The 57671-nt window shown below is 28.2% G+C and carries 55 protein-coding genes and 1 tRNA gene (1 of these 56 running past the window's edge); 34 read left to right on the plus strand and 22 right to left on the minus strand.

Annotated features, from left to right (window positions below; all coding sequences use genetic code 11):
- The 6 genes from Q0J69_RS09220 to Q0J69_RS09245 all read left to right on the plus strand — a co-directional run.
- A partial coding sequence (locus Q0J69_RS09220; protein ID WP_297206575.1) for a hypothetical protein occupies nt 1-257 on the plus strand: 257 nt, incomplete at its 5' end.
- Between the two features lie 103 nt (nt 258-360).
- Nucleotides 361-750 carry a hypothetical protein gene (locus Q0J69_RS09225; protein ID WP_297206577.1) on the plus strand — a complete coding sequence of 130 codons (390 nt, stop codon included), beginning with the start codon at nt 361-363 and terminating at the stop codon, nt 748-750.
- A gap of 149 nt (nt 751-899) precedes the next feature.
- Nucleotides 900-1634 (plus strand): Bax inhibitor-1/YccA family protein, encoded by a 735-nt coding sequence (locus Q0J69_RS09230; protein WP_297206579.1) that lies wholly within the window; start codon nt 900-902, stop codon nt 1632-1634.
- 976 nt (nt 1635-2610) lie between these two features.
- The gene (locus Q0J69_RS09235) at nt 2611-3018 is read left to right on the plus strand and encodes a hypothetical protein (protein ID WP_297206581.1); all 408 of its coding nucleotides are present in this window, start codon (nt 2611-2613) and stop codon (nt 3016-3018) included.
- Nucleotides 3019-3167: 149 nt separating this feature from the next.
- Nucleotides 3168-3422, plus strand: coding sequence for a hypothetical protein (locus Q0J69_RS09240; protein WP_008722815.1), 255 nt, complete (start codon nt 3168-3170; stop codon nt 3420-3422).
- Nucleotides 3423-3805: 383 nt separating this feature from the next.
- Nucleotides 3806-5170 carry an MATE family efflux transporter gene (locus tag Q0J69_RS09245; RefSeq protein ID WP_297206586.1) on the plus strand — a complete coding sequence of 455 codons (1365 nt, stop codon included), beginning with the start codon at nt 3806-3808 and terminating at the stop codon, nt 5168-5170.
- Between the two features lie 507 nt (nt 5171-5677).
- On the opposite strand, the gene Q0J69_RS09250 is transcribed toward Q0J69_RS09245, so the two are convergent.
- From Q0J69_RS09250 to hisG, 4 genes are read right to left on the minus strand one after another with little or no spacing between them, the layout of a single operon-like run.
- Nucleotides 5678-5806, minus strand: coding sequence for a hypothetical protein (locus tag Q0J69_RS09250; protein WP_297206588.1), 129 nt, complete (start codon nt 5804-5806; stop codon nt 5678-5680).
- A gap of 48 nt (nt 5807-5854) precedes the next feature.
- Nucleotides 5855-6520, minus strand: a complete 666-nt coding sequence (locus tag Q0J69_RS09255; protein ID WP_297206590.1) for a site-specific DNA-methyltransferase — start codon at nt 6518-6520, stop codon at nt 5855-5857.
- 6 nt (nt 6521-6526) lie between these two features.
- The gene (gene hisD / locus Q0J69_RS09260) at nt 6527-7801 is read right to left on the minus strand and encodes a histidinol dehydrogenase (protein ID WP_297206592.1); all 1275 of its coding nucleotides are present in this window, start codon (nt 7799-7801) and stop codon (nt 6527-6529) included.
- Between the two features lie 12 nt (nt 7802-7813).
- Nucleotides 7814-8434, minus strand: a complete 621-nt coding sequence (gene hisG / locus Q0J69_RS09265; RefSeq protein ID WP_297206593.1) for an ATP phosphoribosyltransferase — start codon at nt 8432-8434, stop codon at nt 7814-7816.
- 248 nt (nt 8435-8682) lie between these two features.
- On the opposite strand from hisG, the gene Q0J69_RS09270 reads away from it, so the two are divergent.
- The gene (locus Q0J69_RS09270) at nt 8683-8811 is read left to right on the plus strand and encodes a hypothetical protein (protein ID WP_297206594.1); all 129 of its coding nucleotides are present in this window, start codon (nt 8683-8685) and stop codon (nt 8809-8811) included.
- On the opposite strand, the gene Q0J69_RS09275 is transcribed toward Q0J69_RS09270, so the two are convergent.
- The gene (locus Q0J69_RS09275; RefSeq protein ID WP_366030548.1) at nt 8808-9932 is read right to left on the minus strand and encodes an ATP phosphoribosyltransferase regulatory subunit; all 1125 of its coding nucleotides are present in this window, start codon (nt 9930-9932) and stop codon (nt 8808-8810) included. The genes Q0J69_RS09270 and Q0J69_RS09275 overlap by 4 nt on opposite strands.
- Nucleotides 9933-10544: 612 nt before the next feature.
- Between Q0J69_RS09275 and lepB the strand changes: the two genes are divergently transcribed.
- The 10 genes from lepB (at nt 10545) to Q0J69_RS09325 (ending at nt 21797) form a co-directional block, all read left to right on the plus strand.
- A complete protein-coding gene (lepB, locus tag Q0J69_RS09280) occupies nt 10545-11594 on the plus strand; it encodes a signal peptidase I (protein WP_297206597.1) in 1050 nt (349 codons plus the stop codon).
- Between the two features lie 11 nt (nt 11595-11605).
- Nucleotides 11606-13246 (plus strand): hypothetical protein, encoded by a 1641-nt coding sequence (locus tag Q0J69_RS09285; RefSeq protein WP_297206599.1) that lies wholly within the window; start codon nt 11606-11608, stop codon nt 13244-13246.
- 3 nt (nt 13247-13249) lie between these two features.
- Nucleotides 13250-14329, plus strand: a complete 1080-nt coding sequence (gene queA, locus Q0J69_RS09290; RefSeq protein WP_297206601.1) for a tRNA preQ1(34) S-adenosylmethionine ribosyltransferase-isomerase QueA — start codon at nt 13250-13252, stop codon at nt 14327-14329.
- Nucleotides 14330-14422: 93 nt separating this feature from the next.
- Nucleotides 14423-15454, plus strand: a complete 1032-nt coding sequence (locus tag Q0J69_RS09295) for a galactose ABC transporter substrate-binding protein (RefSeq protein WP_297206603.1) — start codon at nt 14423-14425, stop codon at nt 15452-15454.
- 136 nt (nt 15455-15590) lie between these two features.
- Nucleotides 15591-16610, plus strand: a complete 1020-nt coding sequence (locus Q0J69_RS09300; RefSeq protein ID WP_297206605.1) for a galactose ABC transporter substrate-binding protein — start codon at nt 15591-15593, stop codon at nt 16608-16610.
- Between the two features lie 158 nt (nt 16611-16768).
- Complete coding sequence (locus tag Q0J69_RS09305) at nt 16769-17794, plus strand: galactose ABC transporter substrate-binding protein (protein ID WP_297206607.1); 1026 nt, start codon at nt 16769-16771, stop codon at nt 17792-17794.
- A 139-nt stretch (nt 17795-17933) separates the two neighbouring features.
- Nucleotides 17934-18989, plus strand: coding sequence for a galactose ABC transporter substrate-binding protein (locus Q0J69_RS09310; protein ID WP_297206609.1), 1056 nt, complete (start codon nt 17934-17936; stop codon nt 18987-18989).
- Nucleotides 18990-19084: 95 nt separating this feature from the next.
- On the plus strand, nt 19085-20584 hold the full coding sequence (mglA, locus tag Q0J69_RS09315) for a galactose/methyl galactoside ABC transporter ATP-binding protein MglA (RefSeq protein WP_297206611.1): 1500 nt from the start codon (nt 19085-19087) through the stop codon (nt 20582-20584).
- A gap of 20 nt (nt 20585-20604) precedes the next feature.
- On the plus strand, nt 20605-21627 hold the full coding sequence (gene mglC / locus Q0J69_RS09320) for a galactose/methyl galactoside ABC transporter permease MglC (protein ID WP_297206613.1): 1023 nt from the start codon (nt 20605-20607) through the stop codon (nt 21625-21627).
- A gap of 11 nt (nt 21628-21638) precedes the next feature.
- A complete protein-coding gene (locus tag Q0J69_RS09325; RefSeq protein WP_297206615.1) occupies nt 21639-21797 on the plus strand; it encodes a hypothetical protein in 159 nt (52 codons plus the stop codon).
- Nucleotides 21798-21840: 43 nt separating this feature from the next.
- Here the strand turns inward: Q0J69_RS09325 and Q0J69_RS09330 are convergent, their stop codons facing one another.
- Together Q0J69_RS09330 and Q0J69_RS09335 are read right to left on the minus strand one after the other, a co-directional pair.
- Entirely contained in the window at nt 21841-22218 is a 378-nt protein-coding gene (locus Q0J69_RS09330) for an META domain-containing protein (protein ID WP_297206617.1), read from the minus strand.
- 35 nt (nt 22219-22253) lie between these two features.
- Nucleotides 22254-22760, minus strand: coding sequence for a hypothetical protein (locus Q0J69_RS09335; RefSeq protein ID WP_297206619.1), 507 nt, complete (start codon nt 22758-22760; stop codon nt 22254-22256).
- Between the two features lie 140 nt (nt 22761-22900).
- On the opposite strand from Q0J69_RS09335, the gene Q0J69_RS09340 reads away from it, so the two are divergent.
- Complete coding sequence (locus tag Q0J69_RS09340) at nt 22901-24898, plus strand: FUSC family protein (RefSeq protein ID WP_297206621.1); 1998 nt, start codon at nt 22901-22903, stop codon at nt 24896-24898.
- A gap of 102 nt (nt 24899-25000) precedes the next feature.
- Nucleotides 25001-25648 (plus strand): hypothetical protein, encoded by a 648-nt coding sequence (locus tag Q0J69_RS09345; RefSeq protein WP_297206623.1) that lies wholly within the window; start codon nt 25001-25003, stop codon nt 25646-25648.
- 1 nt (nt 25649) lies between these two features.
- Here the strand turns inward: Q0J69_RS09345 and Q0J69_RS09350 are convergent, their stop codons facing one another.
- Complete coding sequence (locus tag Q0J69_RS09350) at nt 25650-26816, minus strand: DUF6348 family protein (protein ID WP_297206625.1); 1167 nt, start codon at nt 26814-26816, stop codon at nt 25650-25652.
- A gap of 5 nt (nt 26817-26821) precedes the next feature.
- Nucleotides 26822-28129 carry a UDP-glucose/GDP-mannose dehydrogenase family protein gene (locus Q0J69_RS09355; RefSeq protein ID WP_297206627.1) on the minus strand — a complete coding sequence of 436 codons (1308 nt, stop codon included), beginning with the start codon at nt 28127-28129 and terminating at the stop codon, nt 26822-26824.
- Between the two features lie 153 nt (nt 28130-28282).
- On the opposite strand from Q0J69_RS09355, the gene Q0J69_RS09360 reads away from it, so the two are divergent.
- A complete protein-coding gene (locus Q0J69_RS09360) occupies nt 28283-30670 on the plus strand; it encodes a chemotaxis protein CheA (protein WP_297206629.1) in 2388 nt (795 codons plus the stop codon).
- An 81-nt stretch (nt 30671-30751) separates the two neighbouring features.
- Here the strand turns inward: Q0J69_RS09360 and pth (Q0J69_RS09365) are convergent, their stop codons facing one another.
- The 5 genes from pth (Q0J69_RS09365) to Q0J69_RS09385 all read right to left on the minus strand — a co-directional run bounded on the left by pth (Q0J69_RS09365) (nt 30752) and on the right by Q0J69_RS09385 (nt 33920).
- Nucleotides 30752-31657 (minus strand): aminoacyl-tRNA hydrolase, encoded by a 906-nt coding sequence (gene pth / locus Q0J69_RS09365; RefSeq protein ID WP_297206632.1) that lies wholly within the window; start codon nt 31655-31657, stop codon nt 30752-30754.
- Entirely contained in the window at nt 31654-32244 is a 591-nt protein-coding gene (gene pth / locus Q0J69_RS09370) for an aminoacyl-tRNA hydrolase (RefSeq protein ID WP_297206635.1), read from the minus strand. The genes pth (Q0J69_RS09365) and pth (Q0J69_RS09370) overlap by 4 nt, the downstream gene beginning before the upstream one ends.
- Before the next feature lie 24 nt (nt 32245-32268).
- Nucleotides 32269-32856, minus strand: a complete 588-nt coding sequence (locus tag Q0J69_RS09375; RefSeq protein ID WP_297206637.1) for a 50S ribosomal protein L25 — start codon at nt 32854-32856, stop codon at nt 32269-32271.
- Between the two features lie 17 nt (nt 32857-32873).
- Nucleotides 32874-33827, minus strand: coding sequence for a ribose-phosphate pyrophosphokinase (locus Q0J69_RS09380; protein ID WP_297206640.1), 954 nt, complete (start codon nt 33825-33827; stop codon nt 32874-32876).
- Between the two features lie 21 nt (nt 33828-33848).
- Nucleotides 33849-33920: transfer RNA gene (locus tag Q0J69_RS09385), tRNA-Gln, on the minus strand.
- 154 nt (nt 33921-34074) lie between these two features.
- On the opposite strand from Q0J69_RS09385, the gene Q0J69_RS09390 reads away from it, so the two are divergent.
- Nucleotides 34075-35532: a phosphohydrolase gene (locus Q0J69_RS09390; RefSeq protein WP_297206643.1), complete on the plus strand. Its 1458-nt coding sequence runs from the start codon at nt 34075-34077 to the stop codon at nt 35530-35532.
- Here the strand turns inward: Q0J69_RS09390 and Q0J69_RS09395 are convergent.
- Together Q0J69_RS09395 and mtnK are read right to left on the minus strand one after the other, a co-directional pair.
- Entirely contained in the window at nt 35529-36590 is a 1062-nt protein-coding gene (locus Q0J69_RS09395; RefSeq protein WP_297206644.1) for an S-methyl-5-thioribose-1-phosphate isomerase, read from the minus strand. The genes Q0J69_RS09390 and Q0J69_RS09395 overlap by 4 nt on opposite strands.
- A 34-nt stretch (nt 36591-36624) precedes the next feature.
- A complete protein-coding gene (mtnK, locus tag Q0J69_RS09400; RefSeq protein WP_297206647.1) occupies nt 36625-37848 on the minus strand; it encodes an S-methyl-5-thioribose kinase in 1224 nt (407 codons plus the stop codon).
- Between the two features lie 346 nt (nt 37849-38194).
- On the opposite strand from mtnK, the gene Q0J69_RS09405 reads away from it, so the two are divergent.
- Nucleotides 38195-39550: an FAD-dependent oxidoreductase gene (locus tag Q0J69_RS09405; RefSeq protein WP_297206650.1), complete on the plus strand. Its 1356-nt coding sequence runs from the start codon at nt 38195-38197 to the stop codon at nt 39548-39550.
- A gap of 133 nt (nt 39551-39683) precedes the next feature.
- Complete coding sequence (locus tag Q0J69_RS09410) at nt 39684-39842, plus strand: hypothetical protein (RefSeq protein ID WP_297206652.1); 159 nt, start codon at nt 39684-39686, stop codon at nt 39840-39842.
- A gap of 50 nt (nt 39843-39892) precedes the next feature.
- On the opposite strand, the gene Q0J69_RS09415 is transcribed toward Q0J69_RS09410, so the two are convergent.
- Entirely contained in the window at nt 39893-40162 is a 270-nt protein-coding gene (locus Q0J69_RS09415) for a hypothetical protein (protein ID WP_297206655.1), read from the minus strand.
- On the opposite strand from Q0J69_RS09415, the gene Q0J69_RS09420 reads away from it, so the two are divergent.
- From Q0J69_RS09420 to Q0J69_RS09430, 3 genes are all read left to right on the plus strand, one after another.
- Complete coding sequence (locus Q0J69_RS09420; RefSeq protein ID WP_297206658.1) at nt 40113-40808, plus strand: ECF transporter S component; 696 nt, start codon at nt 40113-40115, stop codon at nt 40806-40808. The two genes, Q0J69_RS09415 and Q0J69_RS09420, sit on opposite strands and share 50 nt — an antisense overlap.
- A gap of 67 nt (nt 40809-40875) precedes the next feature.
- Nucleotides 40876-41454: an ECF transporter S component gene (locus Q0J69_RS09425; protein WP_297206661.1), complete on the plus strand. Its 579-nt coding sequence runs from the start codon at nt 40876-40878 to the stop codon at nt 41452-41454.
- A gap of 2 nt (nt 41455-41456) precedes the next feature.
- Nucleotides 41457-42404, plus strand: a complete 948-nt coding sequence (locus Q0J69_RS09430) for a dipeptidase (protein WP_297206664.1) — start codon at nt 41457-41459, stop codon at nt 42402-42404.
- A 5-nt stretch (nt 42405-42409) separates the two neighbouring features.
- Here the strand turns inward: Q0J69_RS09430 and Q0J69_RS09435 are convergent, their stop codons facing one another.
- The gene (locus tag Q0J69_RS09435) at nt 42410-43372 is read right to left on the minus strand and encodes a Gfo/Idh/MocA family oxidoreductase (protein ID WP_297206667.1); all 963 of its coding nucleotides are present in this window, start codon (nt 43370-43372) and stop codon (nt 42410-42412) included.
- 191 nt (nt 43373-43563) lie between these two features.
- On the opposite strand from Q0J69_RS09435, the gene Q0J69_RS09440 reads away from it, so the two are divergent.
- The 8 genes from Q0J69_RS09440 to trpA all read left to right on the plus strand — a co-directional run bounded on the left by Q0J69_RS09440 (nt 43564) and on the right by trpA (nt 52042).
- A complete protein-coding gene (locus Q0J69_RS09440; RefSeq protein WP_297206671.1) occupies nt 43564-45225 on the plus strand; it encodes a formate--tetrahydrofolate ligase in 1662 nt (553 codons plus the stop codon).
- Between the two features lie 204 nt (nt 45226-45429).
- On the plus strand, nt 45430-46902 hold the full coding sequence (gene trpE, locus Q0J69_RS09445; protein ID WP_297206674.1) for an anthranilate synthase component I: 1473 nt from the start codon (nt 45430-45432) through the stop codon (nt 46900-46902).
- On the plus strand, nt 46883-47467 hold the full coding sequence (locus Q0J69_RS09450; RefSeq protein ID WP_297206677.1) for an aminodeoxychorismate/anthranilate synthase component II: 585 nt from the start codon (nt 46883-46885) through the stop codon (nt 47465-47467). The genes trpE and Q0J69_RS09450 overlap by 20 nt, the downstream gene beginning before the upstream one ends.
- Nucleotides 47468-47624: 157 nt before the next feature.
- Nucleotides 47625-48647, plus strand: a complete 1023-nt coding sequence (gene trpD, locus Q0J69_RS09455; RefSeq protein ID WP_297206679.1) for an anthranilate phosphoribosyltransferase — start codon at nt 47625-47627, stop codon at nt 48645-48647.
- Nucleotides 48648-48668: 21 nt separating this feature from the next.
- A complete protein-coding gene (gene trpC / locus Q0J69_RS09460; RefSeq protein WP_297206682.1) occupies nt 48669-49448 on the plus strand; it encodes an indole-3-glycerol phosphate synthase TrpC in 780 nt (259 codons plus the stop codon).
- A gap of 2 nt (nt 49449-49450) precedes the next feature.
- Nucleotides 49451-50095: a phosphoribosylanthranilate isomerase gene (locus Q0J69_RS09465; protein ID WP_297206684.1), complete on the plus strand. Its 645-nt coding sequence runs from the start codon at nt 49451-49453 to the stop codon at nt 50093-50095.
- Complete coding sequence (gene trpB / locus Q0J69_RS09470) at nt 50095-51279, plus strand: tryptophan synthase subunit beta (RefSeq protein ID WP_297206687.1); 1185 nt, start codon at nt 50095-50097, stop codon at nt 51277-51279. Before Q0J69_RS09465 ends, trpB begins: the two co-directional genes overlap by 1 nt.
- Complete coding sequence (trpA, locus tag Q0J69_RS09475; RefSeq protein ID WP_297206690.1) at nt 51272-52042, plus strand: tryptophan synthase subunit alpha; 771 nt, start codon at nt 51272-51274, stop codon at nt 52040-52042. Before trpB ends, trpA begins: the two co-directional genes overlap by 8 nt.
- 62 nt (nt 52043-52104) lie before the next feature.
- Here the strand turns inward: trpA and Q0J69_RS09480 are convergent, their stop codons facing one another.
- The 4 genes from Q0J69_RS09480 to Q0J69_RS09495 form a co-directional block, all read right to left on the minus strand.
- Nucleotides 52105-54861, minus strand: coding sequence for a tetratricopeptide repeat protein (locus Q0J69_RS09480; RefSeq protein WP_297206693.1), 2757 nt, complete (start codon nt 54859-54861; stop codon nt 52105-52107).
- A gap of 47 nt (nt 54862-54908) precedes the next feature.
- The gene (locus Q0J69_RS09485) at nt 54909-55325 is read right to left on the minus strand and encodes a hypothetical protein (RefSeq protein WP_297206698.1); all 417 of its coding nucleotides are present in this window, start codon (nt 55323-55325) and stop codon (nt 54909-54911) included.
- Nucleotides 55326-55504: 179 nt separating this feature from the next.
- Complete coding sequence (locus Q0J69_RS09490) at nt 55505-57205, minus strand: carbon starvation protein A (protein ID WP_297206701.1); 1701 nt, start codon at nt 57203-57205, stop codon at nt 55505-55507.
- 37 nt (nt 57206-57242) lie between these two features.
- On the minus strand, nt 57243-57671 hold the 3' portion of the coding sequence (locus Q0J69_RS09495; protein ID WP_297206703.1) for a hypothetical protein. Its footprint extends 96 nt past the window's final position; the window shows 429 of its 525 coding nt (coding positions 97-525); its start codon lies off the right edge, out of view; its stop codon occupies nt 57243-57245.

Genomic DNA, 57671 nt, shown 5'->3' on the forward strand with positions numbered 1-57671 from the left:
ATTTGTTTATTATTGTCGAGGCGAACATAGCAATATATGGAGTAGAGCCGAAGCCAGCAAATAAAATTATTTATTTGCTTATTATATGCGAGGCGAACATAGCAATATATGGAGTAGAGCCGAAGCCAGCAAATAAATTTATTTATTTGTTTATTATTGTCGAGGCGAACATAGCAATATATGTAGGAGAGCCGAAGCCAGCAAATAAAATTATTTATTTGTTTATTATTGTCGAGGCGAACATAGCAATAATGTAGGAGAGCCGAAGCCAGCAAATAAATTTATTTATTTGTTTATTATTGTCGAGGCGAACATAGCAATAATGTAGGAGAGCCGAAGCCAGCAAATAAATTTATTTATTTGCATTATAGACGAGGCGAGCATAGCAATAATGTAGGAGAGCCGAAGCCAGCAAATAAAATTATTTATTTGCTTATTATAGGCGAGGCGAACATAGCAATAATGAAAAAAGTGAATAAAAAAATTATGACAATTTCTATACTATCAGGTTCTATACTTACTGTTATAATTGTTATTCTGCTTACTTTACTTATTTATAATCTTAAATTAGAAAATGCTTCTTTTCTTCCAAATACTTTTTCAAAATATGCTGTATCTTTTTTAATAGCATTTATAATTAGTCAGCTAATAACAGCAATTCTTAATAAACTTATATTACTTGGTTTAACTTTAATTGGTTTAGTTCTTATGAAGAAAATAGTAAAAGATGAGGAAGATAAAGGAATTTAATTTTTCTTATAAAAATTATAGCATGGTTTTATCATGTATAAAATATTACTTTATTTAAAATAATAAGTTATATTTTAGACTAGTATTTTTATTTGACTTATTATATAATAAAGAGTTGAATAAAAACAATTTTGGAGGTTTTTAATATTATGGCAAATCCAGTATTATCAGATAAGGCATTTAATTATGCATCAAGTTATGAAAATGATAAAACAATGACTCTTAATGGAGCAATTAACAAATCAATAATACTCACATTGATACTTATGCTTTCAGCTATGGTAAGTGTATTTTTTGTTTTGGCTTCTAATCCTAAACTTCTTTATCCTGCAGCTTTAGTATCATCTATAGGTGCTTTTGTTTTAGCTTTAATAATGACTTTCAAAAAAGAATTAGCTAAAGTGTTTTCTATACTTTATGCTGTACTTGAAGGTGTTGCTATAGGTGCTGTTTCTTATGTATTTAATGCTGCTTATGATGGTATAGTTGTTCAGGCTGTATTTCTTACATTTTTGGATCTGTTTATAATGTTAGTATTATACAGATTTAGAATAATAAGAGTAACTGAAAAATTGAGAAGTGTTATTATAGTATCTACTTTGTGTATAGGTATTGTATATTTAGTTAATTTTATAATGTCATTCTTTGGCATGAGAATACCTTTCTTATACGGTTCAAGTCCTTTAAGCATTGGAATAAGCATTGTAATAGTTCTTATTGCTTCTTTAAATCTTCTTTTAGACTTTGATTTTATGGAGAAAGGTGAGCAGTATAATATGCCTAAATACTTTGAATGGTATGCTGCTTTTGGACTTCTTGTTACTTTAGTATGGCTTTATTTAGAGATATTAAAACTTTTATCTAAACTAAGAAGCAGAGATTAAAAATTATATAATTGAAATTAAACGGCATGCATATTAATTTATGTATGCCTTTTTTATTATATAGTTAGAAAATAAATTTTAGTTTTTAATTCCATTAACGCACGGTTAATCAAATTTTATAAATAATTTAAATTATAATTTAAAAATTAGTTTATATTACAAATATTATTCTGCGTGCGGTAATAGCAGTAATAAATTTAAAAAAATCTAGGGTGGGTGTTATAATCACAGTTTAAAATTAAAAAGAAAAGTTATACAAAAATCACAGATTAGATTAACAATATATAGGGTGGGCAAATGTAATTAAATTTTAAAACTTTAATTACATACCCATCACTTTAATATTTGCAGTTTATTTTGAAATTCTAATTTATTTCGTAATTAAAGTCTTTATTATATTTGGAATTTTATTTATTGATTTTCAAAGCTTTGTTATTGGAAATAGATATTTTTTTCTCAAATAGTATGAAACAATACTAATATTAAAAACTCTTATATTTACTGTTTTGATAGAGGAATATTAATAAAAATAAGTATATGAATGGTTAACAAAGTTTTTTATTTATCAACTTTTTTTCGTCAAAAAAGACTTGGGTTTTGAAGGTTTAGAATTAATTATTCTTACTTCATGAAATTTCATTTATTAATAATTATAATATTTTTACTCTCTAAATATAAAATATAAGACTTGTACAAATATTTATGATGTCTTGAATTTTATTTATTGATTTTGCAAACGCTTCAAACTCTTCTTTTTGAAATGATATATAAAGGTACTCAGTAGTATTAATTTTAATAGTAAATCTAATTTCTATAAAAAAGTGTAAATTTATATTGCTTTAAATTTAAAAATATTATATAGTATAATAAATTTATAAATACATTTTAATTTGAATTTAAATGTAAATAACCATTTAATATATTTTGGGTTTATAAAAATGTTTTTAATAAAAAATTAATTAAAGGAGTTTCATTTATGAACAAAAAATTATTAACAATCTTTTTAAGCCTATTTTTGGTAGGTATTTTATCAGTAAGCTGTTCTAATAAGGACAAAACAGGTTCTTCAGGTATAGAACAATTCAACGGTAATTCCTATGTATCGGCATCTACTATAAATGGCAGCCAAGTATATTTATGGGTTTCAATAAAAGATGGTACAGTTGGTATTTATGGTTATAACAGCAATACATCAGAACCTTCTTATCCAGGATATATGAATGTAACAGGTTCAGGTACCGATTATAATTTTTATTCTGGAATTGGTGATGCGGCAGGTACTTTAAAATTTGCTTCTGATGGTTCTTCTGTAACAGTGAGATTTACAAAAAATACACAAGCAAATGATATTGTAGGTCAAAATATCGTATGTAATAAAAAATAATCAATCATATTTTTAGTTAAAAGGCTTTGCTTGAAGTTTTTTGAGTAAAGCCTTTTATTTTGCAAAATATTAAAAATAAAAAATTATGACAGTTTTTGTCGCAAATATAATATATAATTAAATTATAATAAAAATTAAGGAGGCTTTTTATGGCTCAAAACTTTTACTGTGAATACTGCGGAGCTAAATATTCTTCTATAGCTTCACTAACAAGTGGTTATTGTCTAAAACATCCAAATGGTCCTAACAAGGGAAAGCATAAACTTTATGAAGGCGGTGAAAAGTCTGAATATTTTTGTAAGTATTGCGGAGCTAAAAATAAATCTTTACAGTCATTAGTAAATGGTTATTGTCTAAAACATCCTAACGGACCTAACAAAGGAAAGCATGCACCTGCTTTATAATAAAGCACGGTAATTAAAACAAAAAATAAAATTAAATTCTGTTTTATTTTTTATTGCAATAATTATACAAAATTAATCGTGCGTTAAACAAATTTCTTCAATCTAATCATAGCTTGGGTGGGGATGCTGTTTTTAATTAAGCAGTAAAATAATTGTAATTAAATATTCATAATAAAGTAATAAAGAAAACAGGGTGGGATATGTAAATAATTTTTTAAATTTTATTCTAACTCCACGCCCTTTATATTTATTAATGTCTTTTGTATTTTCTGCTTTTTATTTATTTTTAATCTTATTAGAAAATATAACGCCATCCCTAGCTTATGATTTTTATTATATAGTTTATAATAAGCATCAGTTTAATTTAAGGTAATAAAAGAAGTATGGCTAATCATATAGGTACAGATCTTACAGAAGAAAAAGTTGTTCCAACTCTTATAAAGTTGCTTGTACCAATACTGCTTTCTAATATATTAAGCGTTGTTTATAATATAGTTGACAGTATTTGGATAGGCAATATTATAGGACCTCTTGGACTTTCATCTGTAGCTGTAAGTTTTCCAATAATGTTATTGATAGGTTCTTTTGCCTTCGGTGTAAATATGGCTAACGGAGTCATAGTTTCGCAGTATTACGGAGCTAAAGATTATGATACTGTAAGCCATGTAATAAAAGTATCTACTACATTGGGAGTAATAATACTTTTTACAGTAGGTTCTTTAATGCTTATATTTTCAAGACAAATATTAATCATAATGAATACTCCTGAAAATGCTATGGATATGGCTTTAATATATTTAAGAATATCTATAATAGGTTTGCCTTTTGCTTATGCTTACTTTTTTATATCATCCATACTTAGGGCAGTAGGCGATACAGTACGTCCTTTAATATTTTTAATTATATCATCTGTGCTTAATATAATATTAGACCCTATACTAATAAAAGGCTTTTGGATAATTCCTGCAATGGGACTTAAAGGTGCAGCGATAGCAACCGTTATATCTCAATTTACTTCTGTATTAATCAGTACAACTTATTTAAGGATAAAAAACAGCTTTATAAAGATTAATCCTTTTGTATTTACATTTGATTTAGAGATGACTAAAAAAATAATGAAATTAGGCATTCCAATATCATTCAATCAATTTATAGTATCATTCGGCTGGCTTATTATAACAAGGCTCATAAGCAGTTTCGGAGAGGCAGCTAGTGCAACTGTTGCCATTGTAAATAGGGTAGAGTCATTATTTATCATGCCTATAGCTGCTTTGGGTAATGCTGTAATGACAATGTCGGCACAGAATATAGGAGCTAAAAAGATAGAAAGAGTAAAAGAAATTTTTAAAAGCGGTATTATAATAGGACTTATAATTTCATCTATTATGAGCATATTTTCTATTACTAATCCATATTTGCTTATAAGAATGTTTACAAAAGATATTCATGTATTTGAATATGCTAAAAGCTATATTTATACTATAATGCCTATATTTGTTTTTTATTCTATAATGTTTGTATGCAACGGCGTCATTAACGGAGCAGGCAAAACTATTGTCATAATGATCTTTACAACTTCAACAACTCTTATTTTAAGAACTATTTTGGCTTATAGTCTATCACCTAAATTTGAACTTATGGGTATATGGTTTTCTATGGGGATATGCTATATAATAAATACTTTATTCAGCATGTATTATTTGAAATCCAACAGATGGCAGAAGAATGCCAATATAACAGATAGTTAATATTTATTTTACAATATAATATTTAGCTTTTTTATATAAAAACATTAATTGTAAAATAAACTATTATCTTATTTGTTTCTAAACTCTCAGCTTCTATTAATGTTATTACTACAATTAATGTTTTGATGTAAAGAAGAAATTTGTGGGTATATACCTAAACAATTATAATTTGTTAAAAAATGGATTATTTAAATTTATATATTTACAGGTTTTTGTAGGTCACCAGCTTCTTTTTACATTGGTATGGCATAAAAAGCAAAAAGTATATATTTTATACTAAATTTGGTAATTTATCCTATATGTAAAACATAATTAGTATGATTATATACTAATTTCTATGCTTGCACTTTTTGCAACTTTTTGCGGCGGGAAAAGTTGAATAAAAAAATTAGCAGCAAATTTGATAATTTTAAGTATATTATCCGTTTTTTATAGGAAATATGAATAATTCTTTTTCTATGAATATATCTGGTCTGATTTCTCTATGATCCTGTTTGCATAAAATTCTTACTTCTTTTTCAGAAGTTGTCTTAAAATCTTTATCATTTTAGCATTAATATAAAATGGTTCTTTATCAAAATTATGATTATTTATATTATATTTATCAAATATAGCTTTCCAAGAATTACTGCTCATAAAACCCTCTATCATCTATTTCTATACCTATATAATTTCGGTTTCCTATTATTTTGCAGTACCAGAACCGTTAAAAGGATCTAAAATAGTGTCATTATCTTTTGTTGATGCTAATATTATTCTAGTTAAAAGTTTTAATGGTTTTTGAGTAGGGTGTTTACCATGTATTTTTTCACTTTTTGAAGGTGCAGATATTGACCATACACTTCTCATTTGCTTACCCTTAGATTTTAATTTATCATCTTCAAAATCCATATTTTTCATAAGATCATAATTATAATAATGTTTTGCATTTTTATTTTTTTTAGCCCAAAGAATAGTTTCATGGCTGTGAGTAAATACCTTACAGCTTAAATTTGGGGCAGCATTAGGTTTATACCAAACTATATCATTTAATATATAAAATCCTAATTTTTCTAGTAAATATCCGCATTTATATATGCTATGATTAGTACCGCTTATCCATATAGTGCCTTCATCTTTCAAAACCCTTTTGCATTTTGATATCCAAGCCTCATGGAAAGAAACATCTTCTTCAAAACCCAAACTTTTATCCCATTCACCTTTATTTACACTAACCATTTTGCCAGCATGACAAGTTATTCCATTATTTGAAAGATTATAAGGCGGATCGGCAAATATCATGTCTATAGAGTTCTCTTCTATAGTATCAAGCACTTCTAAACAATCGCCTTTTATTATATTAAAGCTCATATATAATTAAAACCTTACTTTTACTGAATTGGCATGTGCTTCTAAACTTTCATGCTCTGCAAAGTTAATTATATTGTATTTTACTTTCTCTAATGCATCTTTAGTGTAGTAGGTTATATAAGATTTTTTTATAAAGTCATCTACTGATAAAGGAGAAGCAAACTTTGCTGTTCCGCTTGTAGGTATTACATGATTAGCACCAGATAAATAATCTCCCAATGCTTCAGGAGTATAATCTCCCAAAAATATTGAACCTGCATTTTTTATTTTGCTCAATACTGAGAATGGCTCTTTTATACTTATCTCTAAATGCTCTGGGGCTATTTCATTGCTTATATATATAGCTTCATCTATAGTTTCAGTTATTATTATTCTGCCGTTATTTTCTATAGATTCCATTGCTATATCCTTACGGCTTAATTTTTCTAACTGTTTATATAATTCTTCTTTTACTTTTTCTGATATGCTTTTGCTTGTTGTAATTAATATACTTGAGGCTAATTTATCATGTTCAGCCTGTGCAAGCATATCAGAAGCTATATGTACTGGATTTGCAGTTTCATCTGCTATTATTAATACTTCGCTTGGTCCAGCCACCATATCAATAGACACTTCTCCATATACAAGTCTTTTAGCCATAGCAACATATATATTCCCTGGCCCTACTATTTTGTACACTTTTGGTATAGACTCTGTACCGTAGCTTAAAGCCGCTATTGCCTGAGCTCCTCCTGTTTTGAAAACTTTATTTACTCCTGCTATTTTTGCTGCTGCTAATATATTATCATTTATTTTTCCTTCTTTATTTGGAGGCGATACTAATATTATTTCATTTACTCCAGCAACTTTTGCAGGTATAACATTCATAAGCACAGTTGAAGGATAAACTGCTGTACCGCCCGGTATATAAACTCCTACTTTCTCTATAGGGTTTATAATCTGTCCCATAACAATACCGTCTTCTTCGTTTGTTATAAAGCTGTTTCTTAATTGTTTTTTATGGAATTTTTCTATATTGTTATAAGCTAGTTTTAATGTTTCTTTAAACTTCTCATCAACTCTATTATACGCTTCTTCTATCTCTTTTTCTGTTACTTTTAAATTATCTATTTTAGCATTATCAAACATTTCAGCATACTTTTTTAATGCATTATCGCCGTTTTGTTTTACATCTTCAAGTATTGTTTTTACTTTTTCATTAACATCATCATAGCTGAATTGACTTCTTAATAATATATCATCTAATGATTTGCATTCTTTATAATTAATTACTTTTATCATAACACTAATTCCTTATAAAACTTCTTCTATATTTTGTACTATTTTTTTTATTAAATCATTTTTAAACTTATAGCTTACTTTGTTAACTATGAGTCTTGCACTTATATAATCAATAATATCTCTTATAATTACGAGATTATTTTCTCTTAATGTGCTTCCTGTTTCTACTATATCAACTATCACATCGGATAAATTGAGTATAGGTGCTAACTCTATAGAACCGTTTAATTTTATTATCTCAACATCTCTGTTTATAGAATTAAAATAATTTTTTGATATATTGACATACTTTGTAGCAACTCTCAATCTTCTCTCAATATCTTCTTTATATCCATTAACAGAAGCCATACAAACCTTACATTTTCCGAATTTTAAATCAAGAAGCTCATATACATCATGATTATTTTCAAGAAGTATATCCTTTCCAACAATGCCGATATCAGCTACCCCTTTCTCAACATATATTCCAACATCAGACGGCTTTACTATTAAATATCTTACATTTTTATCTTTGTTTTCAAATACTAGTTTTCTATTATCTTCTAGTATTTCTTTATTTTCATAACCTATTTTTTCAAATAGAGTATATACTTTATTTACTAATCTTCCCTTAGGTAATGCTATATTAATCATAATTTATATTCTTTTTATCATTTTTTGTATACTATTATAATATAATAAAATATTTTTTCAAATAGTAATCTTAATAATTTTTTGTTATCATTGAATGTATTATTGTTCTATAAAATCTAAAATAAATGAAATGTTTTCTCTTAAATATGATTATATTTACTAATAAAATTTAAAAAATATTATAAATTTCACATATTTTCTTGACAATTTAATTATGATTTATATACTAAGTTAATGGAGGTATTTATATGTCTAACAATTTGAACATGGAAAGCACCAAAAAAACTTTATTACAATCTAAACTTAGCGATGGTACTATAGTAAAAGTTCATCCATTTGTAACTAAAATAATTTTGTTTGATGAGAAAAAGGATTAAGTTTTTTCAATTAAAGAATTATTTTCAAAGATATATTTTTCTTTATAATTATAATTTGTATTGTAATTATCGGTATATATATCGGTTCTTACCTTTTTACCATTCTTTATGAATTCATGAACTTTACTTAATAATACTCTCTCTTCTCCGCTTTTATATAAAATCAGCATATCAAAATCATATTCATTTTTGCTTATGCTTTGTGTATATAATTTATCCATATAAACTGCAAATCCTATTGCATTTTTCTTATTTTTTTCATTTATTTCATGGGCATTGAATTTAGCAAGAAGTTTATCATATCTTCCTCCTGAAAGTACAGCATCATTATTTCCTTTTATATATCCTTTGAATATTATTCCATTATAATATCCAAGTTTGCTTTCTATAGAAAAATCTATAAATATATTATCAAAATTATTATAAAGCTCAAATACAGCAGATAGAGTATCTAATTCATTATAGGCATTTTGCATTTTTTCATTAATGATTAGTTCTTTTATATTATTTATAACTTCTTTGAAACTTCCCGAAAAATCTATTAATGATAGTATATAATATTTGTATTTATCATTAATATTATTTGCTGATAATGTCTTTTCTAAATCATGCTTATTTTTGCTGTATATTAAATTTAAGATTTCAAGCTTTTTATCCTCATCTAAATTAAGTTCATCTATAAGAGCAAACATGAAGTCTATGCTTGATATTTCTAATATATATTCATTATTTATAGATTTTAAGCTGTCTATTGCCATACTTATTATTTCTAAATTTGAATATTTAGTTAAAGTCCCTATTATTTCAACTCCAAGCTGCTGTATTTCTTCATACTCATTTGATACTTCATCTATTTTATAAATATCTTCTATATAATATACCTTATTTGTGTATTTATCATTATCTTTTAGTATTTTTTTTACTATTGATAAAGTAACATCTGGTCTTAATGACTGCAAATTACCATTCAAATTCATAAATGTTAATATATGTTCTGTTTGAAGAAAATCTTTATAATTATTGTATAGATTATAATCTTCAAATTTGCTTAACTTAATTTTTTTATATCCGTATTGTTCATATATTTTTGTTAATTTGTGTACTATGCTGTTTTCATTTATTAAATTATTCATAATGATGATTTCTTTATCAGTAAAATTTTTACAACTATTATAATACAAAAATAAAAAAATAACCATATATAGTAATTAAAATATTGTTATATGACTATAGATATCATACTTTCATTTATTTAAATTAAAATTAATAAGCCTAATGATTATTATTTGACTTACATTAATATAGTACTTATTTTCCTTTTAATACAAAATTATGTTTTAAGTAAATTTTAAAATTTATTACATACCCCGCCCATATAAATTTTTTGTTTTTATTAAAAATGTCATTTTAATTAATCTTATTATTTAATTATAAAAGCACACCCGCCCTAGCTTTTATTAAATTTGGAATTTTATTAACGCACGGTTAATAAAATTAGTAATATAATATAAATTTGTATTTAAAATAAATATGTATTTTTGACTTTATTCTGCGTGCGGTAAGTAATACAAAAAATAAAAAAATATTGAGTGGGAATAATATTAAATGTTTATGTATTAATCATAATTAAATATATTTATTATATTTTAAAGTAAATTCATTTTATATAATTGCTATTTTAACAGTTTTATTATATACTTTTACATCAATATTTCTTATGAGGTGTTTATTAAATGGAAAATCCTATAAAAAATATTACAGAAACAATAGTAGGCGAATGCAGAAATATTAAGCATACATTGAAGGAAATTTTATATGCAATAATTATTGTACTTATAATAAATACTTTTTTAATACAGAATTATCAAATACCTACAGGATCAATGATACCGATAATCATGCCTGGCGACAGATTATTTGCAAATAGATTTGTATATGGGGTAAAGCTGCCTTTTACAGACGGGCTTTTAGGCTACAGACTTCCAAAAATTAAATCACCTCAAAGGGGTGATTTAGTAGTATTCAGAGCTCCTCCCTCAGCTTCTTTTGGATGCGAATCAGCTATGCCTTACTATGAGCCTTCTCCATTAGTTCAGTTTCTTAAACTTCCAGTTATGATATTTGCCATAACGCCTTTTACTTGGGACCCTAGATTTTTATTAGCCGATTATATAGGAGAAAAACTTACAGGAGGAACGCATTTAGCACCAGCTCCTTTATTTTTCGGACTCAAAACTGTGGATTTAGACCCTAGAAAAGAGTTCGTTAAGCGTGTTATAGCTACTGCTGGAGAAACTGTTGAAATCAGAGAGAAAAAAATTATTATTAATGGAAATGAAATAGAGGATAAATGGGGATATTTTTTCTATGGAGATGACAGAGAATTTGTACCTATAATAGATATATACGGACCTATTTATGTACCTAAAAAAGGAGATGTTATAATATTTAAAAAATTAGTTGACAGAGCTGATTATTATAATGATCTTAGCTCATTTGAGGTTTATATAAATGATAAAATAGTAAGCGATGATATAAAACTATGGTATTGGATGAATATATATGTTCCTAATACTAAAGACAGACCCAATGAATATATATACAATGTTCCTGAAGATTATTTCTTTGTAATGGGGGATAATAGGGATCAAAGCTGCGACAGCAGAATGTGGGGGCTTGTTCCGTACAGACATATAAAAGGTCAGCCTATGATTGCATGGATACAGTCAAAAAGACCTGATGATGTTGAGCAGGGTTTCTTTAAGTATTTTATAATTAAATAAGAATAATTATTATGTATGAACAAATTTCTCAAGATACTATAAAAGAATTATTAAAAATTTGGAAAGCAAAGAATATTGAAGAGTTAAAAAATAAATCTTCAAATATATCGATTGTTTCTTTTAAATTTTATAATTTATCAAAAGAAGCCAAAAATATAATTCTTTATATACTAAAAAATGAAAACAAAGAATTAAATTCCATAGATATAGCATATTCTCTTAAATATACTCAAAAGCAGCTTCCTATGTTTTTTAATTCTGTAGATGAAATAAAGAAATCAGGATTATTATATTTAAAAATAAAAAGAAGAAGATTAAATTCGCATGATGATACTTTATATTTTCTTCCTGAAGTTAAGTCTATCATATCCAGTATTATATTAAAAGATATAGTTAAAATAACAGATTATATAGATGGGCCTTACTCTGCTAATGTTTATAAAAAATATCTGCAAAAGATAATTAATATTTATGAAAACGGCGGTATTTTAGAATATTCAAAAACCAAAATAGATGATGATGAATTATTGGCTTTATGCAAGGCTAATATAGTTTCTATTTATTTTGATGATAATTTTTCATGTTATATTGGTATTAATAATAACACTGTTCTAGGGAATTTGGATAAAACATTAAAAGACAGTATAGACAGTTCTATATTTATATATAATCATTTTAATATATTAAATGATATAGATATTTTTATATATGAATGCGATGTTCAAAAATTAACTGTTAATGATATAAATATTAAATTTTTAACTAATAATTTGGAATCTTCTTCTATGATTAATATATGCTCAAAATTATCTTTAATAAAAGTTGATTCCAAAGGATATATTTCATTAGATTATGACAGCATAAAAAAATATTTGTCAAATACAATAGAAGGAAGAATAGAACTTATATCTAAAACTATTTATAAAAATTATTCTGATTATTATAAGAAAGTATTAAAAATATTAGAAAATGGCAGTATATCAAAATCATCATTATATATAAAATTAAAAGATGAATTTAATATATCCATTTCTGCTGAGGTTTATAATAATGTTATATTTTCAATGTTTATATTAGGAATTATAGAGGTATCTTTTTATGAGAATGCCATTTTAGCCTTGAGAAATTCTTTAAATAATGCTGGTGATAATAATAAAAAATGCTTTATAAATGGAAATTTTGAAATAACTTTAATTAATCACTATTTATTTAATAATGATTTTATATATATGTGTAATTTATATTTCGATATAGATAAGCAGGAAACAGTTTATACTTACACTATGACAGAAGAGAGTATCTTAAGAGGCAAGACTATTATTACTGATAACTGCTCTGAATATTATTTTGAAAAATTTTTGGAGATTTTAAAATCTGTATTAGAAGATAATAATGTTGATATGCCTAAACATATTGAAACCAGTATTAGAAGATGGTACGATAGAGGAATTATCTCATCAGTATATGATAATATTACTTTAATAGTTATAAAAGATTCGAATAAATTAGAAGAGATTATACATGAGGCTAAGAGAAAGGGTATATTGATGACTAAGATTAACGATGAATATGCCATAATAAAATCAAGTTCTGTTACAAAAAAGAATCTTACAAAATTTTTAAGACAGAGAAAAATAATAGTAACGTTTTAAATTATGATAGATTATTTAAATAAAGAAACTTATAATTTTTATTTACCAGAAAATTTAATAGCGACTTCTCCAAATTATGAGCGGGATCATTGTAAATTAATGACTTTAAATAAAAAAACAGGAAAATTGGAGCATAAAATTTTTTCTGATATTATAAATTATTTGAATAGCGATGATGTGCTGGTATTAAATGACAGTAAGGTTATACCAGCAAGAATATATGCCAAAAAAAATACAGGAGGCAATGCTGAAATATTACTGCTTAATAAAGTTAATGATGATGACAGCATTTGGGAATGTTTGATAAAGGGTAAAAATATAAAAGAAAAAGATATTTTATATTTAAATTATGATTATTTGGATAATGTAGGAAATATTGAGGCTTTGATAGAAACAGATAATATATCAACAAAAATAATAAAATTTTCAAAACCGTTAACTTCTTATATATTAAATAGTATAGGCAATGTTCCTCTTCCTCCTTATATAATACAGAGCAGAAAAAAGAAAGGCGAAGAAGAATATAATGATAAGGATAAGGAGTTCTATCAAAATGTGTATGCCAAAAATGAAGGAAGTATAGCCTCCCCAACATCAGGACTTCATTTTACATCAGAACTTCTAAACAAGATAAAAGATATTGGAGTAACAGTTTGCTATGTTACACTTCATGTAGGATTTTCTACATTTAATCCTTTGAAAGAAGATGACTTACGCAATCATGTTATGCATGAGGAGAGGTTTATAATACCTAATGAAAGTGCCGATATAATAATAAATGCTAAGAAAAATGGAAGTAGAATAGTATCCTGCGGCACAACAGTTTCTAGGGTTTTGGAAAGTGAATATAATAATTATAGTTTTAACAGATTAGAAGGCTCTACAAATATATTTATTTATCCGCCTTATAAATTTAAATGTGTAGATTCCTTAATAACTAATTTTCACACTCCGCATTCAACACTTTTGGCTATGGTTAGTGCTTTTGCTGGCTATGATAATATAATGAATGCCTATAAAGAAGCTATAGCAAATAATTACAGATTCTTTTCTTATGGCGATGCTATGTTTATGTATGAATAATTCATATATTAATGCTTTTTTCTAATAAAAAATTATAATTGCTTGACAATAAAATCTATTAAACTATAATTTAAAAAAATAGGAGAATAAACAATGATCAATAAGAAATTATTTTTATTTATATTAGTTATAATATTATCATCTTCTATATTGCTTTACACTCAAAAGAAAAATTCTTTAATTGGCATAGCATTGTACAGATATGATGATGATTATACAAAATATTTGAAGCAGTATTTGGAAAAGAATGCCAGAAATAATTTTTCTTTATTGATGGTTGATTCATATAATAGTCAGGCTACGCAAAATGCTCAAATAGATATGTTTTTGAAGAAGAATGTTAATATTGTTGCCGTTAATTTGGTAGATAAGAATCAGGCACAAAAGATAATAGATAAGGTAAGCATTAATGATATACCATTAATATTTTTTGATAGAGAACCTGATTTTGATTCTATGAAAACTTATGATAAGGTTTGGTACATCGGAGGCAAAAGCGATGAGGCTGGAATTGCACAGGGCAGGCTTATAGCAGAGAGCTGGAGAGAGCGTTTAAATTGGGATAAAAATGAGGATGGCAAAATCCAATGCATTATAATAAAAGGCGATACAAATGACAGAGATACGATTAACAGAACTGAATATATGAAAAAATATATAGCCTCTAACAATATTAAACTTGATATTTTAGCCGAAGTTTCTGCTATGGGTAAAAGAGATTTAGCTATGGGTACTGTTGAACAGCTGTTTATTAAATATGGAAAGAAAATAGAGTATATAATTTGTAATAATGATTATATGGCTTTGGGAGCATTAGACGCTTTAAAAAAATACGGATTTAATAACAGCAGCAGAATGCTTAATTATATACCTATAGTCGGCATTGACGGTATTTTAGAATGCTTATACGAGATAAAAAATTACGGGATATTTGCTACTGTACTTCAGAATCCTTCAGTTCAGACGCAGGCATTATGTGCTGTTTCGAGAAATATACTAAATGGGAAAGCTCCTTTAGACGGAACGCATTTTAATTTTGATAATAATAAATATATTTCAATACCGTATATACCAGTAACTGCGTCCAATTTGGAAAGGGCTATAGGAATTTATAATAGTAAATAGCATAGATTAAATTTATATATTTTGACATCTAATTTCAAAAATTATAAGTTTATTAAATAAAATATGGCAATTTTATTGACTTATTAGTTTTTTTTTATACAATAAAATATTATTCATATAAATGCAGGAGTTTTTTATGAACAAGGCAATTTTGATTTTTTTAATTATTTCTGTATTAATAGGATGCAGTGCAGAATCAAAGGATAACGGAGAAATAGAAATAGGCATCACAATATACAGATATGATGATAATTTTATTTCGTTTATGAGAAGGAATATAGAAACATTATTAAACGGCAGAGCGAAGTTTATAATGAATGATTCGGAAAATGATCAGGTAAAACAAAATGATCAGGTTGATGCTGCCATTCAGAGAAATGTTGATGCTTTGGCTATTAATTTAGTTGATCCTTCATCAGCCAGCTTTATGATTGACAAAATAAAACCTACAGGAATTCCTGTGATATTCTTTAATAAAGAGCCTAGCAAAGCTGATATGGAGCTTTATGATAAAGCATGGTATGTTGGTACTTTGAGTGAGGAATCAGGAGATATTCAGGGAGATATAGTTCTTAAATCTTGGATGTCAAATGCTTCTTGGGATAAAAACGGCGACGGTAAAATACAGTATGTATTATTGAAAGGGGAAGCAGGACACCCTGATGCTGAGGCTAGAACTGAGAGAATAAAATATGTTTTAACTAACAATGGAATAGAAATAGAAGAACTTGATGAGCAGACTGCTAATTGGGATATACTTCAGGCACAAAATGCTGCTGATGCTTGGATAAAAAAATATGGAAACACTATAGAGTTTATATTTTCTAATAATGATGCTATGGCTTTAGGTGCTTTAAAATCTATTCAAAAAGAAGGATATAATATAGGCGACAGCAATAAATTTATACCTATAGTAGGGGTAGATGCTATTCCGGAAGTTATTGAAGAAATAAAAAAAGGTACTATTGTAGGTACAGTTTTACAAAGTCCTAAAGATCAGGCTAAGGCCATTGTGGATATGGTTATTAATGCCGCTAATGGAAATGATGTTCTTTCTGGAACAGAATATAAATTAGATGATGCTAAAGCTGTAAGAGTACCTTATAGAGCAATTACTTTAGATAATATTGATGATGCTCTTGATGCTTATAAATAATTTATAAAAAAGATATATTTATATAGGCAATATAGTATACTTAAATTATACTAATTGCCTATTTTTTTAAATAATTTTATATATATGTTTCAAATAATATGATATTTATTGATAAATTTATTATAATAATATATATAAATTAATTTAAGGAGAAGCGTATGATAAAAAAAATTATTACCGCAATATTGACAGTTTTTATTACTATTTTATTTTTAAATGCCTGCTCATCTAAAGAGCCGTTTATAGGAATTACTATATATCGCGGTGATGATATTTTTGCAAATTATATTAAGGTTAATTTAGAGAAATCTCTTTCAGGCAAAGTAAAATATATTATAAGCGATTCAAAAGATAATCAAGCCGTTCAAAATGAACAAATAGATAAATATATTTCAAAAGGTGCTTCAGTTTTAGCTGTTAATTTGGTTGATTCTCAGGCAGCTGAAACGATAATTAATAAAGTTAGAGAAAAAAACATTCCTATAATATTTTTTAATAAAGCTCCGAATAAATCCGTTATGAATAGTTATGATAAAGTTTGGTATGTAGGTGCTTTCAGTGAAGAGGCAGCTAATATGCAGGGAAAAATAATTACTGACAGTTGGAAAGCCAATCCTAATTGGGATAAGAATGGGGATGGAAAGATACAATGCATTATACTGCAGGGAGAGCCGGGTAATTATGATACTGATGTTAGAACAAAAAATTTAATTTCTTTTATAGAAAATAGTGGTTTGGAGCTTGATATATTAGAACAAAGAACAGCTATGTGGAATAGGGACAGAGCTAAAACAATTATTGACAGCTTTATTTCAAATAATTTAGAAGATTCTGACATAAAAATAGAATATATTTTTGCTAATAATGATTCTATGGCTTTAGGTGCTTTGAGAGCTTTACAGTCATTTGGATATAATATTGGAGATTCAAACAAGTATATTCCTATAGTTGGGATAGATGCTATAAATGAAGCAGTGCAGGAAATATCTAAGGGAAATATTGTAGGCACTGTTCTTAATGACGGATTCTCTCAGGCAAAGGCTGTTGCTGATTTATCATTTAGTTTATTTAAAGGCAATGCGAATCCTATACTCGGAACTAGCTGGATATTAGATAATAATAAAGCTGTTAGAATTCATTATAAACCTATAACATCATCAAATTTGAATGAAATTAGAAAATAATGTAATAATATATTTTTGTGATATTAAGAATTATCATTTTGTATATTTATATAATTAATATGTTTTTTACTTGATTTACTAGATAAAATTTATATACTTAATTTTAGAGAATATTAATTAATTTAAGGAGTTTTCATATATGAAAAAGTCACTTATTGCTACTGGAGCATTGTTGGTAATGTCTTCTATTTTTGTAATATCATGCGGAGGCGGAGCTTCATCTTCTAATGCTGCTGCAGACGGTCCTACTATAGGAGTAACAATTTACCGTTATGATGACAACTTTATGTCTTTCTACAGAAGAAACATTGAAAGTAGAATGAGCGGAAAAGCAAATTTAATAATCAATGATTCACAAAATAACCAAGCTCAGCAAAATGACCAAGTTGATGTTATGATTCAAAAAGATTCAAAAGCATTAGCTATCAATTTAGTAGACCCTCAGGCTGCTCAAACTATAATAGCTAAAGCTAAAGCTAAAGAAATACCAGTTATATTTTTCAATAAACAGCCTAGTGCTGAAGCTATGGCTAGCTATGATAAAACTTGGTATGTAGGTACTACTCCTGAAGAATCAGGCGATATGCAAGGAAAAATCGTTGTAGATACTTGGAAAGCTAATCCTACTTGGGATAGAAACGGCGATGGTATCATACAATACGTATTATTAAAAGGCGAACCAGGACACCCAGATGCTGAAGCTAGAACTAGCCATGTTACTTTATACATCACTAATAATGGTCTTAAAGTAGAAAGATTAGAACCAGAACAAACAGCTATGTGGGATACTGCAAAAGCTAAAGATATAGTTGATGCTTGGATGCAAAAACACGGCAACAAAATCGAATATATTTTCTGTAATAATGATGCTATGGCTTTAGGTGCTTTACAATCTGTACAGGCTTTAGGATATAATTTAGAAGGCGGAGATCCTGCTAAATTTATACCTATAGTAGGTGTAGATGCTATTCCAGAAATGATTAATGAAATCAAAAAAGGAACAGTTGCAGGTTCTGTTCTTAATGACCCAGTTGGTCAGTCTCAAGCTCTTGTAGATTTGACTTTAAACGCAGCTGCTGGAAAAGATCCTTTAGATGGAACTACTTGGGTTTTAGACGAAGTTAAAGCAGTTCGTGTTCCTTATGTTGCTATAACTAAAGATAATATAAATGTTGCTGAAGAAGCTTATAAATAATAAATAGTTTATTATTGACAGGGGTATTATTTATCTAATATCCCTGTTTTTTTAATATTTTAAGTTTTTAGTTATTTTATAAAGGTTTTATATATATGGATAAAAAAGTTATTCTTGAAATGAAAGGTATTTCAAAGTCTTTTCCAGGTGTAAAAGCATTGGACGATGTTCAGCTTACCGTAAGAGAAGGCGAAGTTGTGGCACTTATGGGTGAAAATGGTGCTGGTAAATCTACTTTAATGAAATGTCTATTTGGTATATATCATAAAGATAGCGGAACAATATTATTGGATGGGAAGGAAGTTAATTTTACTTCACCTAAACAGGCTTTAAATAACGGTGTTGCAATGGTTCACCAAGAATTAAATCAGGTTAGACAGAGAAATATATCTGATAATATATGGCTTGGAAAATATCCTACTAAATTCGGATTAGTTGATGAGAAGAAGATGTATGATGATACTAAAGCCATATTTGATGATTTGGAAATACCTTTGGACCCTAGAACTAAAGTTTCTACATTATCCGTATCTGAAATGCAAATGGTTGAAATAGCTAAGGCTGTTTCATATAATTCTAAAATATTGGTATTGGATGAACCTACAAGTTCATTAACTGAAAAAGAGGTAGCTAAATTATTTAAGATCATACGAAAACTTCAAAGCAGAGGCGTTGGTATGATTTATATATCTCATAAAATGGAAGAAATTTTACAAATTTCTGATGAAGTTACAATAATGAGGGATGGAAAATATGTAGCCACTACTCCTGCAAAAGAATTAACAACCGATATGATAATAAAACAAATGGTAGGAAGGGATCTTACTAACCGCTTCCCAGAAAAAACAAATACCCCTGCTGAAGATATTTTAGAAATAAAAGATTTTACAGCATTCTATCAACCTTCTCTTAAGGAAGTTAATTTTAGCGTTAGAAAAGGAGAGGTATTTGGAATAGCAGGACTTGTCGGAGCTAAGAGAACTGAAGTTTTAGAGAGTATATTCGGCATGCGTACTTTATCTTCAGGACATGTAATAAAGATGGATCATGAAGTTAATAACTCTTCTACTAGAAAAGCTATTAGAAATGGTTTTGCTTTAGTAACTGAAGAGCGAAGACAGACTGGCATATTCGGCATGCTTTCTATCAATTTTAATTCCACTATAGCAAATATAGATAATTATAGGAATAAATTCGGATTTTTAGATAATAAAAAAATGCATGAAGATACCAAATGGGTAATAGACAGTATGCAGGTAAAAACTCCTTCTGAGAAAACTGCTATACAGTCATTATCAGGAGGTAATCAGCAGAAAGTTATTTTAGGAAGATGGCTTTTAAGCAAGCCTGATATTCTTATGCTTGATGAACCTACACGCGGTATTGATGTTGGGGCAAAATATGATATATACAGACTTATTATAGATTTAGCTACAGTTGGTAAGGCTGTAATAGTAGTTAGTTCTGAAATGCCTGAATTGTTAGGAATAACTGACAGAATTATGGTTATGAGCAACGGACGTGTTGCTGGAATTGTTGAAACTAAAAACACTAATCAGGAAGAAATTATGGCATTGTCTGCTAAATATTTATAATTTAATTAAAAGGATTAATCATGGATAAAAATAAAATAAACATTAAAACTATTAAATCATTTGTATTAAACAATGCTATATTTGCGGCATTACTGTTAATAATTATAGGTATTATCATTAAAGACCCTAGTTTCTTCAAATTAAGTAACTTCTTAAATATATTTGCTCAGGCATCTACTCGTATGATAATAGCTGTAGGTATTGGTACTCTTTTGGTAACTCAAGGTAACGACTTAGGTGCAGGCAGAGCTGTAGGACTTGCTGCTGTTGTAAGTGCTTCTTTATTACAATCTACTTCTAACCCTACTAGAATGTATCCTGATTTACCTGTACTTCCTGTTATACTTCCTATACTTTTAGTTATGCTTATACTTATGGTATTCGGACTTATAAATGGCTTTATCATTTCTAAATTATATGTAACTCCATTTATTGCTACTTTAGGTATGCAGCTTATACTTTATGGTGTAACTAGTACTTATTTTGACAGACCTCCTTATGGTGCTCAGCCTATTGGTGGACTTGATCCTAGATTTACTAACTTAGCTCAAGGCGGTATTAAATTGGGAAGTTATACTATTTCATATTTAATTATATTTGCTATCATAATAACAGCTATAATGTGGGTTGTGTGGAATAAAACTAAATTAGGTAAAAACATATTTGCGGTAGGAGGTAACCCTGAAGCTGCTGCTGTTTCTGGTGTAAATATTCCTGTTACTCTTATGATAGTTTATACTATGGCTGGTGCTTTATATGGTATAGCTGGTTCATTAGAGGTTGCTCGCGTTGGTTCTGCTACTAATAATTTGGGTAATGGTTATGAGCTTGATGCTATTGCTGCTTGTGTAGTTGGAGGGGTTTCTTTCTCTGGCGGTATTGGTTCTATATTAGGTATTGTATCTGGTGTATTAATATTCCAAGTTATTAACTATGGTATGACATTCGTTGGTATTTCTCCATACATGCAATATATAATTAAAGGTGCTATCATCATAGCTGCTGTTGCTGTTGATACACAAAAATATTTGAAAAAAGTTTGATGGGTTTTATTATGGAATATGATGATAATAATGATCCTTTTAGAAGAGAATTTAATAAAAAGGAAACTAGAAAACGTACTTTAAAATCTTGGATATTCTTAGGTTTTATATTTATGATATTTTTAGTTGCCGAGTTTGTCAGATATATAATGACAATAATATACGGATAAAATAAAAAATAAAGGCTGTGCTTATTAATTAGCATAGCCTTTTTTACTGAATTTCTTCATATATAAGCGGTTCATCCATGAATGTTGTATATATAAAAAGGTTATTGTTTTCTATTTTAAAAGAATATGCTGTCTGAAGTATTGATATATAATCTCCTTCCGCTTTTCTTTTTTGAGCATTATCAGTTTTTCTTGTTGTTTTTATCATAGCTATTGAAATTAAGTCGCCGTTAATAGTACAGTCAGCCCAATAATCATTTATAGCAGATTTTCCGTATATTTTATTATCATCTATACTTATAGTAATATTCATAGCTGTATGCATATTTATAAGTTTATAGACCTTTACTTTTTTTTCAATTTGCGGATGTTCAGTACCTGATTTGATGCAGTACGAACATGAAATTAATGGATGAGGCATTAATAATATAAAACAAACTATTATTTTTTTTAAATTTAAAATAATGTAAGTTCTCCTTCTTTGCTGCCGCCTCCGCTTAAATCTTCAAATGTATCCATACCGCCTGAACCGCTATTATCAAATGCACCAGATGAATTTCCTTTAAGCACATCCTCAAATATAGGCGAACTTATCAATCTAGTATAAGCCTGATTTTGATTTTTTTCAAATTGAATATTAGGATTAGTTTTAATGGCATGGGTTAGAAGTAATTTTGCAAAACCATTTCTTCTATACGGATAATTCATATATATATATTTTAATACATTATCTTTTCCTATATAGTAATATCCGTGTATCCTGCCGTCTATAGTTAATAATCCTATATTTGTATTATTAGTACGAAGTATTTTAAAGAAATAAGGGTCTGTATAAACAACCTCTTTATTATCTTTTATCTTTATATTACGTATAAAATTTTCTAATTCATTTCTGTATAAGCTGTTATACTCTATAACCACTACTGATGGATATTCTTCATGTTCTATGATTGTAGCAGCCATATAATTACCCCCAAGATTATATACAATATGTTATTTTTTAGTATCGGCAATATTTAATTTTTTATTGACTATTTTATATTTATAATATAGTCTTTTATCATATAAGTATAATAAAAATTAAAATATATTCAAGAATCTCAATGCTTATTTTTTATAAAAAACAAATAAATATTATAAAAGCATTCTTGATAAGAGCATTGGATTTTATTCCGAGTGTTCTTACTGGCATGTTTGTACTTGTTATATCCAATAATCTGTTTGGAAGAGAAAATTCCACTATAGGCATAATTACTATATTTATATGTGCATTTATGAGGCAGAGTTTTACTGTTTCATCTTTTCCTGCTGTGGCATTTAGAATATTGTTATTGGGTTTTTTAGCTACTATAGCAGAACAGAATATAGTTTTTATAATATTGTTTAATTTTATAGTGCCTTTCTGCGTAGTTTTTCTATTATCCGATGATTTTGTTCCTAGAAATTATTTTATATACGGGTTTACTTATGTTCTGCTGCAGGCATATAATATACCAATATCCAATATACATTTAAGAATGGAGGCTATACTTACAGCATTATTAGTATCATTTATATTTTTGGTATTAAATAAATTTTTAACTAAGCATAAAGTTTCTAATAATCTTGCTTCAAGCAGTATTAAGATAATAAGCAAAAAATTATTATCATTATACAATAAATCATGTTCTTTAGATAAGGGAAAGAATGATGAATTATTTTCTATAATAAATTCTTATACTTCAGCTATATATGTTGACTCATTAAAAAGACACGGCATTATGAATAATAGAAATATTAATCATTTTGAATTAGTATTATTTTTAGAAGAGATCAATCAGCTTATAAAAAAAGAATACGAAAAAATGTGCATTTTAAATGATGATGATTTGAATTATTTTCTGCAGCTTTCCAAATTAATGGATAGAATATCTAATTTGCTTAAGCATGATATATCTAAGAAGGAAAAAGAGTTTAATTCTGTTATTTCTGGTATTAAATATTTTTATGATAATTATTCATTAAGCGATGAGAAATCAAATTATGAATGGATATACGCTGTAAGGAAACTCAACAGAATATTATATAGGATGTTTGAAAATAAAAAGGATGATTTTGAGATAAAAAGGGTATTTAATTTAAAATTTATAAGATTAAAAAAAGAGTTTAATATTAATAAATGCCATTTTAGATTTGCTTTAAAAATGGGTATAATAATGTGTATATCTTTTACCATAAGATATTTTCTTCCTGATGAGATTGCAGTCAGAGGATACTGGCTTCCTATACTTTCTTATATTATGATTTATCCTTTTTATGAAGAGCAGAAAGCAAATTTAAAAATAGATGTATTTGGTAATTTTTTAGGAGCATTGATATTTGCGGCAGTTTTTAAATATGTTCCAAATGAAATGATTATACCTTCTATAGGAGTATGTTTTGTTTTGTCATTATCATCTGTCAATGGATTTTTTAAAAAGATATACGGAACAGTGTCAGCATTAATATCATCATTTCCATATATGACTAAGTTAGTTTCTACATCATCAAGAGTTGGGTTTATACTTATAGCATTGTCTATGGTGTGGATATTTGATCATTTTATCATAAGAACTGAGAGCCATAAAGGAATGGTTGATAAAATAAGCGAACTTATAGAAATAGATACTATAATTATTAATCAAATAAGAAAAGCTATTAATAATGAAGAAACTTCTGTGTACTTGTATGAAATTATATTAAAGGCATACATGATAAAAAATAACATTATAATACATGAGAAAAATCAAACTAGATATAAAGGAACTCCTATAACTGATTCATTAATTGAAAGTAATGATAAATTTATACTTGAAGCTGAGCAGATAATATCATTAATTAAATCCTATAATAGAGAAGAGGATAAGCAGAATATGCTGATATTTATTGAAAATATAACAAATATATTAGGAAATACAGCAAAACTTTTTAGAAATGAAATAGATGATTTTAATAATAATGAAGAAAATAAAATAAATACAATAAAAGATGATTCTTATATATTTTACAGATTAGAAAATTGTTTCAACAGCATCAATTCTATTAACAGCTCTATAAAAAATAATATTGATAATATATTTTAATAATTTTCCTTTGTATATATATCAGGGGACATACTGATATATGATTTGAATTAAATATATTTATATCTATAATTCATACAAATATAAAAATATGGATGATATATGAAAAAAACTATTTTTTTATTTGTACTTATTATAACAATATCTTCAAATGCATTTTCTCAATTAGGTTTTTTTAGTTTAGGCTATATACTTCCTTTAGCTGGAAGCCTGCCTTCATATTATATTGGGAATCAGAATAATGTTTATAAATCAAAATCTGCTTTTGAGATAGGTTTTTTGCTTCAGCCTGCATATAATTTCTTTTTGAGTAAGAATGCGTTATTGGGACTAGGCATGGATTTAGGATACTACAGAGATAGTTACGGATTTATGGATAATGGAAAAAAATATACTCATGTTTTTGATAGTTTGAATATAGGCGGATACATTGAAACGATGTTTGCCAGAATGTTTATGATAGGTTTTGGAGGCGGGGTTAAGGTGCCGCTTGGAGGAAGCTATAGATACGATTATATAATAGAAGTTTTAAATTATGGAAGGCTTAAAAACAGATTTGATAATATAGTAATACCTTATATAAAATTTCTCGTAGGTTTAAAAACATTTGTAAGTTTTAGCGGCATAAGTTTAAGTTTTTATTTCAATTATGATTTTCCTCTTATGGAATATAAAAGAACATCAGTTAAATTTTCATCTATAGATTTGGGTGTTCAAATTGGATTATATTTTTCTACTTTGTCATATTAATTTATATAAAATTATAATCTGATGTGAAATTGAATGTATTGTATATATATATTTCATTCATTGGGATATTAGGCTTATTTTGCAAGGTATCATATATTATATTGTATGAATTGCTTAGATGAACAAGATCATTGAATGTTTCTTCTTTGAAAATATTATTAGAAAAACCGTCCATTAATGCATCTTCAATATATTTATAGCTTGTAAATTGAGCCTTTAATATTTTATAGCTGTTGGAGTTTATATTGATATTAACTCTTTCATCAAATATGACATCTTTGAATGCATTTTCAGCACATATTTCTGGTATAAAATTAATAATTTCTTCTCTTATACTGTTATCGGGGATAATATTTTTTATGCTTCTTATAAATTTTTCATAATCTCCATTAGAATTTTCAAATTCCAATACATACTCTATGACAAAATATTCTATTTCTTCTTTTGTATACGGATATTTTATATAAGTATTATCAGATTGAAGTATAAAGAAAAACTGCTTTATAGAAAAAAATTCTCCTTCATTATTCCATTTTATAATTTCATCCTTAATACAATCTTCCAATGTTTTGTTATTAACATTGTTTATTGTACATTCAACAATAACATCTCCATTAGGCATTTTAGCACCATAAGTCTTTATAAAATTAACTCTATTATTTCTTAATATAAAAGGCACATCCTTATACACAGCATTCCATAAAAAACTTGAATATCCATTCTCTCCATCAAATCCCACATAATCTTCATAAAAATTTTCTTTGTTTTCTATATTTCCAAGACCTATCATAGGGCTTTCGCATACCGTGAAACTTTTCTTTTTATCAAGAATAAATGTTTCTATTTCATGGTGATAAACCCCATTTAAAAAATCTAAAATACCTTGTAAAGGACAATAAACAAAATTATCAGAAGCTATCATTATAGCTTTATATTCGTCCGATGCCATACTGGAAGATGAATCAAAAAATATATTATCAAATAAAGGAGCTTTGACATAGAAATATATGGAGCATAATACACTGTTCTTTCTCTCAAGCTGTACTATTTCGGGTTCTATAATAATATCATAGCTTAAAAGTCTTATATGATTATTCTCTATTTTATTTTTTTCGGTAATAGTTCTATGAAGTCTGTTTAATAATATATTTTTATATTCATTTACCATGTTATTTAGTCTTCGGCAACGCCTAATGAAATATATTTTATGCCTCTTTCTTTCATTCTGCTTTTTTCATATTGATTTCTGCCGTCAAATATTATAGGTTCTTTTAATAATTCTTTAATTTTATCAAAACTAGGTCTTCTAAACTCATTCCACTCAGTAACTAAAATTAAAGCATCTGCATTTGATAAAGCATCATAAGCATTTTCAGCATAGTATATTTTATCTCCGAATATAGCTTTAGCACTATCGAAAGCCTTAGGATCATAAGCTCTAATATTAGCACCTGCATCTAAAAGCATGTTAATGATAGTTATTGAAGGAGCTTCCCTCATATCATTGGTTCTAGGTTTAAATGCAAGTCCCCATAAAGCAAAAGTTCTGCCTTTAACATCATTATTATAATGTTTAAGAATTTTATTTACGAATATTTTTCTTTGATTAACATTAACTTTGTGAGTAGCCTTAAGCAAGTCTGAATTGATACCGTAATCAGAAGCAGTTTTTATTAATGCCTGTACATCCTTAGGAAAGCAGCTTCCTCCGTATCCTAATCCATGAAATAAGAATTGATTTCCTATTCTTTTATCGCTTGACATACCGATTCTGACTAAATCAGCATTAGCACCAACTTTTTCACATATATTAGCTATTTCATTGGCAAAAGATATTTTAGTTGCTAAAAATGCATTAGCAGCATATTTAGTCATTTCAGCAGAACGCACATCCATTATAATTATAGGATTTCCAGTTCTTGTAAATGGGTTATAAATATCTCTCATTATATCTATTGCTTTTTCACTGTCTGAGCCTATAACAACTCTATCTGGCTTCAGAAAATCATCAACAGCAGCACCTTGCTTTAAAAACTCAGGATTAGAAACAACATCAAATTCCCCATTATAATTTTTCTTTATCTCATCTTCAACTAGTTTATGAGTTCCAACAGGTACTGTAGATTTATCGACTATTACTTTATACCCATTCATAGCTTTGCCTATATCATTAGCAACGGAAAGTACAAAACTTAAATCGCAGCTTCCATCATCTCCAGAAGGAGTACCTACAGCGATGAAACAAGCTATAGATTTTTGTACAGCAGAAGCTAAATCGTTTGTAAACTCTAATCTTCCTTCAGAAACATTGGCTAATATAAGTTCTTCAAGCCCTGGTTCGTACAGAGGAGTAATACCATTTTTTAATTTTTTAAGTTTTTCTTCGTCATTATCTACACATATAACATAATTACCCATTTCAGCAAGACATGCACCTGTAATAAGACCAACATAACCAGTACCTATTATACATATTTTCATTTTTTGCCCCTTTAAAATAAAGATATAGACATTTAATTGTTTTTATAATATAATAAATTATTATATTTTCAAGTAAAATATTATTTACTATAGACATTTTTATCTTTTTCCGATAATATATAGTAAGATTTTCGATTTTTATGAGGCGTATAGATGGATGATTATATAAAAAGTCTGCTTAAGGATTTCTTTGAAGAAGCATTTGAAATGCTTGATAGACTTGAGCAAAATATACTTATTTTAGATAATGAAAGAAACAATGTTGATGCAATACAGGAAATATTCAGAGCTGTTCATACTTTAAAAGGAAGTGCAGGTGCTGTAGAATTAGTTGAAACACAAAAATATGCTCATAGATTTGAAGATTTACTTGATTTAATAAGAAATAATAAAATAGAAGTAGATGATGCTACTATAGATGTTCTTTTAAAAGGCATAGATATATTAAAAGACTTAATTAATACAGCTAGTGAAGAAAGCGAGTATTCTGGAGATATAGAAGCAGAGATAAAAAAGCTTGAAGATTTTAAAAACATGAAATTAGGCAATGCTCCTGCATCTTCCGCCGCCGAAAGTACTACAAGCACATCGGCAGCTCCTGAAACAGAGAAAAAAGTTAATAAATATGAGCTTCTTCCAAATGATAATGATTTACTGGGTATAATTAGAGATAATGTTGAAGAGGGTGTAAAAACAAAATTAGTACATGTTAGTTTTGATCCAGAAAGCCCTATGAGAACTGTAGGCGGTGTTCAAGTATTTGTAGCTCTTAAAGATGTAGGGGAGATAATGGGGAGTATTCCTCCTCTTGAGGCTTTGGAAGGTGATGAGTTTTATGAACATGTTACATATATATTTGCAACTATAAATGAAGATAAAACAATAATAGATGCCATTACATTACCAGATGTTACAAAAGAAATATCCATTGAAGATATTATATTAGAAGAATATGAGAAATTTCTTCAAGATAAGAAACAAAAAGAAGCAGCTCCTGCTGTTAAAGAGGCAGCTCCTGCATCAAAAAAACCTGAAGCGGCAAAGGGAGGAAAAGATCATAAAACAGAAAGACAAAGTTCTTTCCTTAGAGTAGAAAGCGACAGAATTGATGCCATGATGAATCAGGTAGGAGAGCTTGTAACTAATAAAAGTTCTTATGTTCAGTATGATGATGACTTTACATCGTATAATAAAATAATAGGTAATGGTATAAATGAGGTAAAAAGGTATTATAGGGATAGTATTGTTCAGATACTTAGAAAATTTGAAGAATACATGCAAAAGAAAGAGATTAAAGAGATTAGGAATGTATATTTAGATGGTTTTAATGATAAACTTTCAGAATTGGTAAAAATGGAGGAAGAGTTTAAAACCACTTTGGATAAATTTAGAAATTCATATCAGCTTCTTACTAGGGTAACTAATGAACTTCAGGAAACTGTAATGAAGATAAGGATGCTTCCTATAGCACAGACATTCAATAGATTTCCTCGTTTGATTAGGGATTTATCAAGGGATTTAGGCAAAGAAGTTAAATTGGAAATGTACGGAGAGGAAACAGAATTAGATAAATCAGTTATAGAAGTATTAGTAGACCCATTGGTGCATATTATAAGAAATGCCATGGATCATGGTATAGAACATCCTGATGAAAGAGAAAAAGCTGGAAAGCCTAGAACAGGGACAGTAGTTTTAGGTGCTTCGCATGAAGGCAACTTAATAATAATAAAAATATCTGATGACGGCAAAGGAATGATACCTCAGAAAATATTTGAAAGTGCTGTAAAAAAAGGATTAGTATCTGCAGATGCCAAACTTTCTGAAAAACAAATGCTTGAATATATATTTGCTCCAGGTTTCTCTACAGCTGCAAAAATAACCAATGTATCTGGAAGGGGAGTTGGTATGGATGTAGTTAAAAAGAGTTTAGAGAAAATTAACGGAACTGTCGGTATAGAAACAGAATGGGGTAAGGGTTCTACTTTCTTTCTTAGAATACCTCTTACTGTAGCAATTATTCAGGCTCTTATAGTTGATGCTGAAAAAGAGTATTATGCTGTTCCTATTAACAGTATATTGGAAACTGTAAAAATAGATGTTAAAGATATTCAGGAATTGGAAGGCATAGAGGTAATAAAGGTTAGGGATGATGTTATCAATGTACTTAGTATTAAGGAATTATTCAGACTTCCTTCAAGATATGATAATATAAAATCATATTATGCTGTTATACTTTCTTCTGAGGGTAAAAAAGTTGCGTTATTGGTTAATAACTTAATAGGAGAGCAGGATATAGTTATTAAGACATTAAAAGATAGCATTACAAAAAGCGAAGGTTTGGCTGGTGCTACAGTTCTAGGGGATGGTACAGTAAGCTTTATTTTGGATATTCAAACTATAGTTAGTCTTGGTACAAAGAGAATCATAGAAAGAGGAAAAGTTTCTAATTCTTCTGCTTCAAAAAATGATTTAAGAAGTTTTATAGAAAAATTAAAAAATAATGAAATACCAGAAGCTAATGCTACAAAAAATAAAGACTGATTAAAAAATTTAAAAAATAAAAGCAAGAAACTAAATATAGTATCTTGCTTTTTTATTTTACTTAATAAGTAAAAATAATTTTTACTTCACTTCTTTATATAAAACAGTATCCATTTCTCCGTCAGTCAATTCCCTAATCTTTGGTACTATAGATTTAAAATGATCTGAATTATTATGAGTTTCTATTGCTTTTTCATCTTTCCATTCTTCTATAAATGTTAGGTATTTTCCATCTAAACTTTCATATAGATTATATGATATACATCCTTCTTCTGCTCTGCTTTTTTCTATAAGTTCCTTTACTGTTTCTATAAATTTTGCTTTATTTTCTTGTTTAACTGGGTTTTTAGCGACAATTTTAATCATTTTTTTATCCTTTTTATCTATTTTTTTATTTTCTTTTTTTTCATTATTTATTCTTTTATTAAATTTATTTTGTGCTATTATAGGAGATTCAAATAGGGCTGTTTTTACTGCTTCAATTACATCAATAGAAATATCATTATCTAATTTTTCCCTCTCTGATTTGCTGAAAGATGAAAGCACATAATCATTAACCTGTTTTCCTCCGCTTGGTCTTCCTATTCCTATTCTAATTCTTGTAAAGTCATCGCTTTTCAAATGAGCAATCAAACTTTTAATTCCATTGTGCCCGCCTGAACTTCCGCCTTTTTTAATTTTAAAACTTCCAAATGGTATATCCATATCATCATATATTACAATTATATCTTCTGTATTTATATTGAAAAATTTTGTTATATAAGAAGCAGATTCTCCAGACAAATTCATAAATGTAAGAGGTTTAAGGAGTATATATTCTATGCCGTTTTTTTTAGCTCTTCCGTATAAGGACTTTTTTTTATTATTATCAAAATTAACTGAAAGATTTTGTGCTATCTTATCAAGCATAATAAATCCGACATTATGCCTATTATTTTTATATTCTTCTCCAGGATTTCCTAGCCCAATAACTAATTTAGTAATCATGAATATTTCTTTTTAGCAGCCTGAGGAGATTCAAATAAAGCTATACATACAGCATCAACAACATTGTCAGATATATCTTTAATTTTTTTTCTTTCATCTTTTGTAAAAGGTGATAATAAAAAATCTGCTTTTTCTTCATTTTCAGGGCATGCACCTATTCCAACACCAATTTTTGTAAAGTTGCCATTTTTAAGAGAATCTTCTATGCTTTTCACACCATTATGATCTATCTTATAATTTTCTGTATCATCATCACTGTCATCATTTTTAGCTGGTATTACTCTAAATTCACCTATAGGTACATCCATATCATCATATATAACGATAATATTTTCAACCGTAATTTTCATAAAACTAGCCATATAAAGAGCAGCTTCACCAGAAAGGTTCATAAAAGTCTGAGGCTTTAATAATAGATATTCCATTTTACCATGCTTAGCTCTTCCAAAAACAGTTTTCTTTTTTTTGATATCCAATTCAACATTAAGTTTTTTAGCTATTCTATCTAAAATCATATAGCCTACATTATGTCTATGATTTTTATATTGCTCACCTGGGTTTCCAAGTCCCATTACTAATTTCATCATATATAGTATTAATCCTACTAACTATTATTGATTAGTTTCGCCTTTAGCATCATCATCTTGAGTAGTAACAACAGTAACAATTGCTTTAGAAGCATCGCCTACAGGGTCAACGCCTTCTGGGAATTTAATATCGCTAATATGCAAGCTATCTCCTACTTTTAATTCGCTAACATCTACAATTAATTCTCTAGGAATAGAGGTTGGAAAAGCTTTAACATTTAATCCATATTCAACTTGTTCAAGAGTACCGCCTCCTAATCGTACACCTTCAGGAGTACCTTCAATATGAATAGGAACATAAGTTTTAATCTTTTTATTTCTATCTATTTCATAGAAGTCTATATGTCTGATACTTCTTTTTATACCGTCTATTTGATAATCTTTTACTAAAACTTCTCTTGATTTATCATTTTGTATATCTAAAGTAATAATATCATGCTGACCTGCTAATGAAAATACTTTTGTAAACTCTTTTAATTCCACAGCGATTGAATATTGATTTTCTCTGCCGTAAAGAGTAGCCAAAGCATAACCTTCATTTCTTAATTTACGTCCAACACTTTTAAATTTTGTATCTCTTTGTAAAGCTTTAATAGTATAATTCTCACTCATATTTCTTTCCTTTTATTTTACTTATCAAATAGTACACTTATTGAAAGTTCCATATGTATATGCCTAATAGCATTGGCAATAACAGGAGCAACAGAAAGTACTTCTATTTTGCTTCCTAATCTGTCTTTCATAACTTTTAAACTATCAGTTATATAAAGTTTTTCTATATCGCTGGCATTAATTCTCTCATAAACATCGCCTGAGCATACAGCATGAGTAATAAATACATATATTTTTCTCATACCTGCATTTTTTAGAGCTTTGATACTTTTTATAAGAGTACCGCCTGTATCTATTATATCATCTATAATAATAGCATCTTTTCCATTAACATCGCCTATTATATTCATAACTTCGCATTCATTGGCTCTATCTCTTCTTTTGTCTATAATAGCAATATCTAAATTTAACTGTTTGGCTATAGCCCTTGCTCTTCCTACACCGCCTATATCAGGAGATACTATTATAGAATTTGACATATCTAAATCCTGTCTTATTTTTTCTAAAAAAACATTTTTAGAAAGCATGTGATCAACAGGTATATCAAAAAATCCTTGTATTTGGGCAGCATGTAAATCAAGAGCTAAAACTCTATGAGCACCAGATTCTGATAATAAATTCGCTACTAATTTTGCTGTTATAGGAACTCTAGGTTCATTTTTTCTATCCTGTCTTGAGTATCCGTAATAAGGTATAACAGCTGTAATACGTTTAGCACTAGCTCTTTTTAGAGCGTCTATTATACAGTATAGCTCCATCCAGCTTTCACTGCTTGAAGGTCTGCCTGTAGGCTGTATTACATAAGTATCTTTATTTCTAACAGTTTCTTCAATTTGAACAAATGTTTCGCCGTCAGCAAACTTACGTATTTCCATATTACCTAACTTAAGACCTAAGTTATTAACAACATCTTCAGACAATTGAGGATTTGCTGTACCGCTTAATATTAATATTTCGTCTGCTATGCCCATTTAAGTAACCATTTAGAAAAGTTGGGGTGGAAGGATTCGAACCCTCGAATAATTGGACCAAAACCAATTGTCTTACCGCTTGACGACACCCCAGTAGTCATAAAATTTAATTTTTTAAATCTATGAGTTCCGTATTATACTATATCAATAAAATATGTCAAGTATCTTATATCATATTTTTTTTAAAAAATATTGATAAAAAATAAAAATAGTTTATTATATAATCATAATTAAATTAAGGTAAAATATGGTAATAGATATTAACAATTATGTTCCTATAGATTTGAATTTAATCAAGTCAAATTTGGATATAGTGAAGCTTCATTCTAACGGTATATTATGTGCTAATGATGATAATGTGTATATGATGGTACCAAATTATAAGATAGATATTTTATTTGATAAAAATTATGTAAACAGCGATATGTTTACTAGTTTTTATATAGAAAAATCTTATAAAGAGGCTATTGATGTTTTCTTAAATAGGTCAAAAGAGGATGATAAAAATTATCATAACATAAAAGACATTAATCAGTTTTTAAAGGTTTATAAAGACTGCCTGCCTGATTCGGAAGAAACTAAAAAATTTGAGTATGACATATTAGAGGTGATACTTAAAGAAACTCCGAAAGAGAGATTTGTTTCTCTAAATAATTATACTGATATATTAAATCAATACATAAATGAAGGCTTTGATGAAAATGCTGTACAATATATATTTGATATAATTACTGAATTAGCTTTTATAGAAAGAATAAATCTGATTCATCTTTTGAATGCTGTAAAAGACAGTATTAATCAGCCTGATTTTGATAATGTTGAATATTATGATACCCAGTATATATCAAATAATTTAATACTTTCTGTTGCCAAATTAGTAAATAAAATATACCCAAATATAGATTTATTCTACAAAATTGACAGTTTTAGATGCAGAAATGTTATAGGGCATGGAAACAGAGTTTTTATTACTTTTATAGAATTTCTATTGTATTATAATGATGAGATATCAAAACAGCTTCCTCTGAAGTCAATAATTAATTTTAATACCAAATATTGCAAATACTATAAAAAAGTGTTTGAAAAATATAATATAGATAAAAAAATAATAACTTTTGATGATATTTTTAAAAATGGTCTTAAAAAATTATCTTTGGAAAGAATAGCTAGTTTTGCCGCAGGAGCATTTTGGCATGATGTTGTCAAAGTAAAAGAACTTGATTATTTGAATATAAATAAACCTAAATATTACAGCAAAGATTCTACTTCGCATGCTATTAAAGGATATCAGTTCTTAAGATATTTCAGAAACTACAATAATGATATTTCTTTAATAGTAGGGATGCATCATGAATATTACGGATACGGATATAGTGTTTTATCCAATATAATATCAACATATCTAAAAGAAAATAAAACATTATCTCCTGCTTGGCTTATATCATATTATTCTGAGGATATTTATTCTTTAGACAGTATATCTTTTTTTCCTGCCAAAGTGCTGGAGATAGTGGACTTATTCGATACAATAGTTCTTCCTCAAAAAATATATGATAGACAAGGACTTGATATAAAAGGTGCTGTAGAGTTTATATATGAAAACTATGTAGAAAAAGAGGTTCAAATAGACCCTATATTGTTTGATTTATTTATTCAATTCTTAATAGATATAAGAAAGGCTGATATAAAAAACCCGTTTAATTAATACTCGCCTTCATCATTTCCTATATAATATTTAAATAAATCATAAGGGCTGTAAATACCTAAATCTGTTACAACAGCACTGACTAAATGAGGAGGGGTATAATCAAAAGCAGGATAAAATCCTTTAACTCCATCTTTAGAAGTTTTTACTCCCATAGCTTCAGTTACAAGCTTTTCATCTCTAAACTCAAAATGTACATCATTAAGTCCATGATATCCTTTATCTGGAGCTCCTGTTACAAAATAAGGAATACCCAAATATTTAGCTACTATTGCTATTTGAAAAGTACCTATTTTATTTACAACAGCACCATTAAGACATATTAAGTCAGCAGCAGAAGTAAATACATCTATTTTCTTTTCCTGCATAGTGTATGCCACCATATTATCCGTTATAACTGTAACATCAGCACCCTGATCATAGGCTACAGTTGCTGTAAGCCTTGCCCCTTGAAAATATGGTCTTGTTTCTGCACATACAACTTTTATATCTTTTTTATTTTTCTGAAATTCCTGTATCATAAATCCCACAATAGATTCCCCAAAACATTGAGTAAGTATAGTTCCTTTATCAGGATACATTGATACCAGATTTTCAGCTATTTTTTTTATTTTGGAATATCTTTTTGTAGAAAGTTCTATTCCTCTGTTAAACATAGCTTCTATAGGGTCTTTGCCTGATTTTATAGCCTCTGTTCCTGCCTCTAAACATGATTTAGTTATAGACATCATCCTAGCACTTGTAGTAGGTCTTGAATTAGCCAAAGTATTGCAGGCATGAGTTAAAAATTCTATCCTGTCATTACCTTCTAAATGCTTAGATTCATATCCAGCAAGTGCCATTCCCATAGCAACAGCAAGATAAGGTCCTGCACTTTGCGTTACCATATCAGCTATTGCCTTTGATACCTCTCTATGAGTTTTGCATTCAACAAAATTTACTTTATTAGGATATACTCTCCTATCTAATATTTTCACGCATCCGTCATCATACCAAGCAATATTTTCAAATTGAAGCATAAAAGCCAATTCTTTATCTATTCTCTCTATCTTAGACATTAAAGTACTCCTAACAATATAATAAAAAATATATTTAGATATTATTAAAATCTATTTTAGATATAACTTTATCTATAACTTCCATAAAATTTTCTTCTTCAGAAATTCTATCCCTGTACATTATACATTCTATACCAATATTTAAAAGAGTATATTCTATATTTCTTCTTATTTCCTCATCTTCAACAGATTCTATCTCTTTAACCCTTGCACATCCTGTAGTTCTTCTTATTATCTCAAGTCCGCATATACCAAAAGATGTTTTTAGTACTTCTAATAAATAAAACTCTATAAAATAGTCATTTTTTACAGATATATCATTTGTATCATGTATAAATTTAGTTATAAATTTATTTTTAAATAATTTTATAATGTCATTTATAACATGAAACAAAAATGAAGTATAATTTTTATCATTTGTAACATTTATATGATAAATATAAGCAAAAATAAAATTACCTATAATATTTCCTAAATCATACCCAATAGGACCGTAAAAAGCAAATTCACAATCCATAACCTTTATATAATCTTCATTTACAAATATAGAACCAGTATGTAAATCTCCATGTATAAGTGCCTGAGCAGTATTCATAAATTCATATTTAAGTTTTGCCGCCTCTGACTGAAGTATTTTATTGTCATATAGATTATTTTTAACAAATTGTTTCAAAGAACTTGAAAATACGTTCTCATTTAATAAATTAAAAAAAGGTTCTCTGAATACAAGTTCTTCACTTATCTTACATAATTCCTTATTAATATATTTAGCAACATTATCTTTTTTATAGAAAGTATCTATAAAAAAATCTGCAGATGATAAAGTTGTTTCTACTATAAACTCTGATATATGTTCTGCCAAATGATGATATATTTGTCCCTGAATTAAAGCATCTCTTAAAACTAAATATCCCTTCAGGTCTTCCATTATAAATAATTTCATTGTTTTATCTATGTGTATAATTTTAGGTGCTAAATCTGGAAGAAGAGAACCATAATATGATAAAATTTCAGCCTCTCTAGTATTTCTATTAATATCCAGTACCCTTCCAGACGAATTGCTTCTAGTATGAACTCCAGCTTGTTTAAGTATAATAGAATTACTGCCATTGCTTATTCTATAAACGTAATTTATATTACCGTCGCCTATTTCTTTGCATGTTATTTTGTCATTAGAATTAAAGTATTTTAACTCGTTTTTTATATATGCTATTACATCCTTTTCTTCCATTAAAAAATATTCGTTAAATTTTATCATAATAAGACCCATATATAAATTTTTATTTTTAAAATATAGCATAAAAAGTATAAATATCAATGATATTATGAATTTTTATAATTTGGAATTCTGAATTTTTATTTGATTTTAGTATTATGTTAATAATATTATTTAATAAGTGAATTGCTAGTTTATAATTTCAATTAACAATATTATTTATATAATAGCTAATATATAAGAATTAGTAAAGTTATTATATAAAAATGTTTCTAATAGTATAAAATTGTAATTAACTATATAATATACCTTGACTAAGTATGTTTTTTGTACTATAATAAATACTAAAATATATATTAATTTTTTAAAAATAAAGGGGTTAAATATTATGAAAGTTATAGTAATAGGTTGTAACCATGCCGGTACATGGGCAGCAAAAACATTAGCAGCTTCTAAAAAATGTGAAGTAGTAACTTATGATAGAAATGATAATATATCTTTCTTAGCATGTGGTATTGCTCTTTGGGTTGGAGGAGTAGTAAAAGATCCTAAAGGTTTATTTTATGCTAGTCCTGAAAGTTTAACAAGCGAAGGCATTAAAGTTCACATGGGACATGAAGTAACTAAAATTGACTGGGCTAATAAAAAATTACATATCAAAGAATTAAAAACAGGAAAAGAGTTTGATGATAATTATGATAAACTTATTCTTGCTACTGGTTCTTGGCCTGTAACTCCTCCTATAGAAGGTTTAATGCAGGAAGGTACTACTTACGGACTTAAAAAAGGCATTTTCTTCTCAAAATTATATCAACAAGGTCAGGAAATCATTAATGAAATAGCTAAACCAGATGTAAAAAGAGTTATGGTAGTTGGTGCTGGTTATATAGGTGTTGAACTTATAGAAGCATTCAAAAATCATGGTAAAGAAGTTATATTGATGGAAGCTATGCCTAGAGTTATGGCTAACTATTTCGATAAAGAAATAACTGATGAAGCTGAAAAAAGAATAAAAGATGCTGGAATAGAAATGCATTTAGGTGAAACAGTTAAAAAATTTGAAGGTGATGACAGAGTTAAAAAAGTTGTTACTGACAAAGGTTCTTATGATGTAGATATGGTAGTTATGTCTGTTGGTTTCAGACCTAACAGTGAACTTTACAAAGATTATTTAGAAACTCTTCCTAATGGTGCTATCGTTGTAGACACTACTATGAAATCTTCTAAAGACCCTGATGTATATGCTATAGGCGACTGTTCTACTGTATATTCAAGAGCTTCTGAAAAACAAGAATATATTGCTTTGGCTACTAACGCTGTAAGAATGGGTATAGTTGCTGCTAACAATATCGTAGGAAATAAAGTAGAATACTGCGGTACACAAGGTTCTAATGCTATTTGTGTATTCGGATACAATATGGCTTCTACTGGATGGTCTGAAGAAACAGCTAAGAAAAAAGGATTAAAAGTTAAATCTAACTTCTTTAAAGATGCGGAAAGACCAGAATTTATGCCTACTTATGAAGATGTATTAGTAAAAATCATTTATGAAGAAGGCAGCGGACGTCTTTTAGGTGCTCAAATAGCTTCTAACCATAACCATGCTGAAGCTATTCACGCATTCTCTCTTGCTATTCAAAGAGGTATGACAGTTCAGGAATTTGCTTTATCAGACTTCTTCTTCTTACCTCACTACAACAAACCATTATCTTGGATGACTATGGTTGCTTTCACAGCTAAGTAATAAAAATTAATAATAATTAATTATATTAAGCCCTGATAAATATTTTGTCAGGGCTTTTTGTTTGCATTTTTTTTATTTTGATATTAAATTGTACAATTATATAATAATTTTGCTGTGTTGGGAAAGAAAATATATGGTTAATTCAGATATACGTAAAAAAATATTGATAGTCATTATAAGTGTAATAATAAATTTTGTATTAGCTTATACAGCATCGTCATTAAAAATATGTTTTACATTTATGGATAGTGTAGGAACTATATTGAGCGGTGTAATTTTAGGTCCTATGTAGGGTGCTTTTGTAGGCGTTTTCACTAATATTGTACTTTCTTTATTTCTTGACTATGTAAATATACATTTTGCTGTAGTTAATGCTGTTATAGGCTTAATTGTAGGTTTTACAGTTAATAAATATGGTTTTGGAATAAGAATAGCACTATTTTTAGGTATTGTTATTGCTGTTATATCTGCCTCTATATCAATACCTATATTAATAATATTAACTAAAGGAGATATGGTTAAAACTCTTGACTTTACAGTTAAATATTTAATAAGCAGAGGAATGAATGTAGAAACGGCATTAGTATTCGGAACTTTATCAAGCAGCATCATAGATAAAATACTTTCATGTTTAATTATTGCTGTGTTTTATAGAAAGAAAAATTATACAAACTCTATTATTGGATATTATACAATAATTAAAAATGTTTTTAATGAGAAAAAAAGATATGATATTATAGCTTTTTTTATTGGAATTATGGTAAATATAGTTTTTACATATACAGTTCTTATATTTAAGATACCTTTTCTCTTTATGGATTCCATTGGCACTATATTAACTGCTGTTGTAATATGTCCTATTGCTGGGGCTTTAGTTGGAATATTCACCAATATAATATTTTCTTTTACTATAGATTATTTGAATATACATTTTGCTATTGTTAATGCCATGATAGGACTTTCTGCAGGATTTATATCAAAAAAATATGATTTTAATATAAAAACAGCTCTTGTTTCAGGCATTTCAATAGGCATCATAAGCGGTTTAATATCAATACCTATTTCTATATTATTAGCTAATGGAGTAACTTCAGGAACTATAGATTTATTTATGCAGTCATTACTCAGCAGCGGTAAAAGTCTTATAATATCTGCTGTAATTTTAACATTACCGTCAGCTGTATTGGATAAATTATTATCATGCATATTAGTTTCTATAGCGGTAAAAAGAATATGTTTTTTTAAAAATGATGTATAGTGAAAATAAATTGAATTTTTTATTTATTTTAATATATTTTAAACATCGTATATTTTCGGCATAGTTTATGAATAATAATTTGAAGTATAATATAGTTGTAGTTTTTATAGGGCTGGTATCAAATTTTGCTTTTACTTATATAGTTTTGCTTTTTGATATACCTTTTTTGTTTATGGATTCCATTGGCACAATACTATCAGCTGTTGTACTTGGTCCTGTATATGGGGCAATAGTTGGAATACTTAGTAATTTAATTTTATCATTTTTTTTAAGCCATCAGCATTTATATTTTGCTATAATAAATGCATTAATAGGATTAATAGTTGGTTTTTCAGCATATAAATTTAGGTTTAATATTATATCAGCTTTAGTAATTGGAATAGTTATAGGTATTATCGCTACGCTTATTGGAACTCCCATATCAATAGTACTTTCAAATGGATTTACAGGGGGGACTGTAGATTCTTTTATAACTTCTTTAATAGAGAAAGGTGTAAATATTGTAAAAGCATCATTTATAGCGAGAGTGCTGGCTAATATAATTGATAAGGTTTTATCATGTTTAATTGTTTATATAGCTGTAAATAAAATTATATTTTTTCAGAAGTATATATTAACAGCAAATAATGAAAAAAGAGAGGAATAAAAATGATATTTGATGCTCATTCTGATATATGGACTGATGTTGCGGTAAAAACTTTAAGAGGCGAAAATAATATTATAAAGAAATATCATTATGATAATTTAATTAAAGGCAAAATAGGAGGTTCTATATTTGTTATATGGGTAGAGCCTAAAAATTATTCAAGGGCATTGGATAGGGTAAGAGAAATACAAAATTCAATATCAAATGAGCTTGAATATATAGATGATATTATATCTATAGTAAAAAGCTATGATGATATGATTAAGGCACAGAAAGAAAATAAAATATATGTGTTTATAGGGTTTGAGGGGCTTATATCTATAGATGATAATATTGATTTGCTAGATGAGTATTATGAATATGGGGCAAGGCATGCCAGCTTAACATGGAATGAGGAAAATAAATTAGCATCTGGAGTAAGAGGAGATTATAACAGGGGATTAACTGAATTAGGAAAGAAAGCTGTAAAGAAGATGCAGGAAAAAGGTATGATAGTTGATGTATCTCACTTAAATGATAAGTCTTTTTTTGATGTTATGGATATAACTTCATGTCCTGTAATAGCCTCTCATTCAAACAGCAGAAAATTATGCAATAGCCCTAGAAATCTTACGGATGAACAATTAAAAGCTATTAGAGATGTAAATGGAGTTGTGGGTTTTAATTCATACAAATGGTTTATAGATGAAGATTCTAATAAACATACTATTTATAGGGCAATAGATCATATTAAATATATAGCAGATAAGATAGGTATTGATCATATAGGACTTGGTTTCGATTATAATGAATACTTTGAAGATGATGAAACTCCTTATGTAAAAGGTTTAGAAAATGCTTCTAAATCTTATGATATTATAAACCTGCTTAAAGATTCAGGCTTTAATGATGAAGAGATACAAAAAATTGAATACGGCAATTTCCATAGAATAATAAAAGAAATAATGTAAAGCTATTACCAAGTCTTTTTAATTTCTTTTAATATGGCTTCTGTTAATTTTATAGTATTAACATCATCCTCTATAGAAACGAATCTTTTATCTTTTCCTAATATACAGTTGGCAAAATGTTCATCTTCCAATTTTAGAGGATTATCTCTATGTATAAATACTCTTTCTATAATTGACTCTTGTTTATAGTTTATACCAATAGAAGTTTTTATATTGCTCTGACTAGCTGCCTGTCTATGTATTGTTATATCCTGAGTGGCATAATCTAATAAAAAGTATGCCTCTTTTGTACTTATAGCCAAAGTTCTAATTTTTTCCTGAGTTACTCTGCTTGCACTTATTGTTGCTATTGTTTCATCTTCAAATTCTAATAAAGCACTTGCTATATCTTCATTTTTTGTTCTTATTCTTTTACCGCTTGCAGAAAATTTTATAACTGGCTTTTTTACTAATGAAGTTACAATATCTAAATCATGTATCATAATATCAAATACAACTCCAACATCAGTAATACGCGGAGTAAAAGGAGCTAATCTTCTAGCTTCTATAAGATATGGTTTTTCTATTATATGATGAAGTTCCTGAACAGCACCATTGAATCTTTCAACATGTCCTACCTGAAGTATAACATTTTTCTTTTTTACTATTTCTTCTAACTCTACAGCCTGAGCATAAGTTTCAGTCATAGGCTTTTCTACTAAAACATGTTTTCCTTTTTCTACAGCCTTTTTAGCTATTTCAAAATGATATATAGTAGGGCTTGCTATTATAACAGCATCAGCATTATCTATAGCCTCATCTATACTTTGAAATTTTCTTATATTATATTTTTGAGATATTTCATTAAGATGATTTTCATCAGCATCATATATGCCAGATAAATCAATTTGATTAATTTGACTTATAACATTTAAATGAAATTGTCCCATTCTTCCAACGCCTATAAGACTTACACTTACTTTATCCATTAATACTTTCCTTTTATTTATAAAATATTATTGAATAAGATTATAATTATAATTATTACAAAATTCAACAATATTTTGCATCAATTATTTAAATTATTTAAAAATATTATTAATATATGTATATCAAATATTTTAAAATTGCTGTATATTGTTTTTATCGATTATATAATTACTATATTTAAGGAGTTATTATGAAAACAGATATAGAAATAGCACAGGAATGTAAATTAAAAAGAGCAGATGAAATAGCTAAAATGCTTAATCTCACCGATGATGATTATGAGGTTTACGGTAAATATAAGGCAAAGATTGAATTATCTCTTTTGAATAAATTAAAAGATAAGCCTAATGGCAAATTAGTTTTGGTTACAGCAATAACTCCAACCCCAGCAGGAGAAGGAAAATCAACAGTTACAATAGGCTTGACACAGGGCTTAAATAAGATAGGAAAAAATGCAATAGCAGCTTTGAGAGAACCGTCTTTGGGTCCTGTATTTGGAATTAAAGGAGGAGCATGCGGTGGAGGATATGCTCAAATAGTTCCTATGGAAGATATTAATCTGCACTTTAATGGGGATTTTCATGCTATAGGAAGTGCCCATAATTTAATATCAGCTTGTATTGATAATCATATTAAACAAGGAAATGAATTAAAGATAGATACTAATAAAGTGATATTTAAAAGAGTTGTTGATATGAATGACAGGGCATTGCGTGATATTGTAATAGGACTTGGAGGAAGTGAAAACGGTGTTACAAGACAGTCATCATTTCAAATAACAGTTGCTTCTGAGATTATGGCTATACTTTGTCTTTCTAATTCTTTAATGGATTTGAAAGAGAGAATAGGAAATATTGTATTTGCTTATGATGTTAATGATAATCCTTTAAAAGTTAAAGATTTAAAAGTTGAGGGTGCTGCTTGTGCCTTGCTTAAGGATGCTATAAAACCTAACTTGGTTCAGACTTTAGAAAATACTCCTGCTATAGTTCATGGAGGACCTTTTGCAAATATTGCACATGGATGCAACTCTGTACTTGCTACTAAATTAGCTTTAAAACTTTCTGATTACACAATAACAGAGGCTGGTTTTGCTGCTGACTTAGGAGCAGAGAAATTCCTTGATATAAAATGCCGTGCTGCTGGTTTAAAGCCTAACTGCATAGTATTGGTTGCTACTATAAGAGCATTAAAACATCATGGAGGAGCTTCAGAGCTTAATAAAGAAGATTTGGATGCTTTGAATAGAGGTTTTGATAACTTGGATAAGCATATTGAAAACATGAAAAAGTATAATGTTCCAGTAGTTGTTGCTATAAATAAATTTTCTTCTGATACTGACAAAGAGATAGAGCTTATAACTAAACATTGTGAGAATATGGGGGCTGATATTTCATTATGCGAGGTTTGGGAGAAAGGAGGAGAAGGAGGAAAAGATTTAGCTCAGAAAGTTGTGAAAGCTGCTTCCGAAGAATCTAATTATAAGCCTTTATATGATTTAGAAAAAAGCGTAAAAGAAAAAATTGAGCTTATATGCAAAGAGATATATGGGGCAGGGGATATTAAGTTTTCTTCTAAGGCTAATAAAATGATGAAAAAAATAGAGAGTATGGGCTTCGGCAATCTTCCTATATGTATGTCAAAAACTCAGAAATCTATATCAGATAATCCAGCCTTATTAAATGCTCCTAAAGGATATACTATTAATATTGATGAAATAAAACTTGCCTCAGGTGCAGGATTTATTATTGCTATGGCTGGAGGTATAATAGATATGCCAGGGCTTCCTAAAATTCCAGCTGCCTGCAATATTGATATAGATGAAAATGGAAAAATAAGCGGTTTATTTTAAAAATAAATCTTATAAATACATAAAGCTATGCTGATTAATTTCAGTATAGCTTTTTTTATACATTTTATTCATTTTGTATAATTATTCTTATTTTTTACAAAAAAAATTCATTTTTGATTATCAATGTAAATGTTTATTTATTGACATTATTTTTATATTACTTATAATAGTATTATTATTAATAGTAATATAAAGGCTTAATGTATGTCCGCAACAATAGATGATATAAAAAAAATAGATAATTTATCTAGTTATAAGAGAATAGCCGTATCAAGAGAAATTTATTCTGACTTTATAACTCCAATAGAATTAATGAGAATATTAAGAAGTAATAGCGATAAAGTATTTTTGCTTGAGAGCATTAATGATAAATATAATTGGGGCAGATATACGTTTTTGGGTTATGAACCAATACTTAACATAACATGTAAAAGATATGATGTGTATATAAACGGAGAGTTCTATAAAAAAGAAAATCCAAAAGTGATTATAAGAGAGATTTTAAAAGATTATAAAAGCCCTAAATTAGAAAATATGCCGCCTTTTACAGGAGGTTTTGTAGGATATTTTTCTTATGACTATGTGAGATATAGCGAAAAAAGGCTTGATTTTGAAAGTAAGGGAGAAGATATAATTGATTTAGATTTAATGCTTTTTGAAAGTATTATATGCTTTGATAATTTTAAGCAGAAGATAATTTTAATAACAAATGTAAAAATTGATGATTTAGATGCTTCATATAAAGAGGCATTAAATAAATTAGATGAGATGGAGAGTATAATAAGAAGCGATAAAAAGCATAATTTTGAAGATTTAAAAATAAAGTCGGATTTTGAATATGAGTTTGATGAAGATAATTATTCCAATATAGTAAATAAAGCAAAGGAATATATTAAAGACGGTGATATATTTCAAGTTGTACTTTCAAATACTTTAAGAGCCAAAGCAAGCGGAAGTTTATTTAATGTTTATAGGGTATTAAGAACTATAAATGCCTCTCCTTATATGTTTTATATTTTAAATAATAATATAGAAATAGCAGGTGCTTCTCCAGAAACATTAGTAAAATTAGAAGATAATAAACTTTATACCTATCCATTAGCTGGAAGCAGACCTAGAGGAAAAACTCAAAAAGAAGATTTAAATAATGAAAAAGATTTATTATCAGATGAGAAAGAATTAGCAGAACATAATATGCTTGTGGATTTAGCTAGAAATGATATAGGAAAAATAAGTAAAATAGGTACTGTAAATGTAGAAGATTATATGAGTGTAGAGCGTTATTCTCATATTATGCATATAAGTTCCACTGTTACAGGCATTATCAGAGATGATAAAGATGCCATAGATGCTATAGACAGTATACTACCTGCAGGTACTTTATCAGGTGCTCCTAAAATCAGAGCTTTAGAGATAATAAATGAATTAGAAACCATTGACAGAGAGCTTTACGGCGGAGCTATAGGTTATATAGATTTTTCTGGTAATATGGACGTATGTATTGCCATAAGGCTTGTATATAAAAAAATGGATAATATTTGCATAAGGTCTGGTGCAGGCATAGTTTATGATAGTGATCCTAAAAAAGAGTTTTTAGAATGCATAAATAAAGCTAAAGCAGTTGTAAAAGCAATAGAAATATCAAAGGAGGCTTTTGATGATACTTTTAATAGATAATTATGATAGTTTTTCTTATAATCTTTATCAATTGATTGGAAAGTTTTGCAGTAATATAGAAGATATAAAAGTTATAAAAAATGATGAATTAACTTTAGAAGAAATAGAATATTTAAATCCTAAATTAATAGTAATATCTCCCGGACCAGGTAAGCCAAGCGATGCTGGTTTATGTATTGACATTATAAAAAACTTTTATAATAAAATACCAATATTCGGAGTATGTCTTGGACATCAGGCTATATGCGAGGCATTCGGAGCTAAAGTGGATCATGCTTCTAAAGTTATGCATGGAAAAACTTCTGTTATAAATATAGATAATAATTCTTTAATATTCAGAGATTTGCCGAACAATATTAAAGTTGCAAGATATCATTCTTTATCAGCAAAAAAAGATACGGTTTCAGATTGTTTAAAGATTTCTGCTTTTTCAGATGATGATGAAATTATGGCTGTAGAACATAGAGATTATCCTGTATTCGGGGTGCAGTTTCACCCTGAATCTGTTATGACAGAAAATGGTATTGATATTATTAGAAATTTATTTAGGTGTATAGAAAAATGAAAGTATTTAATATTGCATTATATTATATAAAAGAATTCATAAATAATAAAAGTCTTTTTTGGGGTTAATCCCCATCAGTTAAATATCATTAAAAAATAATTAATTCAATAGATAAAATTAAATAAAACTCAAATAAATAAAAAAGGAATATTATAAAATGATTAAGAAGTCTATTTTAAAATTATCAAAAAAAGAAAATTTATCTTATGAAGAAGCAGAATATTCAATGAAGCAAATAATGTCTGGCAATGCAAGTTCAGTACAAATATCATCATATTTAACAGCTCTCACATTAAAAGGAGAAACTATAGATGAGATAACAGCGTCAGCTTATGTAATGAGAGAGCATTCTAAAAAGTTATTAAATGACATGGATATACTTGAAATAGTAGGAACGGGAGGAGATTTTTCTAATTCTTTTAATATATCTACGGCATCTGCTATTATAATATCTTCTGCTGGTGTGTCGGTAGCAAAGCATGGAAATAGGGCTGCATCATCAAAGTGCGGCTGTGCTGATGTTCTTGAGGCTTTGGGTGTTAATATTAATCTTACGCCTGAAGAGAGCAAAAAACTTTTAGATGATATTAATATATGTTTTTTATTTGCTCAAAATTATCATTCGGCTATGAAATATGTTGCTCCTGTTAGAAAAGAATTAGGCATAAAAACAATATTTAATATATTAGGTCCTTTATCAAATCCAGCTGGAGCAAATATGGAGCTTATGGGTGTTTATGATGAAAGTTTAGTTGAGCCTTTAGCGGAGGTTATGAGGAATTTAGGAGTAAAAAGAGGAATGGTTGTTTATGGAATGGATAAGCTTGATGAAATATCTATAAGTTCAAAAACTAAAGTTTGCGAAATATCTGAAAATGGAAAATTAAGCACTTATTATATTTCTCCTGAAGACTTCGGATACTCATTTTATGATAAAAATGAAATAGAAGGCGGGGATGCATCTTACAATGCTAATATTATTAAAGATATATTATCTTCAAAACTTAAAGGTGCCAAAAGAAATATAGTATGTTTAAATGCTGGGGCTTCTTTATATATAGCAGGCAAAGCTGAAAGTATTTATGATGGTATAAAAATGGCTGAAGAGATTATAGACAGCGGTAAGGCTATGGAAAAACTTAATATGTTTATAGAAAAAAGCAATGCTAAATTGGCATAAATATCATCGGGATTTTATATTATGACAATACTTGACAATATAGTAGAAAAAACAAAAGAAAGAGTTGAAATTAATAAAAAAAATATATCTTTACAAAAAATAAAAGAATTAGCAGAAAATAACTCTAATCATAACAACTTTTTATTTGAAAACTCAATCAAAAAAAGCATTAGTTTTATATGCGAAGTGAAAAAAGCCTCTCCTTCAAAAGGCATTATATCTAATTACTTTGATTATATTAATATAGCAAAAGATTATGAGAAAGCTGGAGCCAGTGCTTTATCATGTTTAACTGAACCTTATTATTTTCTAGGAAGCAATGAATATTTAGAGAATATTAAAAAAAATATAAGTATTCCTGTTTTAAGAAAAGATTTTACAATAGATGAATATATGATATATGAGGCTAAAGCTATTAATGCTGATGCTGTTTTACTTATAGCTTCTATACTTGATAAAAATCAATTATCTGATTATTTTTCACTTGCTGATAGTTTGGGTCTTTCTGTGATAGTAGAAGTGCATGATGAAGATGATTTAAATAAGGCACTTTCTTCTGATACTAGAATAATAGGTATCAATAATAGAAATTTAAAAACTTTTGAAACCAGTATAAAAAATACATTTGATCTTATAAAACTTATTCCAGAAAATATAATATCAATTTCAGAAAGCGGTATAAAAAGCAGAGAAGATATAAAACTTTTAGAAGAAAATAAAATAAATGCAGTTCTTATAGGAGAGCAATTGATGAGGCAAAAAGATAAAATAAAAGAAATAAAAACACTTATGGGATATTAATTATGAGAAGTTCACTTATAAAAACCTGCGGGCTTTTTAGAGAAGAGGATATAAACTATGCTAATAAACTTGATACTGATTATATAGGTTTTGTTTTTGCCTCTGGAAGTAAGAGAAAAGTTGATTTTTCTTTGGCTTATAAATTAAAAAGAAAATTAAAAAATACTATAAAAGCAGTAGGTGTGTTTCGTGATAACAGCATTGATTTTATAACTGATTTATTTAATGAAAATATAATAGATTTAGTTCAGCTTCATGGTAAAGAGGATAATGATTTTTTAGATAATTTGAAATCAAAAATTAATGCTGATATTATCAAGGCTATTTCTATAAAAGATGAATATTCTTTTAATCATTCTTTTATATCTGATTTTATTCTTCTTGACAGTGATAAAGCAGGTTCTGGTAATAGTTTTGATTGGATTTTCTTAAAAAATAAATTAGATAATGATAAAAATTTTAAAAAAGAGTTTAATACAAAATATTTTTTGGCAGGAGGAATAAATATTAATAATATAAAAGAAGCATTAAAATTAAATCCATATTGTATAGATTTATCAAGCGGATTGGAAGTTAATGGATTTAAAGATTTTAATAAAATGAAAAGTATTATAGATGAAGTAAACATAAATGAAAGGAGCTTATAATGGGAAATAAATATTTTGGTATGCATGGAGGAATGTTTATACCTGAAACTTTAATGAATGCGGTATTAGAATTGGAAGAGGCTTATAATTATTATAAAGATGATAAAGATTTTAATAGTGAATTAAAAGATTTATTAAATAATTATGCCAACAGACCTTCAAGACTATATTTTGCAAAAAGAATGACAGATAACCTTAAAGGAGCAAAAATATATTTAAAGAGAGAGGATTTGAATCATACAGGCTCTCATAAAATAAATAATGTAATAGGGCAGATACTTCTTGCAAAGAAGATGGGAAAAAAAAGAGTGATAGCAGAAACAGGAGCAGGACAGCATGGAGTAGCCACAGCAACTGTTGCGGCATTAATGGATATGGAATGTGAAATATTTATGGGAGAAGAGGATATACAAAGGCAGTCTTTGAATGTTTATAGAATGCGTTTACTTGGTTCTAAAGTACATTCTGTGAAAACAGGAACTGCCACTTTAAAAGATGCCGTATCTGAAACTTTAAGGGAATGGACTTCAAGGATAGATGATACTCATTATGTACTAGGCTCTGTTATGGGACCTCATCCTTTTCCTACTATTGTAAGGGATTTTCAAGCTGTTATTTCAAAGGAGATAAAAGAACAGATTTATGAGTATGAAAAAAAATTACCAAGCATGATAGTAGCCTGCGTAGGAGGAGGCTCTAATGCTATGGGGGCTTTTTATAATTTTATTGAAGATAAAGATGTTAAACTTATAGGATGTGAGGCTGCAGGAAGAGGCATTGATACATTAGAAACGGCTGCTACTATTTCTACAGGAAAAATAGGAATATTTCATGGTATGCGTTCATATTTTTGTCAGGACAGTCAAGGGCAGATAGCTCCTGTTTATTCTATATCGGCTGGACTTGACTATCCTGGTATAGGTCCAGAGCATAGTTTTTTGCATGATACTAAAAGAGCTGAATATGCTGCAGTTACAGATGATGAAGCTATAGAAGCATTTGAATATTTATCTCGTATAGAGGGCATAATACCTGCAATAGAAAGTGCTCATGCAGTTTATTATGCCATGAAAAAAGCTCCTTCTATGAATAAAGATGATATTATAGTTATTAATCTTTCTGGAAGGGGAGATAAAGATTGTTCATCAGTAGCTAAATACAGAGGAGAAAATATTTATGAGTAATATATACAAAGCATTTGAAAATAAAAAAGCATTTATACCTTTTATAACATGCGGATATCCTTCTTTAGAATTAACAGAGGATATTATATATTCTATGATTGAAAATGGGGCAGATTTAATAGAGCTTGGAATACCTTTTTCTGACCCTACTGCTGAGGGTGTTGTTATACAAAATGCAAATGAAAAAGCTCTAAAAAACCATGTAACTAGAGATAAAATTTTTGATATGGTTAGAAGAATAAGAAAAAACAGTGATATACCTTTAGTTTTTATGACTTATGCTAATGTTGTTTATTCTTACGATATAGAAAAATTTTTATCAGTATCAAAAGAAATAAATATTGACGGATTAATACTTCCAGATGTGCCTTTTGAAGAGAAGAATATATTCGAGCCATTTTGTAAAAAGAATGATATTGATTTAATTTCTTTAATAGCTCCTACTTCAGAAAACAGAATACATAAAATATCAAAAGAGGCATCAGGCTTTGTATACTGTGTATCATCGCTTGGGGTTACAGGCGTTCGTCAAAAAATAGAAACGGATATTGCTAAAATTGTAAACTTAGTAAAGAAAAGTACAAATATACCTGCGGCAGTAGGGTTTGGTATATCAACTACAGAACAGGCAAAAAATATAAGCAAGTATTCTGACGGTATTATAGTTGGAAGTGCCATAATAAAGCTTTGTGAAAAATATGCAAATGATTCTCCAAAATATGTAGGAGAATATGTGAAATCTATGAAGGATGCTATGAATTAATTTATAAAAAAGAGCTATGAATAAAAATCATAGCTCTTATTTTTTATAGTATTAATTATTTTTTATTCTGCAGCTGTATTGTCCGTATTATTATCATCAACTGTTGTTTCTTCTGCTGTACTAGTATTATCATTAACTGTTTCTGATTCTTCTGCAGTTGTAGCGTTATCAGTTGTTGTTTCTTCCGTTGCTCCAACATTATCAGATGTACTCATATTATCAGAAGATGATGTTTCTGCAGTATTATTTTCTTCTTTTTTAAGATTATCTATATCTTCTACACTTATACTTAAATCCATTCTTCTTATGACCATTTTAGCAGTTTCAGTATCAACAGCTTCTCCTAAAGAATCAACTAATGTAACTTCAGGGTCTTCATTTCTGTACTGTTTCATTTCAAGTACATAACCTTCAGCATCTTTTGCTATAGTAGTTTTATTTCTTCCGTCATTATTTATATCTATAGTAACACCGTCTATTCTAACTTCATTTACAGTGCTTCTTCCGTCTATATAAGTTTTGGCAGTGGATGTGCTTCCGTCCGCTTCTGTTGTTGTAGTTTCAGTATTTCCTGCCGCATCTCTTGTTACTATTGTAATAGAGCCATTAGGTTTGGCTGTTGTTGTTATGCTGCTTGAGTCGGCATTTACAACTTCAGTAATAGTGCTTGAATCTCTATTAAGCGTTGTAGTTTCTCTTGATCCGTCTTGTCTTATTATTCTTTTTATAGTAGTACCGTCAGGCATTTTTATTTCGCTTATTGTATCATTTGCAACCGTATCAGTTATAACTGTGCCATCAACCTTTTTAGTTACAACTGTAAATGAGCCATCATCATTATATGTTTTAGTAATAACGCTTCCGTCATCAGCTTTTACATTGTACGAGAATGTACCAGCACCAGCTCCTGATGAATTTCTCTCTTCAACTCTTCCGTCTGGATAAACTACTTTTAAACTGCTCATTCCGTTAGTATCAACTGTTGTAGTTCCTATGCTTCCGTCTATATAATTAGCTACCACTACATAGCTTCCGTCTGGATTTTCTGTTTTTACTATTACAGCACCGTCAACACGTTTAGTTTCTGTTTTTATATTTCCTGAATTATCCTCTGTTTTTCTTACCTCTGTACCGTCTAAACTTCTGGTATAGAAAAATGCTCCGTTATCATCTTTATAATTTGTAGTTATAGAGCCGTCAGATCTTTCTACTACAAATGCTTTATTATTATCTAACGTTTTTCTATTTATAAAAGAACCGTCAGGGTATAAAGTATATTCAAAAGTATCTCCTGCAGATGTTTTTGTATTGATAGATTTGGAATTATCTATCATATATGTTTCTACTCTTCTATCTCCGTTTTCAAATAATATTTCTATTTCTCTTTTTCCGTAAGGGTACATTGTATCAGAAACTTCATAATTATTTGAATACATTTTAGTTTTTTCTATTTTTCCATTCTCATAAGTTATTCTCACACCATTGCTGTATAATGTTTCTCTTTCATAATCGAAATTAGGATATATATTTTCTGTTGTTATACTTCCGTCATTATTAGTATTTACTCTATGATTATTAGTAAACGGAATAAACTTTACGGATGTATCGTTGCTTCTTATTAAAGATATAACTTTCTCTAATGATTCCTTTTGATAATAATCATTTCCTACATTTGTTAAAAATATTTCATAGGCTATTGCTGCATTAGTTATTTCTCCAAGTGCTATAAATGTATGTCCCATATTTAAGTAAGCACTGTAATACAAAGCCCAAGTATTATATAGATCAACTGAAGCTATATTGGTTTTTATTTCTACCATATTGCCGTTAGTATCCATAACATTAGTCATGATAACTATATTTGTTACAATATAAGGTTCTTTATTTTCTTCTGTTACAACATAGGTAGAACCTGTAGTTGTGGAGTTAGTATTTAAAGAAACGGCATTAGAATCTCCTGCTGATATTTCATTTGTAACATTATCAGGAGGGAGTGATGTTTCTGATACTGTAGGGTCTACAACTTCAAGATTAAAGTTTGCATTAGGTTCAAATATTACTGTTGTATTTGTGAACTCATATTCATTTGTATATGTATTTGTTATAATAACATTTGTAAATAAAGGCAGTTTAGTGAATGTATTATCTAATTTATTTTTTATATTTTGATTTTCATTATTAAGATTATTTATAGCATCTGATATTGCATTTGTATCGGATGATATTGTATTCGTATCTGATGATACTTCAGGTGTAATCATACTGTTGCTTCCGAATTCATTTGTACCTATAGATATATTTGTTATATTTTCATCAGAAGCTGTATTATCAACATCAAATGTGAATATTGTATTAGTTACTACATTTTGGGAAACTGTATAATTTGTTAAAACTTCATAATTTAATTTTGTTGTGTAAGGAGAATGCAGACGTTCTATAGATCTGTTATACCAAACTAAAGCATCCTCATAATTTTTTAACTGATAATAAGAGTTGGCTATATTATTGCAGTATGAGTATGAATCATTTATATCAAAGGCTAATTTATAATAATTAATTGCATTTTCATACTGCTTATCCTGAAAATAGCATGCCCCTATATAGTAATAGAGCATATCATTTGTGGATAATGGTCTTCTTTCTAGGTATAATAAAAATGCTTCTCTTGCAAAGTTATATTTTTTTTGAAAGAAAAGTTTTTCTGCATTATAAAATTCTCTGTCTATGTTTCTCTCGTCGTTAGGAGCTGCATTCTGTCCTAGTAATGATAATGATACTACTAAAATAGCTGCTAAAGATATTATAAGAAATTTTTTCATAATAATACAATCCTTTTTATAAATTATAAGGATAATATTTAAAACTATTAATTCTTTATATAGTCAAAATACTGATTAAGCAGAGTGCATAATATATATTCGCTGTATCCTTTCACTTTGTTATTTAAAACTTCATTTAAAAATTCAAATGTTTTCTCATCAGGGTTTTCTATATAATATAGTTTCTCTTTATATAAAGATACGCTGTCATTTTTTAACATTTTTATAAGTGAAAGTTCTTTTAATCTGTCTTTATTATCTTCTCTGCTTGCCTTATAAGAAAATAATCTTTTAACTAAATTTTCAAATGACATTTTATTGTACATAACGGCACGTCTTACATCCGTATCAACACTTCCATCATAATTATTTATTTCACTATCAAATATTGCAATTGATATTGCTGACCTTATATCTGCCAATACTGCTCTCTCTTCTTTTAGCTTAAATTCTTTATTAGACATAATATTAGAAAATATACACCTTTATTTAAAATAAAATACTTTTATTATATCGGTAATATTATAAATTAGATTAGATAAAATTATTTCATACGAATTGTATTAATGAATAAACTTATAGTATAATAAAAAACCCCTCTCATAATATTTATGAAAGGGGCATAATAGTTTATGTATTAATATTATTTATTTTTTATAGGATCATTAGGATTTGAAGCAGCTGATCTGTCTTTTAATCCGCGAGCCCATTGACCAGTGATAAATAATTCAACAACAGCTAATATTATCATTACAGCAGCAATACCAGCTAATACATATCCGTCAAAAGTAGCTTTCATAACATTAGTATATACTACTAAGCATAAAGCGGAAAGAGTAACAGCAAACATGAATACTAAAGGAATAATAGTTTCCCAAGAGTTTCTTTTTTGAGTATTTTTTATCCAAGCAGCAACAGCTAATAATGATAAACCAGCTAATAATTGGTTAGCACTTCCAAATATAGGCCATATTCTTTCATAGCCGTAAAGAGTAAATCCTAAAGATATGGCAACAGTAATACCTGTAGCAAGATAAGGATTTGTAAATACGGTTTTTACTGTTCTTCCATCTTCAGTATAGTATTCACCCAATTCTTGAACCAAGTATCTTCCTATACGAGTGGCACTGTCTAAAGAAGTTAAAGTAAAAGAAGCGAATGCTAAAGTAACAAAAGTTTGACCTAATCCCATAGGTATTCCAAAAGAATTCATAAATGTTGCAACGCCTAAAGCAAATCTAGCAGCTGGAGTTCCTTCAGTATTTCCTGCAATTGCAGCAACGCTCATTAAAGCAACTATTGCAACTATACCTTCTATAAGCATAGCTCCGTAACCTACAAGTTTAGCATCTTTTTCGCTATTAAGCTGTTTAGCACTAGTTCCCGAACTTACTAAAGAGTGAAAACCTGATATAGCTCCGCAGGCAACGGTAATAAATAGTATAGGAAACAAATAATTGCCAGCACTAGGCATAAATCCTGTGAAAGCTTGAGTTTGTATAGCAGGTCTCATTATAACCAAACCAATAACACCTCCTACTACCATAGCATATAATAAGAAAGAAGACAAATAGTCTCTAGGCTGCAGAAGTATCCACACAGGCAGAAGAGAAGCACATATTATATATATTACCAATATTATTTGCCAATGAACTTTAGTTAAAGCTAAGAACGGAAATTTATCAGCTAAAAAAACTACAGCCGCTAATAACACAACTCCTATTACAGTTGAAACAGTTACGTTTACGCCTCTTCTATAAACCAAAAAACCGAATAACAATGCCAAAACTATAAAAAGCATACTCGCAGTGCCTGCAGCAGCTTTCTGTTTTTCCGCTAAATCTATAGCATCAATATTTCCAACTGTCTGAACGTTTACTGCGAAAGTACCTGCTGTAATATCCAAAAATGCAGCAACAACTAAACAAATGGTAATGAAAGCATAAAGAGTGAACATTATCTTACCTTTTTGGCTAACATTACTTCTTATAACTTCTCCGATAGATTTACCTTCATGTCTTAAAGAAGCAAGTAATGAACCGTAATCATGCACACCTCCGAAGAATACGCATCCGAATATAATCCATAAATACACAGGCAGCCAGCCGAACATAGTAGCAATAATAGGACCTGTAATAGGACCGGCTCCAGCTATTGAAGAAAAATGGTGTCCTAATAATACTTTAGCATCTGTAGGAACATAGTCTCTGCCATCAGGTCTAGTATGAGCAGGAGTCTTTCTGCCCGGATCTACACCCCATTTTTTCGCTAGATATGAACCATAAGTTATATAGGCTATGAAAAATATAATCATACCTAACAATAGAAGAATGAAAGCATTCATTTTTATCTCCTTAAAAATTTTATTATTTTATAACCTCCTAAAAATCTGAAAGAAGAAGTTTTAATTCTTTCTTACGCATTTTAGGTAAGTATACATTTTTATCTGTCATAGATACTATAGCATATTGCGTTTCTGACCATCCATGAAATAGTAATTTGTAATTGACTTTATAAAAGAATTTTTTTGTTATCTTTTCCCATTCTTTTTCTAAAGGACTTTCTGTAACTAATATTCCTGTTATTAAACTTCTTTTATGAAATTTATTAGGATTAGATAATATAGGAGTAAGTCTAATAAGCATATTTTGAAAATTTTCTATATCTTCATTCTTTAACTCTTTAATAAATCTTAAAAGCATATGTTCAAATACAGAATAACCTTCATAAACTGTAGATTTAGTTATAAATGATTTGAAGAAATCGTTTCTATGAAAAGCATACAAATCAAAGTATTCATCTTCTTTGGT

The sequence above is a fragment of the uncultured Brachyspira sp. genome, from assembly GCF_944388875.1.
GTDB lineage: Bacteria > Spirochaetota > Brachyspiria > Brachyspirales > Brachyspiraceae > Brachyspira.

Coding starts and splice junctions, on each gene's coding strand:
- Q0J69_RS09230 (WP_297206579.1), top strand. CDS start 900: ATGGCAAATCCAGTATTATCAGATAAGGCATTTAATTATGCATCAAGT.
- Q0J69_RS09235 (WP_297206581.1), top strand. CDS start 2,611: ATGAACAAAAAATTATTAACAATCTTTTTAAGCCTATTTTTGGTAGGT.
- Q0J69_RS09240 (WP_008722815.1), top strand. CDS start 3,168: ATGGCTCAAAACTTTTACTGTGAATACTGCGGAGCTAAATATTCTTCT.
- Q0J69_RS09245 (WP_297206586.1), top strand. CDS start 3,806: ATGGCTAATCATATAGGTACAGATCTTACAGAAGAAAAAGTTGTTCCA.
- Q0J69_RS09250 (WP_297206588.1), bottom strand. CDS start 5,806: ATGAGCAGTAATTCTTGGAAAGCTATATTTGATAAATATAATATAAAT.
- Q0J69_RS09255 (WP_297206590.1), bottom strand. CDS start 6,520: ATGAGCTTTAATATAATAAAAGGCGATTGTTTAGAAGTGCTTGATACT.
- hisD (WP_297206592.1), bottom strand. CDS start 7,801: ATGATAAAAGTAATTAATTATAAAGAATGCAAATCATTAGATGATATA.
- hisG (WP_297206593.1), bottom strand. CDS start 8,434: ATGATTAATATAGCATTACCTAAGGGAAGATTAGTAAATAAAGTATAT.
- Q0J69_RS09270 (WP_297206594.1), top strand. CDS start 8,683: ATGTCTAACAATTTGAACATGGAAAGCACCAAAAAAACTTTATTACAA.
- lepB (WP_297206597.1), top strand. CDS start 10,545: ATGGAAAATCCTATAAAAAATATTACAGAAACAATAGTAGGCGAATGC.
- Q0J69_RS09285 (WP_297206599.1), top strand. CDS start 11,606: ATGTATGAACAAATTTCTCAAGATACTATAAAAGAATTATTAAAAATT.
- queA (WP_297206601.1), top strand. CDS start 13,250: ATGATAGATTATTTAAATAAAGAAACTTATAATTTTTATTTACCAGAA.
- Q0J69_RS09295 (WP_297206603.1), top strand. CDS start 14,423: ATGATCAATAAGAAATTATTTTTATTTATATTAGTTATAATATTATCA.
- Q0J69_RS09300 (WP_297206605.1), top strand. CDS start 15,591: ATGAACAAGGCAATTTTGATTTTTTTAATTATTTCTGTATTAATAGGA.
- Q0J69_RS09305 (WP_297206607.1), top strand. CDS start 16,769: ATGATAAAAAAAATTATTACCGCAATATTGACAGTTTTTATTACTATT.
- Q0J69_RS09310 (WP_297206609.1), top strand. CDS start 17,934: ATGAAAAAGTCACTTATTGCTACTGGAGCATTGTTGGTAATGTCTTCT.
- mglA (WP_297206611.1), top strand. CDS start 19,085: ATGGATAAAAAAGTTATTCTTGAAATGAAAGGTATTTCAAAGTCTTTT.
- mglC (WP_297206613.1), top strand. CDS start 20,605: ATGGATAAAAATAAAATAAACATTAAAACTATTAAATCATTTGTATTA.
- Q0J69_RS09325 (WP_297206615.1), top strand. CDS start 21,639: ATGGAATATGATGATAATAATGATCCTTTTAGAAGAGAATTTAATAAA.
- Q0J69_RS09330 (WP_297206617.1), bottom strand. CDS start 22,218: ATGCCTCATCCATTAATTTCATGTTCGTACTGCATCAAATCAGGTACT.
- Q0J69_RS09335 (WP_297206619.1), bottom strand. CDS start 22,760: ATGGCTGCTACAATCATAGAACATGAAGAATATCCATCAGTAGTGGTT.
- Q0J69_RS09340 (WP_297206621.1), top strand. CDS start 22,901: ATGCTTATTTTTTATAAAAAACAAATAAATATTATAAAAGCATTCTTG.
- Q0J69_RS09345 (WP_297206623.1), top strand. CDS start 25,001: ATGAAAAAAACTATTTTTTTATTTGTACTTATTATAACAATATCTTCA.
- Q0J69_RS09350 (WP_297206625.1), bottom strand. CDS start 26,816: ATGGTAAATGAATATAAAAATATATTATTAAACAGACTTCATAGAACT.
- Q0J69_RS09355 (WP_297206627.1), bottom strand. CDS start 28,129: ATGAAAATATGTATAATAGGTACTGGTTATGTTGGTCTTATTACAGGT.
- Q0J69_RS09360 (WP_297206629.1), top strand. CDS start 28,283: ATGGATGATTATATAAAAAGTCTGCTTAAGGATTTCTTTGAAGAAGCA.
- pth (WP_297206632.1), bottom strand. CDS start 31,657: ATGATTACTAAATTAGTTATTGGGCTAGGAAATCCTGGAGAAGAATAT.
- pth (WP_297206635.1), bottom strand. CDS start 32,244: ATGATGAAATTAGTAATGGGACTTGGAAACCCAGGTGAGCAATATAAA.
- Q0J69_RS09375 (WP_297206637.1), bottom strand. CDS start 32,856: ATGAGTGAGAATTATACTATTAAAGCTTTACAAAGAGATACAAAATTT.
- Q0J69_RS09380 (WP_297206640.1), bottom strand. CDS start 33,827: ATGGGCATAGCAGACGAAATATTAATATTAAGCGGTACAGCAAATCCT.
- Q0J69_RS09390 (WP_297206643.1), top strand. CDS start 34,075: ATGGTAATAGATATTAACAATTATGTTCCTATAGATTTGAATTTAATC.
- Q0J69_RS09395 (WP_297206644.1), bottom strand. CDS start 36,590: ATGTCTAAGATAGAGAGAATAGATAAAGAATTGGCTTTTATGCTTCAA.
- mtnK (WP_297206647.1), bottom strand. CDS start 37,848: ATGATAAAATTTAACGAATATTTTTTAATGGAAGAAAAGGATGTAATA.
- Q0J69_RS09405 (WP_297206650.1), top strand. CDS start 38,195: ATGAAAGTTATAGTAATAGGTTGTAACCATGCCGGTACATGGGCAGCA.
- Q0J69_RS09410 (WP_297206652.1), top strand. CDS start 39,684: ATGGTTAATTCAGATATACGTAAAAAAATATTGATAGTCATTATAAGT.
- Q0J69_RS09420 (WP_297206658.1), top strand. CDS start 40,113: ATGAATGTAGAAACGGCATTAGTATTCGGAACTTTATCAAGCAGCATC.
- Q0J69_RS09415 (WP_297206655.1), bottom strand. CDS start 40,162: ATGATGCTGCTTGATAAAGTTCCGAATACTAATGCCGTTTCTACATTC.
- Q0J69_RS09425 (WP_297206661.1), top strand. CDS start 40,876: ATGAATAATAATTTGAAGTATAATATAGTTGTAGTTTTTATAGGGCTG.
- Q0J69_RS09430 (WP_297206664.1), top strand. CDS start 41,457: ATGATATTTGATGCTCATTCTGATATATGGACTGATGTTGCGGTAAAA.
- Q0J69_RS09435 (WP_297206667.1), bottom strand. CDS start 43,372: ATGGATAAAGTAAGTGTAAGTCTTATAGGCGTTGGAAGAATGGGACAA.
- Q0J69_RS09440 (WP_297206671.1), top strand. CDS start 43,564: ATGAAAACAGATATAGAAATAGCACAGGAATGTAAATTAAAAAGAGCA.
- trpE (WP_297206674.1), top strand. CDS start 45,430: ATGTCCGCAACAATAGATGATATAAAAAAAATAGATAATTTATCTAGT.
- Q0J69_RS09450 (WP_297206677.1), top strand. CDS start 46,883: ATGATACTTTTAATAGATAATTATGATAGTTTTTCTTATAATCTTTAT.
- trpD (WP_297206679.1), top strand. CDS start 47,625: ATGATTAAGAAGTCTATTTTAAAATTATCAAAAAAAGAAAATTTATCT.
- trpC (WP_297206682.1), top strand. CDS start 48,669: ATGACAATACTTGACAATATAGTAGAAAAAACAAAAGAAAGAGTTGAA.
- Q0J69_RS09465 (WP_297206684.1), top strand. CDS start 49,451: ATGAGAAGTTCACTTATAAAAACCTGCGGGCTTTTTAGAGAAGAGGAT.
- trpB (WP_297206687.1), top strand. CDS start 50,095: ATGGGAAATAAATATTTTGGTATGCATGGAGGAATGTTTATACCTGAA.
- trpA (WP_297206690.1), top strand. CDS start 51,272: ATGAGTAATATATACAAAGCATTTGAAAATAAAAAAGCATTTATACCT.
- Q0J69_RS09480 (WP_297206693.1), bottom strand. CDS start 54,861: ATGAAAAAATTTCTTATAATATCTTTAGCAGCTATTTTAGTAGTATCA.
- Q0J69_RS09485 (WP_297206698.1), bottom strand. CDS start 55,325: ATGTCTAATAAAGAATTTAAGCTAAAAGAAGAGAGAGCAGTATTGGCA.
- Q0J69_RS09490 (WP_297206701.1), bottom strand. CDS start 57,205: ATGAATGCTTTCATTCTTCTATTGTTAGGTATGATTATATTTTTCATA.